This window comes from Comamonas guangdongensis (assembly GCF_041079535.1).
GTDB classification, from domain to species: Bacteria; Pseudomonadota; Gammaproteobacteria; order Burkholderiales; family Burkholderiaceae_C; genus Comamonas; species Comamonas guangdongensis.
In genome coordinates this window covers 1-55,903 of sequence record NZ_JBFYGN010000006.1, presented here as the reverse complement: position 1 = coordinate 55,903, position 55,903 = coordinate 1, and the positions used below count along the sequence as shown (strand labels likewise).

Sequence of the window (55,903 nt, the reverse complement as noted above, 5' to 3'; positions counted from 1 at the left end):
AATGCTGCGTATGCCAAACGGCGCAGCGGCCTGTGGATAAGCCTCGGTATCGAGCTTGGCCAGCTGCGCCTGGCCGGCCAGGGTCTGCGCGGCCTGGGCAAAGCCCGGGGCCATCATGCGGCAGGGGCCGCACCAGGGCGCCCAGAAGTCCACCACCACGGGCAGCTGGCTGCGGCCCGTGTGCCTGGCAAAGCTGTCGCCATCCAGAGCCACGGGCTCGCCCGTCACCAGCGGCCGGTGGCAGTTACCACAGTCCGGGCTGTTGCCCAGCTGGTCCCTGGCAATGCGGTTGGTAGTGTGGCAATGGGGGCAGACATAGTGCAGGGATTCGGACATGGGCAACCTTTCTGTAGCGTGGCCAGGCACCGGCACAAGGGCGCAGACCGGGTTCAAGCCGGTATTTGCTGCCAATCCCTGCAGATTCAAGTCGCCGGGCATGCGCCGGCGCGCGCAGCCAGGCTCAGAGCTTCACGAAGCGCGCCACCAGGGCCGCGAGCAGGCTCAGCACCACGGTGCTGGCCACGGGCAGAAAGAATTCCCGGCCGAACAGGCGAAAGCGGAAATCGCCGGGCAGGCGCCCCAGGCCTATGCGCTCCAGCCAGGCATGCAGGCCGTTGATGAGCAGCAAGGCCAGAAAAATGACGATCAACCAGCGAATCATGAGGCCGCAAGTATAGGCGCCGCACTGTCTCGGTGTCTGGGCCTGGGGCGAAGCCGGCCGCCATTCCGTTTGGGAATGAGGTGCTTCCCAAAGATTGATTGACCTCAATTGCAGCCCCTGCCCATGATGTCCAAAGCCTTGCTCCCTGCAGGCCCGGGCCCGCCACCCTGCTTGGCAGGCCCTGAACAACAACGAGACATACCGTGCCCCAGACCTTCTCACGCCAACAGTTTCTCCGGGCCGCCGCGCTGCTCGGCGCCGCCCTCGCCCTGCCGGCCCTCGCCGCGGCCGATACCTTTCCCAGCCGCCCGCTCAAGCTGCTCGTGCCTTTCTCGCCCGGCGGCAATACCGATGTGGTGGCCCGCCTGGTCGGCCAGGGGCTGGCCGAGGCCCTGGGCCAGCCGGTGGTGGTGGAGAACGTGCCTGGAGCCAACGGCGCGATCGGCGCCAGCCGCGTCGCGGCCGCCGCCAATGATGGCTATACGCTGCTGTTCGGCACGGCGGGCACGCAGGCCATCAACCCCAGCCTGTACCGGAATCTCAGTGCCAAAAGCCTGGACGACTTCGAGTACATCGCGCTGGTGACCTCGATCCCCAACGTGCTGGTGGTCAACGAGGCGAAGACACCGGTCAAATCGGTGGCCGAACTGCTGAGCTACGCCCGCGAGCGCCGCTCCGGCATGAGCTATGGCTCACCGGGCATGGGCTCGACCGTGCACCTGTCGGGCGAGCTGCTGAAAAGTGCGACCAAGCTGGACCTGGTCCATGCACCCTACAAGGGCAGCGCTCCGGCCCTGAGCGACCTGATAGGCGGCCAGATCGACTTCATCTTCGAGAACATCACGCCCGCGCTGCCCTTCATCCAGAGCGGCAAGCTCAAGGCGCTGGCCGTGACCTCCGCCGAGCGCCTGCCGCAGCTGCCCCAGGTGCCGACCATGAAGGAAAGCGGCTTCCCCACCTTCGTCACCGCCACCTGGAACGGCGTGCTGGCGCCCAAGGGGACGCCGCGCGCCGTGGTCCAGCGGCTGGAGGCGGCCACGCTCAAGGTGGCCAGCAGCCCCGAGTTCAAGGCCAAGGTCTCGTCCCTGGGCGGCGAGCCCCGCCTGCTAGGCTCGGCCGCGTTCCGCGACTTCACGCGCACCGAGTTCAAGCACTGGGCCGGCATCATCCAGGCCGCGGGACTGGAAAAGCAGTAGCCGCCCAAAGCGCAAGCGCTATAGCCGGTGGGTGCGGTCGCCCTGCACAAAGCCCAGCGGCGTCCAGGGCTCCGCGCCCTTGGACAGGGCGATGACCTTGAACAGCTCGCCCATCTCATGCTCCATCACCAGCTTGGAGGCCATGGAGCGCGCCTTGAGGCCTGCCGCATCCATCTTGGGGCCGAGCCCGCAGTTGATGAGAAAGTACGCCTGATTGGTATAGCCCAGCACCTCGAAGCCCGCGTCCTGCGCGGCCACGGCCGTGCCCGTGAAATTGACGTGGGCCGTGATGTCCTTGAGGCCGACCTGCACCAGCGGATCGCTGTCCACCTGGTGCTGGTAGTGGCAGACCAAGGTGCCCATATGGCGCTGCACATGGTAGTACTCGCTCTCGCCAAAGCCGTAGTCGATGAAAAAAGCGGCACCCCGGGTCAGGCGCTCGCCCAAGGTGTGGATAAAGGCCTCGCCCTGGCGATGGATCTCGGTCAGAAAATCGTGCGGGCCGTCGATTTCCACGGGCGGGCGCAGCTCGGTGGGCCGGTCTTCCCAGGTGAACTCGTCGCCCTTGAGCGACACGCCACGCTCGAACCATCGACCCTGGGTGCGCTGCAGCAGCTGCACGGGCATGGCGTCCAGCACCTCGTTGCCTATGATCACGCCCTCCATGGTCTCGGGCAGGGCATCGACCCAGCGCAGCAGATGCTCGTACTTGGCCAGCGCCAGCTTCTGGCGCGCGCGCAGCGTGCCCGAGAGATCGACGATGGTGTAGCGCTCGGGCAAAGCCCCCTGCGCGGCCAGCTCGTCGAGGATCTGCAGCGCCAGCGCGCCCGTGCCGGCACCGAATTCCCAGATCTCGCGGGTATCCGTTTTTTGTAGCGCTTCACGCAGCTGTGCCGCCACCAGCTGGCCGAAAATCGGGGAAATTTCGGGCGCCGTCACAAAGTCGCTGCCCGACTCGGGCATGGCGCCGAACTTGGCCGTTTCGTTGGCGTAATAGCCCAGGCCCGGCACATAGAGCGCCAGCTCCATGAAACGGTCGAAGGGCAGCCAGCCGCCCGCGGCGGCAATCTCCTTGGCAATGCGCGATTGCAAGGCGCTCGTTAAAATTGAGGGTTCTGTTGTCACAACCCGCATTTTCCACGAATGTCCTCACCCGCCCGACCACGCACAGTATTGGTGACCGGTTCCGCCCGTCGCCTGGGACGCGACATGGCCCTGGCTCTGGCCCGTGCGGGCTGGCAGGTCGCCGTGCATTACCGCGACTCGCACGAAGAAGCCCTGCAGACCGTAGCGGCCTGCGCGCAGCTGTCCGGCGACAGTGCGGCTTTCGATGCGGATTTCTTTGACGAGGAGTCGGTGCGCGCCCTGGTGCCGCGCGTGATCGCGCACTTTGGCCACGTCGACGCCGTGGTCAACAACGCCTCGCTGTTCGAGCACGACGATGTGCAGAGCTTCAGCTATGTGGCGCTGGAAGCCCATCTGCGCAGCAACACCGGCGCGCCCATTCTGCTGGCCCAGGCCTTGCACGCCCACCTCAACGAGCGGGCCGCGGCCGGCGAGGAACTAGCCCATGGCGCCGTGGTCAATGTGCTGGACCAGAAGCTCTGGAACCAGAACCCCGATTTTCTGAGCTACACCCTGTCCAAGGCGGCGCTGGAAGCGGCCAACACCGTGCTGGCCCTGGCGCTGGCGCCGCGCGTGCGCGTGGTCGGCGTGGCCCCGGGCCTCACGCTGACCAGCCATATGCTGAGCCAGGAGCGCTTCGAGCAGCTGCATGCCATGAGCCCGCTGGGCCGCTCCTCGAGCTCCGAGGACGTTGCTGCCGCCGTGTGCTTCGCGCTGGAGAACCGGGCGATGACGGGCACCACCCTGCTGGTCGATGGCGGCCAGCACTTACAGCGCTTCGAGCGCGATTTTTCGATGATGTGAATGCCTGCCGCGCATCACAGACCTGCAAGCCATGACTTCCACTTCCGGACAACAGATACTCACGCTCACCGGGCTGCGCTTTGATGCCAGCCTGGGCATTCTGGCGCATGAGAAACAAGAGCCCCAGCCGATTCAGGTCGATGCCGAACTCAATCTCGGCCCCCAGCCGCTGGCGCCACGCGATGACGACATCCTCCACGTGCTGGACTACCGCAAGGTGCGCCAGATCATCATCGACGAATGCAAATCCGAGCATGTGAACCTGCTCGAAAGCCTGATCGGCAAGCTGGCCCAGCGCCTGCTGCAGCTGCCCGGCGTGCGCGGCGTGCGCGTGAAGATTGCAAAACTGGAAATTTTTGAAGACTGCGAAGTCGCCATTCGCATCGAAACCGGACAATGGTGAACCCCATGAATGCTGTAAACGACAACCCCTGGATTGCCGAAGAGGCCGAAGCCCTGGACGCGGCCGAAACCGCTGCTACGCCCGAGGGCGAAACCAAGCCCAGCAAGATCAAGATCGAGCGCGAGCAGATCAAGCTTGAAAAGCGCCTGTGCCGTGAAGTGGGCAAGGCCATTCTCGACTACAACATGATCGAGGAAGGCGACAAGATCATGGTCTGCATGTCGGGCGGCAAGGACAGCTACACGCTGCTGGACATTCTGCGCAAGCTGCAAAAGCGCGCGCCCGTGAAGTTCGACATCGTGGCCGTGAACCTGGACCAGAAGCAGCCGGGCTTCCCCGAGCACATCCTGCCCGAGTACTTCCAGTCCATAGGCGTGGACTACCACATCGAGAACCAGGACACCTACAGCGTCGTCAAGCGCGTCGTGCCCGAGGGCAAGACCACCTGCGGCCTGTGCTCGCGCCTGCGCCGCGCGATCCTGTACAAGGTGGCCGACCAGTTGGGCTGCACCAAGGTGGCGCTGGGCCACCACCGCGACGACATCGTGCAGACCATGATGCTCAATATGTTCTACGGCGGCCGCATGAAGGGCATGCCGCCCAAGCTGGTCAGCGACGACGGCAAGCATGTGGTGATCCGCCCCCTGTGCTACGTGCCCGAAAAGGACACGACGCGCTGGGCCCAGTACCAGAACTTCCCCATCATCCCCTGCAACCTCTGCGGCAGCCAGGACGGCCTGCAGCGCGTGGCCATTGGCGAGATGCTGCGCGAATGGGAAAAGAAGTTCCCCGGCCGCATCGAGAGCATGTTCCGCGCCATGGGCAATATCGTGACCACGCACATGATGGATCCGCAGCTGCACGACTTCAAGAACGCCAAGGCCACGGGCATTGCCGATCCCAACGGCGACATGGCGTTTGACCATGAGGAGCTGCCAACCACTGCCAGCCTGCCCGGCGTGCAGGTGATACAACTGTCCTGAAGACGGGCGTTGAACCAAACCCGGACCTGCCGGTCCAAGCAAAGGCCCATCTCCATGGGCCTTTGTCGTATAGAAAGCATCACCATGAACCTGCGCAACACCCGAATTCGCTGGATTGGCGCCATGGCCCTGGCCGCAGCCGCCCTGCTGAGCGGCTGCAGCACGGTGCGCGAAGTCAACAGCACGGTACAAAGCTATTCCTCGCTGAGCGCCATGCCCGTGCCGCCGGTCTACCGGCTGGAAACCCTGCCCTCGCAGCAGGGCCAGATGAGCTTCCCCGCCGTCGAGGCCCAGGCCCAGCAGGCGCTGGCCCGCGTGGGCCTGACGCGCGACGATGCGCACGCCAGCCTGGTGGTGCAGATCGGCGCCGTGGCCCGCTATGCGCGCGACTATGCGAGCTGGCCCTATTACGACCCCTGGGGCCCGCGCTGGGGCTGGGGCATGGGCTACGGCCGCGGCTGGGGTTGGGGCTTTGGCGGCAGCATGATGATGGACGGCCCGCCGCTGGAGTACTACCGCTCCGTGAGCCTGGTGATGCGCGATCTCAAGACCCAGCAGATCGTCTACGAGACCTCGGCCCAGCGCCAGGATGTCTGGACCGATGACCCGGCCATCTTCGGCATTCTGTTCGATGCGGCGCTGACCGGCTTCCCGCGCCCGCCGCAGGGCGCGCGCACTGTGCGCACCGTGATCCAGCCGCCCCAGAGCGCCGCATCGAACAGCGCGCCCGCAGCGCCTGCCGCAGCCCCGGCTCCCGCCAACCCTGCGCGCTGAGCGGGCGGGCCGCGCGATGTTTGCAATCTTCCACACTTGCCTGCGCATGGCCGAGGTCGGCGCGTGCTAACGTGCAGACCTCTAGGATATGCGGCCAGTCGCCCGCTGCAGGCGCCGCCGCTCACCACGGAAAGGAATACAGCATGAAGCGATTTGCCCTCTCTGCGCTGGTCTGCGCCACCCTGGCCGCCAGCGCCCTCAGCGTCCAGGCCAACGGCCTGGGCGATGCCTTGCGCGGTCAGCTGGGCGGCGGCTCGGAAAGCGGCTCCGGCGCCTCGGGTCTGGGCGGCATGCTGGGCGGCGGCTCGGGCGCGGCCTCGGCGCTGGGCCTGGGCGGGCTCGCGGGCTCGGGCACGGCCAGCAATGCGGCCGGCGTCATCACCTACTGCATGAAGAACAACTACCTGAACGCCGACAAAGCCGCCCAGGTCAAGAACCAGCTGCTGGGCAAGCTGGGCCTGGGCCAGAAGGAAGAGCCCAAGGACCAGGGCTATAAGGACGGCCTGATGGGCATGGTCAAGGGCAGCAATGGCCAGAGCTTCAGCCTCGACAAGGTCAAGAGCAATCTCAAGGAAAAAGCCTGCGACTTCGTGCTAGACAACGCCAAGTCGCTGATCTAAGAGCGTGTTCACGACCTCTACGCCGCCGCGTTGGAGCGCAATCGGGATGAGTTCGAAGTGATGGATCGCAGCTTGCGCCGGGGTGCAAGCAAGAGCCAGCGCGAAGAAATCGCCCGATTTCGCTCCAACCCTTCGGGACAGTGGCTTTGCGGGCGGTCTGCGGCGTTGCAAATCCTCGCAATAGCGTTGCTATTGCTGCGGTGTTGCGCCTTGCATCCCATCCCGCAAAGCCGCTGTCGCGGCGCGAGGAAATCATGAACACGCTCTAAGCTCGGCGCGCTCCGCACCAAGCCGATGCACCGCGCGGGCATCGGCTTTTTTGCGCCCGCCGGCGTCCCCGGGAGAAGCAGCGCCGCCGCCCGAGGGTTGCTTATTGCACGACAATGGACTGGTTCGCATACCAGAGCCACAGAGTCAGCACCACCGCCATGCATGTCACGCGCATCATCGCCATCCGCCACGGAGAAACCACCTGGAACGTGGACGGCCGCATCCAGGGCCATCTGGACGTTCCGCTCAACAACACCGGCCTGTGGCAGGCCGAGCAGGCGGCCCGGGCCCTGGTCCACGAGCCCATTGCAGCCATCTACAGCAGCGATCTGCAGCGCGCCTATGCCACGGCCCAGGCCCTGGCCCGCACGGCCCAGGCCGAGCTGCATGCCGAGCCCGAGCTGCGCGAGCGCTGTTTCGGCCAGTTCCAGGGCCATACCTTCAAGGAGGTCGAGCTCAGCCACCCCGAGGCCGCCCAGCGCTGGCGCACGCGCGATCCCGAATACGTGCTGCCCGGCGGCGGCGAATCGCTGGCCATGCTGCGCGCGCGCATAGCGCGCGCCGTGGACCGCATCGCCAGCCGCCACGAGGGCCAGCAGATCGTGCTCGTGGCCCACGGCGGCGTGATGGACACCCTGTATCGCCTGGCCACCCGCCAGGACCTGCAGGCGCCGCGCACCTGGGAGCTGACGAATGCGGCCATCAACCGCCTGCTGTGGACGCCCGAGGGCCTGTCTCTGGTAGGCTGGGCCGATACCGCACATCTTTCCCCGGACAGCCGCGATGAAATCCATTCCTGAGTCCCTGCGGGCCCTGGTCGGCCAGGCCGTACGGCGCATCGACACCCCGGCCCTGGTCATAGACCTCGATGCCATGGAGCGCAATATCGAGCGCATGGCCCGCTTTGCCCAGCAGCACGGCGTGCTGTGGCGCCCGCATGCCAAGCTGCACAAGAGCGCCCATATCGCGCTGCTGCTGGAGCAGGCCGGCGCCTGCGGCCACTGCGTGCAGAAGGTCGCCGAGGCCGAGGCCCTGGCCGAGGGCGGGGTGAACAATCTCTTCATCAGCAACGAGATCGTCTCGCCCGCCAAGCTCGAGCGCGTGGCCCGGCTGGCCAAGACCCTGGATGGGCGCGGCGGCCGCCTGGCGCTTGCCGTCGACAGCACAGAAGGCGTAGCGCGCCTGGCCCAGGCCATGCAGGATGCGCAGGCCGGCCATGGCGCCATCGACGTGCTGGTGGAGATCAACGTGGGCCAGAACCGCTGCGGCGTGGAGCCCGGCACGGCCGCGGTGGAGCTGGCACGCGCCATCCGGGCCCAGCCCCGGCTGCACTTTGCGGGCCTGCAGGCCTATCACGGCGGCGCCCAGCATCTACGCCGGGCCAGCGAGCGCCGCGAGGCCATCGCCCAGGTGCTCAAGCTCGTCAACCGCACGCGCCATGAATTCGACGCCGCGGGCATCGCCCTACCGCTGATCACGGGCGCCGGCACCGGCACCATGGTAAACGAGGCCGCGAGCGGCGTGTACGGCGAGATCCAGCCCGGCTCCTTTCTGTTCATGGACGCCGACTACGCGACCAACGAGCACGACCCGGCCCAGCCGGTGTTCGAGCATGCGCTCTACGTCAAGACCCAGGTCATCTCGGTAGGCCAGGGCCGCGCCGTCTGCGACGCGGGCCACAAGGCCCATGCCATAGATTCGGGCCTGCCCAGGCTGCATGCGCTGCCGCCCGAGCAGGCGCTGCGCTTCGAGAACGGCGGCGACGAGCATGGCGTGCTGCACCCGGCCAACACCAGCGGCTGGTTGCCCGCGCTCGGCGAGACGCTGTGGCTGATTCCCGGCCACTGCGACCCCACGGTCAATCTGCACGACCATCTGATCGGCGTGCGCGGCGGGCGGCTCAAGGGCGTGGTCGAGCGCATCTTCACCGTGGACGGCCGCGGCGCGCTCACCTGAGCCATTGCGGCATCGATAGCGCCCTCAAAAACAGAGCGCCTTGCGCCTGCCAGATATTGGTTTCAGCCTTCAATCAGGCTGAGATCCATTGCTGACAGGCGCAAGGCGCTTCTTTTTCAGGAGTCCGATCAGGCCGGGCGTCCGTAGGTCGAGGTGAACGTGGCCTTGGCGAGGCTGTTGGCATTGATCATGAAGCCGCAGATGGCCGCCGTGGCATCGTCGGGAATGTCCAGGCGCGCCACCGACAGCGCATGCACGGTGAAGACATAGCGGTGCGGCTTGTCGCCGGGCGGCGGGCACATGCCGCCCCAGGCGAAGGCGCCGTAGTCGTTGCGCATCTGGCGCGCGCCGGCCGGCAGCGTGCTGCTGCCCTTGGCGCCGGCATTGGCCTTGAGCTCCGAGGTGGCGGCCGGCAGGTCCACCACGATCCAGTGCCACCAGCCGCTGCCCGTGGGCGCATCGGGGTCGAACACGGTCACGGCCAGGCTCTGGGTGCCGGCGGGTGCGCCGCTCCACTGCAGCACGGGCGACTCGTTGCGGCCGCCGCAGCCGAACACATCGGCCTCGAAATGCGCGGGCACGCTGCCGCCGGCGGGGATGTCGGGACTGGTGAGGGTGAAGTTACTCATGCTTGTCTGGCTCCTTTGCAATCCCGCAAGTATGAGGCCAGCCCCGGCCCGGTCCAAGCAAGCCCTAGGCCGCATCCTCCGGCCACCAGCCATCGGTGCGGCGAACCATGCGCGGGCAGTCGTAGGCGCCGACCACGGGAATGCAGGAGCCGTCGGCGCGGCGCAGCTTCTCCTGCCATTGCGTGCCCTGGCGCATGGCCACGGCAATCGCGGCCACCTCGGCGCCGCAGCGCTCCAGCAGCTTCAGACCCGAGACCATGGTGGTTCCCGAGCTCACGGCATCGTCGACCACCAGCACGCGCTTGCCGGCGATCAGCGCCAGCTGGTTGGGGTCCACATACAGCAGCTTGCCCTTGCCCGGCGTGGTGATGGAGCTCACGGGCTCGGACAGCTCCTCGCGGTACCAGTATTTGCGCGAGTAGCCCAGGGGCACGAAGCGGCCGTGGCCCAGGGCCTTGGCCACCAGAGGCGCAAAAGCCAGGCCCAGCGTGGGCAGGCCCACGATCACCTCGAACTGGTGTGCGCGCGCCCCCTCGGCCATATGCAGCGCCAGCTGTTCCACCACGGCCAGGGAGGCCTGGTTGGCGATCAGCGAGGCCACGCAGCGATCGGGCGCGGCGCCCGAGGCCGTGGGCATGCCGCGCAGCGGCAGCACCAGATAGCGGCCGTCGGGCAGGCGCGCGGGATAGCTGCGCGCATAAGGCGGCAGCGGCGACTGGGCGAGCTCGGCCGCGGAGACTATGGACTGCCAGTAATCGGTGGTGGCGTCAAAACCCGGCAGATTCTGGCCGGAGAGATCTGTGGTGTTCATGCGGGATCGCGGCTCAGATAGGCTTCGGCCAGCTTCACCCAGTACGAAGCCGTCACGGGCAGCAGGCCGTCGTTGAAGTCATAGCCGGGGTTGTGCACCATGCAGCCGCCCTCGCCCATGCCGTTGCCCACGATGAAGTAGTTGCCGGGCACCTCGCCCAGCATGATGGCGAAGTCGTCGCTGGCCTGCAGCGGCTGCAGGTCGGGGATCAGCCACTGCTCGCCGAGGAAATCGCGCGCCACGCCCACGGCAAAATCCGTGGCCGCCACGTCATTCATGACGGGCGGATAGCGCCATTTGTAGTCCACCTCGGCCGTGGCGCGGTGCACCGCGGCCTGGGCCTGGGCCATGGCCGTGATGCGCTCACGCAGCAGGGCCCGCACCTCGGGGCAGCGCGCGCGTATGGTCACGCGCAGCTCGCAGGTTTCGGGAATCACATTGGGCGCATCGCCCGCATGGATGGCGCCCACGGTGACCACGGCCATGTCGTTGGGGTCGACCTCGCGCGAGCATATGGTCTGCAGCGCCAGCACCAGGTGCGAGGCCACGACGATGGGGTCCACGGCCGCATGCGGCATGGCGCCATGGCCGCCCTTGCCGCGGATGGTGATGAGGGCCGTGTCCGAGCTCGAATACATCACGCCCGAGCGGAAGCCGAAATGCCCGGCCGGGTAGCCGGGCTCGTTGTGAAACGCGTAGAGCGCATCGCAGGGAAACAGCTGGAACAGGCCCTGGTCCACCATCTTCTTGGCGCCGCCATGGCCTTCCTCGGCCGGCTGGAAGATCAGATGCAGCGTGCCGTTGAGCGCGCTCCGGCGCTGCGCCAGCACCCGGGCCGCGGCCAGCAAGGTGGCCGTATGGCCGTCGTGGCCGCAGGCATGCATCTTGCCATCGTGGCGGCTCGCATAGGGCAGGCCCGTGGTTTCGCGTATCGGCAGCGCATCCATGTCGGCGCGCAGGCCCAGCCTCTTGCCGCTCTGGTGGTCGCCGCAGCGCAGCGTGCCCACCACGCCGGTATCGCCCAGGCCCCGGTGCACCTCGTAACCCCAGGCGGCCAGCCTCTCGGCCACGATGTCGCCGGTGCGGTGTTCCTCATAGGCCAGCTCGGGATGGGCGTGCAGGTCGCGGCGCAGCGCCTGCATCTCCTGGGCCACGGCCGCCACCTCGGGCAGCACGGGCGCATGGATTTCGGCGTGAGCCGGATTCAGCGGGGCGGCCACGGCTTATTCCGCCTGGATATGGGCCGACTTCACGATCTGCGCATAGCCGGCCTTTTCCTTCTGCAGGAACTTGGCAAAGCCGGCCGGCGTGCCGGAGCCCGGCGTGGCGCCGCCCTCTTCGAGGCGCTTTCTCACATCGGGCAGCTTGAGCACGGCGTCCAGCTCGGTGGCCAAGCGCGTCACCACGGCCTGCGGCGTCTTGGCCGGCACGAACAGGCCGGTCCAGGTATTGAGGTCGAAGCCCTTGAGCTCGGGCGTCTCGCCGAAGGTCGGCACGCTGGGGATGGAGTCTATGCGCTTGGCCGAGGTCACGCCCAGGCCTTCGAGCTTTTTCTGCTGGATCATGGGCGTGGCGCTGGTGGTCACCAGCATGCCCACGTCGACCTGGCCGCCCATCACGTCGCTGGTGATCTGGGCGCCGCCGCGGTAGGGCACATGCACCAGCTTGATCTTGGCGCGCTCCTGCAGCATTTCCATGGCCAGGTGCAGCATGGTGCCCACGCCCGAGGTCGCATAGGTCAGGCCTCCGGGCTTGGTGCGCGCCAGCGCGATCAGCTCGCTGATATTGTGCGCGGGCAGGCCCGGGCGGGCCACGGCCACCACGGGAGCGATGGAGACCAGGCCCACGGGCGTCAGGTCGTGCTCGGCGTCGTACTTCACGGCCGAGTTCACGAGCTGGGCGATGCTGATCGGGCCGTCGAAGCCCATGAGCAGCGTGTAGCCATCGGCCGACGATTTCACGGCCTTGCTCACGCCCAGCACGCCGCCGGCGCCGGGCACGTTGTCGACCACGACGGCCTGGTGCAGGCGCTCGCCGAGCTTCTGGCCGATCAGCCGGGCCGTGGTGTCCACATTGCCACCAGCACTGAAGGGCACGATCAGGGTGATGGGCTTGGCAGAGGGCCAGGCATCGCCCGCGGCAAACGCGGCAGGGGCGGACAGGCCGGCGGCAGCCACCATGGCGGCTGCCGCTACGAAGGAGCGACGGGATATGGACATGGGAAGATCAGCTAGAGGGCTAGCCGGCAATTATTTCATGACCGTCCCATGACAGTCATAACAGGAACTACTTAGCAAGCGTGATCACCCTAGGATGGCTGCCGCAGCCGTGCCGCTCACAATCGATCTCCATGCTCTCTCCCAGCCAAGTCATCGTTCTGGCCACGCCGGTGTTCTTCATCCTCATCGCCGTGGAATGGGCCGTAGGCCTGCGGCGCAAGCGCCAGACCTATCATCTGGCCGACGCCATCAGCTCGCTGAACCTGGGCGTGCTGAGCCAGACCAGCGCGGTCTTCACCAAGCTGCTGACCCTGGGCATTTACACGGCCGTGGCCGGCCATATGGCCCTGGTCCAGGCCGACGGCTTCTGGATGAGTCTGCCGGGCTGGCTGCTGGCCCTGGTGTTCTACGACTTCTGCTACTACTGGCTGCACCGCATGGGCCACGAGGTGGGCGTGCTCTGGGCCGCCCATGCCGTGCACCACCAGAGCCAGGACTACAACCTCTCCACCGCGCTGCGCCAGACCAGCTCGGGCGCGCTGCTGGGCTGGATCTTCTACCTGCCCATGGCACTGGCCGGCGTGCCGCCGCTGGTGTTTGCCGTGGTCGGGCTGATCGACCTGCTCTACCAGTTCTGGGTGCATACCGAGCAGGTCGGGCGCCTGGGCTGGTTCGACCGCTGGTTCTGCGCGCCCAGCAACCACCGCGTGCACCATGCGGTCAACGACGCCTATCTCGACAAGAACTACGGCGGCATTCTCATCCTCTGGGACCGGCTCTTCGGCAGCTTCAAGCCCGAGGACGAGAACGAGCCCTGCGTCTACGGCACGCGCGGCCTGCTCAAGAGCTGGGATCCGCTGTGGGCCAATGCCACGGTCTACCGCCAGCTGGCGCACGACAGCTGGCATGCACGCCGTCTGGGCGACAAGCTGCGGGTCTGGCTCAAGCCCCCGGGCTGGCGCCCGGCCGATGTGGCCCAGCGCTTTCCCAAGCCGGCCTTCGACCTGGACGAGCACCGCGTGATTTACGCGCCGCCGATGTCGGCGGGACTGCGCTGGTTCTCGGCCCTGCAGTTCATCGCGCTGATCGCCGGCACCTCGCTGTTTCTCTGGCAGGCCGATCAGGCGCCGCTGGCCCACAACCTGCTCTGGTTCGGCGTGCTGCTGACCGTCCAGTGGACGCTGGCCGCGGCCATGCAGGGCCGCATCGGCCCCTGGCTGGCGCTGATGCTGCAAAGCGGCGCGCTGGCCACGGTCACGGCGGCCCTGGACCTGGACGCAGGGCACCATGTCTTCAAGCCCCTGACCATGGTGTTTGCTCTGCTTTATCTAGCAGTCAGCGCTCGCCAGTCGGCGAATACCGCGGGAAGATACCCAAAAACCCAACTGCTGATTGCGGCAGGCGCTCTGCTTTTTTCGCTCGCCGGCGATGCCTTCCTCATGTTCGAAGGCTTTTTCATCCCCGGCCTGGTCAGCTTTCTGCTGGCCCATGTCTGCTATATCGCGCTGCTGCGCGGCGACGCGCCCTGGCTGGCCGAACGCAAGGCCCTGGCCTGCATCGCGCTGATAGCGGTCGGCATGTATGCGCTGCTGTGGCTTGGCGGCCTGCCCGCGGCCCTGCGCCTGCCGGTGCTGGCCTATGTGGGCGTGATCGCCATCATGGCCGCCCAGGCCTGGAGCCGGCACAGCGTGCTGCGCAACCCGGCCTCGCTGCAAGTGGCCCTGGGTGCCAGCGTGTTCATGCTCAGCGACTCGCTGCTGGCCATCAACCGCTTTGTCCAGCCCCTGCCCTGGGCCGCGGTGGGCGTGCTCGTCACCTATTACCTGGCGCAGGCGCTGATACTCCATGGCTGGCTGCAAAAGGCCGCCGCCCCCATGCGCCGGCCCGCAGATCCCGCCGAGAAAACCATGGCCTGCCAGTCCTCCGGGAGCGCCGGAGCGCACTAGATCAGCGCATCACCAGGCCGCCGTCCACGAACAGCACCTGGCCCGTCATGAAGCCGCTCAAGTCCGAGGCCAGGAACAGCACCGGCCCGGCCACGTCCGCGGGACTGGCCAGGCGCCGCAGCGGCGTGGCCGCCATCAGCGATTCGCGGAACGACTCCCGGGTGGCCTGCGTGCCCTGCGTGGGATAGACCAGGCCCGGCGCCACGCAGTTCACGCGTATGCCCATGGGGCCGAGTTCGCTGGCCAGGTTGCGGCTGAAGCCCACCAGCGAGGCCTTGGCCGTGGTGTAGTCGTGATAGGGAACGACCGGGTGCTCGACCAGGTTGCTGGCGATGTTGACGATGCTGCCGCGTGTGCGCTGGCGCATCTGCGGCAGCACCGCGCGGCAGACATTGAAGGCCGCGCCCACGGCACCGTCGAACTGGGCCCGGTAGTCGCTCCAGTCCAGCTCGTCGAAACGGCTGCGACGCTCGGGATCGAAGGCATAGGGCCGGAAAGCGTTGTTGACCACGATGTCTATGGCCCCGGCCTCGCGGGCAATGCCGTCCGCCATGGCCTGCACCGCGGGCTGCGAGCCCACGTCGGCCTGCACCGCCCAGGCATCGCCGCCTGCAGCCTTGCCCGCGACCTGACAGGCCGCCACGGTCTGCGCCGCGGCGGCGTCGTTGGACAGGTAGTTGACCGCCACCAGCGCGCCCTCGCGCGCAAAGGCCGTGGCAATGGCCGCGCCTATGCCGCGGCCCGCGCCCGTGACCAGCACCACCTTGCCGCGCAGATTCATTCCAGACGATAGATTCATGTCATTTTTCTGTTGTGCTGAGATACCGTTCGTGAGCCTTGAAACTGACATGGCCCAAGCGCGAGACACCGAGGAAGGGCCGCCCCGCACCGAGGGTGTCGTCCCCCTCCCGCAAAGCGAGAGAGGGGGAAGGCGCGAAGCGCCTCAGGGGGTGAATTACAACAAGCTGGTATCCACGACGTCCGACACCTTGATCTGCTTTTGCACCATGCCCAGCGCACGGTAGGCGTCGGCGCCCTTTTGCAGCGCCGCGAGATCGACCGTGCCCAGGGGCTTGCCGGCCTGCACGGGCTGGGCCGAGGCATTGCGCAGGCGCACCACGTCGAGGTTGATGTCGCGCTGCGTGCCGTCGATGGCGTATTTGCCGGCCAGCGTCGCGGCTTCCTCGGGGTTGGCGATCATCCAGGCCGCGCTGTCGCGGTAGCCCTTGAGGAAGGCCTTGAGCAAATCCTTCTTCTGGCGCAGCGTGTCCTCGCGCACCACGAACATGTCGCTGGAGATGTTCAGGTGCTCGCGCACCTGCATCACATTGACCTCGCCAATGCCCTTGCGCAGGCCCACGGCCAGGCCGGTGTCGGTGGCGGCCGTGGCATCGACCTGGCCCTGCATCAGCGGCGCGAAGTTGAGCAGGCCGGTGACGACGATGCTCACGTCCGACTCCTTGAGGCCGGCCTGGTGCAGCATCACCAGCAGGTTCTGGCGCGTGCCGCTCGACAGGCTGTAGACGCCTATCTTCTTGCCCTTGAGATCGGCGGGCTTGTGGATGCCGGCCGACTTCAGCGAGACCACGTTGAACACGTTCTGCGGATAGATGTCGTAGATGGCGACCAGCTTCTCGCCCTTGTCCAGCGCCATGAAGAAGGAGCCGGGGTCGGTGAAGGCCACGTCGGCCTGGCCGCTGAGCATGTTGCGGATGGCGTCGCCGCCGCCCGCGCCCGGCAGATAGGCCAGCTCCACACCCTGGGCCTTGAAGAAGCCTTTTTCGGGCTCGGCGAGGATGTTGGTGATCTCGCTGATGGGTTTGCTCCAGCCCGCAAGGCGGATCTTGCCCTGGACAGGAGCGGCCATGCCGGCGCCAGCCAAGGTCAGGCCGGTGATGCCGGCACAGGCGCCAAGCAGGCTGCGGCGGGAGATGAACGGAGACTGGATCGGTGTATGCATGGCGCGGATAGGTCGGTGAAGGGGCTCAAGGCTTGTCGCCCGAGCGGGAGGTTGGGAAAGCATGGGCGCGCAGCAGCCTGCGCTCCAGCATCAGGCAGGCCTGGTACAGCAGCAAGCCCATGGCGGCGATCAGCACCAGGGCCGCGAACATCAAGGCGGTGTCCATCATTCCCTGGGCCGCGATGACCACGGCGCCCAGGCCCTGGCTGGCACCCATGAACTCGGCCACCACGGCGCCGACCAGGGCCAGCACCACGGCCACGCGCAGGCCCGCGAGTATGGCGGGCAGGCCGGTGGGCAGCTTGAGGCGCAGCAGGGTCTGCAGCCGGGTCGCACCCAGCATGCGGAACAGCTGCAGGCGCTGGGCATCGACCTGCCTCAGGCCCGTGAGCGTGTTCTCCATCAGCGGGAAAAAGCAGATCAGCGCCGTGATCAGCACCGTGGGCAGCATGCCGAAGCCGAACCACAGCACGAACAGCGGCGCCAGCGCCAGCTTGGGCACGACCTGGCTGACCACCACATAGGGCTTGAGCACAAGCTCCAGCAGCGCGGATTCGGCCAGCGCCATGCCGGCCAGCAGGCCGACCACGCTGCCCGCGGCCAGGCCCAGCAGCAGGGCCTGCAGCGTGGACCAGATGTGCGGCCAGAAGTAGCCCGAGGCCAGGCCCGACCACAGCGATAGCGCAATGGCCGAGGGCGCGGGCAGCACCAGGGCCGACAGGCCCCAATGCCGCACCAGCAGCTCCCACAGGGTTAACAAAATCAATAGCAGTGCTGCGGCTAGCAATCTGGCCTGGAGCGGTGTCGGCGTCATGCGCGGCTCCTATCCATGGCGGCGCGCACGCGGGCGCAGCAGTCGTTGAAGGCCGCGCCGTGGCGCATGGCCTGGGTGCGCGGCGCGGGCAGCTCTATGGTCCAGTCATCCACAATGCGCCCGCCATGCATGAGAGCGATGCGGTCGCCCAGGTAGACGGCCTCGTTGATGTCGTGGGTGACGAAGAGCACCGTGGTACCGCGTTCGCGGCAGGTGCGCAGCAGGTCGTCCTGCAGCTCGGCACGCGTGATGGCGTCCAGCGCCGCAAAAGGCTCGTCCAGCAGCAGCAGCGGCGGCTCCAGGATCAGGGCCCGCGCCAGCGCCACGCGACTTTGCTGCCCGCCCGAGAGCTGGCGTGGATGGTGCCCGGCATGGCTGGCCAGGCCCAGCTGCTCCAGCAGCTGCAGCGCGCGCGCCTGGTCCTGGGGCCTGGGCCGGCGCTGCAGCGACACGGGCAGCAGCACATTGTCGAGCGCGCTGTGCCAGTCCAGCAGCGTGGGCGCCTGGAACATAAAGCCCACCTGCGGCCCGGGCGCGGCCAGCTCGCCGCCGCGCAGCACGATATGGCCAGATTGGGGCCTGAGCAGGCCCGCGGCCAGCTGCAGCAGCGTGGTCTTGCCGCAGCCGCTGCGGCCCAGCAGGCAGTGGAATTCACCGGCCTGCATATGCCAGTCCACGCCGTCCACCACAGGAGCGCGGCCGGGATAGGTGAAGACCACCTGCTGAATATCGAGAAATGCCATGCCGTCAGTCCGCGTATGAGGCAAAAGGCTGGGCGGCGGCCTCGGCCGACTGCTCGATCTCGGTCATGCGCACCAAGTCGATCAGATTGAAGCGCCCGTCGTGGTGCCAGCCCGCCTCGGGCATGCTCATGGAGCCTATGGCGCTGATGCGCGTGACGCCGGCCGCGCCCAGCAGGCCGGCCAGCCGGTACAGCTCCTCGGGCGCGGCCGCAATGCCTGCGGTCTGCAGATATTCGCGCTGCGCGGCGGCCACGGGCACCACGGCGTCGAGGCTGTCCACGCCGACCACGGCAATCGTGCGGTACAGGGCCGTGGGCGCCAGCGGCTGCAGGCTGTCGCTATAGGCCACGCTCCAGCACGCATCCACGGGCCCCAGCAGTTGCTGGTCGTCGCCCGCCCATTCCACTCCCTGCTGCCAGCGGGCCACGGCCGTGCCCTCCTCCAGCTCCAGCGGACGGCGCGCAAAGCGCCGCTGCAGATTGGCCAGCTCGGCCGCCAGGTAGTCGGCAAAGGCGCGCGGCGGCACAGCCGCGCCGCGCTCCACATAGAACACATGGGGCGAATAGCAGCCCTGCTGGTCGTAGCGCATCACGTCCCAGGCCGCGAGCCGCGCCACGGCAGGCGCCTTGAGCGTGTCGAGAGCGGCCGCGCCGACCAGGCCGAAGCCCAGCCTGTGGCCGTGCGGCAGAAAGCGCGTGGTCACGGGCAGGCGCCGACGCAGCGCATCCAGCGTCTGGTTGCCGCCATAGGCCAGCACCGTGTCGGCCTGGGCATAGAGTGCGCCGGCTCCTTCGTCGCCTATGCCGCCCGCGCCGCTCCACCAGACCACGGCCAGGCAGTCGGCCAGCGGCGGGTGAACCTCGGCCAGCAGCCGTGCGAACCAGCCCGCGAACAGCGGCTCGGCGCTGGCCAGCTTGCCGATGGCGGGCGCCTTGACCAGCAGGCCGCAGACCAGGCTCCACAGCGACAGCGCAGGCACGTTGCCGGCCCAGCTGTGCACCAGCAGATCAGGCCCGAAGGCGCGCACCGCGCCGCCCTTGGACGCGGGCTGGAAGCCGTCGAGCACGGCAGGGTTGGCAAAGTCCTCGGCCACGAAGCGCCGCAGCTGCGCGGCGCGGAAGGTCTTGAAGAAGCCCGTCAGCCCCAGCCTCACCATGTCGGCGTCATAGCCGCTGACCACGGGCAGCCAGGCCTCGGCCTCGCGGCGGTAGGGGTCGTTGCGGTCCAGCAGCCGCGCGATGGCACGGTCTATCACCTCGATGATTTCAGCCACCGTCATCGTTCTCAGATGGCAGTTGGCGGCCTCGCGCACGCGCTGCGCCAGCGCCTGCATCTGGGCCGCGCTCAGCACGGGCACGGAGACTTCCAGCCTCAAACCCTCGCGCTCGAAGGGCAGCACCTGCCACTGCAGCTCGTCTTCGTGCAGCCCGGGCAGGTAGCCGGCCGTGATCCGCCGGGTCGTCATGCAGCGGCAGCCTTCACGAATTCCTCGACGGCCAGCGAGCAGCCCTTGGCGGCCGCGCCCTCGGCACGGCCCAGCAGCAGGAAATGGCCCCCACGCTCGCTCACTTCGTGTAGCCGCTGCCCCCCGAGGGGGCCGCTTTTTTCCTTGGGGCGGCCCGGCGGCAAAAAGTCCCCGTCCGCCCACAGGCCCACGTCCTCGGTAAGGATGGTGGTGACCGCGTTGTAGTTGGCCAGGTCGCAGTGCACGAGGATGCCGCGCTCGCCGGGCGCCACGCTGCGGCCGGTGATGGGCTCGACCAGGCGCGAGCGTATCCAGTGCGGGCCCGACTTGACCGAGGGCAGCGTGGCGTTGCCGTCGTCGTAGAACTGCGTGCTCAGTTCGGTCATGCCGTACATATTGATGCAGTGCGTGCGCGGCACGTCCAGCAGTTGCGACAGGTCCGCATAGAACTCTTCCAGCGGCAGTTCGCGCGACTGGCCCTTGTAACCGCCCGTATCCAGGATGCGGCTGCCCGCCGGCAGGCGAAAGCTGCGCCCTTCAGCGCGCAGCGCGTCCATCACGTGCACCAGGCTGAAGCTCGCGCCCAGCAGCGCATAGGGCCGGCCGGTGCGCTCGGCCTCCTCCAGCGCCGCGCACAGGCCGGCCATGTCCAGGCCTTCGGGCGTCAGGAAGTAGCGGCTGTCGGCCGTGCCGAACTCGGACTTGGCCAGCGCCAGGTAATGCGCGAGCGAGGAATTGGGCATGGCCTGCTCGTCGGGAAAAAGAACACCCATGGGCAGGCGCTCCACACCCCGCATGAAGCGCTGCGCGAAGTTGCGCGTCATCGACAGGTCGTAGACCTCGAGCTTGGGATGGAAGTGGCGCCCGCGCGCGGCCAGACCCTTGGCCTGGCCCGTGGTGCCGCTGGTCATGAACACGCGCTCGGCGGGCGAGGCCGGCTCGCTGCGCAGCTCCATGGCCTTGAAGGCATCGATGGGAACGGCCGGGATGTCGCTCCAGGTCTTCACATTGCGCAGCGTGGCACCGCGCCGCTGGCAGAAGCTGCGAAACGGCGTGTTGGATTCGTACTGATGGGCGAACAGCCGCAGGGCGAGTTGGTCGAACTGATCGTCGGTACAGGCATCCATAGAGATGAATGCGAGCAGGTCTGCGACCAGCAGGTCAGCCTTGTCCATGGAATTCCTTCGAGAGCTGGGACATGATGCTCCGAAGGCTCCCGTCCGCGGCGCATGGGGACGCGGCCACGTCAGGGGCAAGCTCTTCTTCCGCCGGAATGACCCGGTTCAAGTTCTCGGGTGTGGATCTCAGCACTGGCGTGCACCCCGGAGCAGGACGTCAATTTTAGCGCAGCGCTGCCCAAACAGCCGCGCATGGCCGCGTTGCCAGGCCGGCTTTCACGGAGCGGTTTACAGCTCGATGCAACCTAGGGTTGACCCTAGATGCGGCTGCAACGATAATCAAGGCTTCGCAAATTCAGGAGTCCCCACGTGGACAGTGCCAGTTCAACCAGTGATTTAACGCAGACCGCAATGGCTGCGCCGCTGGCCGACTGACAGACTCCCCAGGATCGGGAGCCGTCGTCGACCGCCCCGCATCCCTTGCCCCGCGACCTTCGCAACTTGCTGTTTGCCTCCCCTGCGCACAGGCTGCCGTGCGCAGCGCAGGTAGTACCCGAGAACCCGCAAGCTCTGCCCTTCACTGAGATGTTTCGCGCCCGAGTCATTCCGCCCTTGGCCGGATTGCGACCGCGCGAAAACGCTTGGCTGCGCTGCCGCCTGGTGCCCTCCCTCAAGCCCCGAGGAGAACGCCATGAGCAACCGCCTGACCCATTCTCTGCGCCCGCTGCGCCTGCTGCTGCGCGCCCCGCTCGGCCGTGCCGGCGGCACGCCGCACCGTACCGCGCCCGCAGTCCCGGCTGCGCGTCCGCAGGCGCTGGAGCAGACGCGTGAGCTCGATGCCCGGACCAGCTGGCCCACGCATCGCATCCGCAACTTTCTGAGCAGCCGCACCGCGCTCTGAACGACTTCGCTGCAGGCCGGCTTCAGCGCCGACCGGCTTTTCAATCACCTCTTTCCAAGGAACACGTATGGACCCCGACCCGAGTCGATCTTGCGGCGCGCCCTCTGCGGCGCGCATACGCAAGCCTGCTGGCGTGCGTGTTGACCTCAAGGCAGCGCGCACAAACTGGAACCCCGCCCCGGGGTCGCGCGCCTGATGCCATAGCCGGGCGGGCAGCTCCCGGGCATCCCCAAGGAGTATGCCCATGCAACGCCTCACCTGGCTGCGCCTGCTGCAGCGCACCCGCCCTCAATCCACGACCTCTGTCGATACCGCAGCCCTCTCCCGCCACCACGGCCTGACCCATGCCGTGAGCTCGGCCCTGACCGAGCGCCGTGCCGACGTGCTGCGCCACCTGGCCGACCGCCATGCCACGCCCCTCATGGCCAGGGCCATGGCCGATCTCAGCACGCGCCAGCGCGCCGACGCCCTGTCGCTGCTGACGCGCGAGCAGCGCAGCCGCATCTGCGACCAGCTGCGCTCCGCCAAGACGCAGCGCCCCTGGCTGGCGCGCCTGCCATGGGCACGATTCGGCACTCCCGGAAAGACACTGCACTGAAGGGAGGCCGCCATGCAGATTCTCAAAAACCTGTTCCGGGCCTTTCTGCGCAGCCACCGCCTGGCCGGACTGTTCGGCCGCCAGCCCATGCCGGCCGCCGATCCGTCCACGGCAGCCGCCGTACCGCCGGCCCTGGTGCAAACCCTGCAGGCCGCCGCCTGCAGCCGCACGGACGCCGTGCTGCAGCAGCTGGACAGCTCGCTGCGGGGACTGAGCGCCGAACAAGCCGACGAGCGCCTGGAGCGCCAAGGCCCCAATGAGGTGGCGCACGAAAAACCGCTGCCCGCCTGGCTGCACCTCTGGCATTGCTACCGCAATCCCTTCAACCTGCTGCTGACCGTGCTGGCCGTCGTGTCCTATCTGACCGAGGACCAGAAGGCCACCATCGTCATCGCCAGCATGGTGCTGCTGTCCACGCTGCTGCGCTTTGTCCAGGAAGGCCGGTCCCGGCAGGCAGCCGCTCGCCTGCAGGCCCTGGTCGGCAACCGCGTCACCGTGCGCCGCAGGGCGGCGCAGGACGCCTCGCCCTCGGGCTTTCTCGACAGCAGCCATGGCCATGACGCCACGCTGACCGAGCTGCCCATGCGCGAACTGGTGCCAGGGGACATCGTGGCTCTGTCGGCCGGCGACATGATTCCGGCCGACTGCCGCCTGCTCTCCGCCAAGGACCTGTTTGTGAGCCAGGCGGCCATGACCGGCGAGTCGCTGCCCGTGGAAAAAGACGGCCGCACCCGGGTCGCCGTGGAGTCGGGCCAGCTGCTGGAGACCGGCAATCTGCTGTTCATGGGCACCAATGTGGTCTCGGGCTCGGCCATGGCCGTGGTGATCGCCACGGGTAACCAGAGCTATTTCGGCACGCTGGCCGCACGCATCACGCGCCAGGACCGCACGGCCACGGCCTTCGAGAAGGGCGTGAACAGCGTCAGCTGGCTGCTGATCCGCTTTGCGGCCGTGATGGTGCCCGTGGTGCTGTTCATCAACGGCTACACCAAGGGCGACTGGGGTCAGGCCTTTCTGTTCGCACTCTCGGTGGCCGTGGGACTCACGCCCGAGATGCTGCCCATGATCGTGACCTCCACGCTGGCCAAGGGCGCCGTGGCGCTGTCGCGCCAGAAGGTGGTGGTCAAGCGCCTGGACGCCATCCAGAACTTCGGCGCCATGGACGTGCTGTGCACCGACAAGACCGGCACGCTGACCCAGGACCGCATTGCGCTGGAGCGCCACACCGACGTGCAGGGCCGGCCCAGCGACGAGGTGCTGCAGTTTGCCTATCTCAACAGCTACTACCAGACCGGGCTCAAGAACCTGCTGGACCGCGCCGTGCTAGAGCACGTGGAGCTGCGCACGCGGCTGCATATCAACGAGGACTACCGCAAGGTCGACGAGATCCCGTTCGACTTCCAGCGCCGGCGCATGTCGGTGGTGGTGGCCGAGCGCGATCACCATCACGAGCTGATCTGCAAGGGCGCGGTCGAGGAGATTCTGCAGGTCTGCACCCGGCTGCGCGACGGCGATGCGCTGCTGCCGCTCACGCCGCAGCGCCGCGAGCAGGTGCGCGCCGTCACCGAAGGCCTGAACCGCGAGGGCCTGCGCGTGGTGGCCGTGGCCATGAAGGAGGTGCCGCCCGACAAGAACACCTACGGAATCGCCGACGAGGCCGAACTGACCCTGATCGGCTATGTGGCGTTTCTCGATCCGCCCAAGGAATCCACCCATGCCGCAATTGCCGCACTGCTGCAGCATGGCGTGGCGGTCAAGGTGCTCACGGGCGACAACGAGCTGGTGGCGCGCAAGGTCTGCCGCGACGTGGGGCTGGAGGTCGACGAAGCCATACTGGGCAGCGCCATAGAAGCCATGGACGAGGAGCAGCTGCGCCGCACCGTGGAGTCGCATGTGCTGTTCGCACGGCTGACGCCGCTGCACAAGGAGCGCATCGTGCATGCGCTGCGCGCCGGCGGCCATATCACGGGCTTTATGGGCGACGGCATCAACGACGCGCCCGCGCTGCGCGCCGCCGACATAGGCATCAGCGTGGACAGCGCCGTGGACATCGCGCGCGAGGCCGCCGACATCATCCTGCTCGAGAAAAGTCTGATGGTGCTGGAGCAGGGCGTGGTCGAGGGCCGCCGCACCTTCAGCAATATGCTCAAGTACATACGCATGACGGCCAGCTCCAACTTCGGCAACGTGTTCTCGGTGCTGATCGCCTCGGCCTTCATCCCCTTCCTGCCCATGCTGCCCATGCAGCTGCTGGTGCAGAACCTGCTCTACGACATCTCGCAGATCGCCATCCCCTTCGACAATGTGGACGAGGAACTGGTCGCCCAGCCGCTGCGCTGGAATCCCCAGGACCTGGGCCGCTTCATGGTCTTCTTCGGCCCCATCAGCTCGCTGTTCGACATGCTCACCTTCGCGCTGATGTGGTTTGTGTTCCACGCCAATACGGCGGCACACCAGACCCTGTTCCAGTCGGGCTGGTTCGTGGTGGGCCTGCTCACGCAGACCCTGATCGTGCACATGATCCGCACGCCCAGGATTCCGTTCCTGCACAGCCGCGCCTCCTGGCCGCTGCTGGCCACCACGGCGGCCATCATGGCCATAGGCATCTTCCTGCCCATGGGACCGCTGGCCGACAACTTCAAGCTGCAGGCCCTGCCCGCCAGCTACTTCCCCTGGCTCATCGTCATCCTGCTGGCCTATGCTGTGCTGATCACACTGCTCAAGCGCGTCTATATTCGAAGATATGGGTGGTGAATAAGAAGCCCCCCTGAGCGGCTGGCGCCGCTTCCCCCCAAGAGGACGACACCGTCGCTGCGGGTGGCCCTTGCTTGGTGTCTCTGGCATGGGCTGCGTCAGGCTCATGGCCCGCCTATCAACCGACAATAACAATCAGAGCTGCATGCAATCCTTACAGAACTTTCAACTGCTGGCCACCCTGAACACGGTGCTGTGCCTGCTCGTGGCCTTTGTCTGCGGCAGCATCATCGGCCTGGAGCGCCAGATACGCCAGCGCACGGCGGGCCTGCGCACCAATACCCTGGTGGCCGTGGGCGCTGCCGTGTTCGTGGATCTGGCCATGCGCGTCTCGGGGGCCGACGGCGCCACGCGCGTCATCTCCTATGTGGTCTCGGGCGTGGGCTTTCTGGGCGCTGGCGCCATCATGAAGGAAGGCGCCAACATCACGGGCCTGAACACCGCCGCCACGCTATGGGGCTCGGCCGCCGTGGGCGCCTGCGCAGGCGCGGGCCTGCTGCCCGAGGCCGGCATCGCCACCCTGTTCGTGCTGGCCAGCAACACCTTGCTGCGCCCCGTGGTCAACTACATCAACCGCCATCCCGTGGCCGAGCATGCGAGCGAAGCCACCTACTATGTGTATGTGATCTGCCAGCAGACGGCCCAGGCCGATGTGCGCGAGGGCATGCAGGAGCTGCTGGAGGCGGCCAACTACCCGGTACGTGCCGTGGAAAAGCACGAAATCCACCCGCACAACACCGAGATCGAGGCCGAGCTGTTTGCCACCGCAGTGCACGCCGAGGAGCTGGACCAGGTGGTCACGCAGATCGAGGCCCTGCCCGGCGTGCTGCAGGCGTTCTGGAACGCGGGACCGCAAAACAACTAACCCCCTGTGCCGCTGCGCGGCTTCCCCCGGCGGGGGACGACGCCTTCGCCGGGGCGGCCCCGCCGCGAGGCGGCTCTTGCTCGGCGTCTCTGACTTGAGGTGTTCCGGTTTTAGCGCTTATGCGGCTGGGTCGTCTCCGGGGGCCTGCAGGCCCAGGTGCCGGTAGGCGGCCTGGGTGGCCATGCGGCCGCGCGGCGTGCGCTGCAGAAAGCCCTGCTGGATCAGATAGGGCTCGATCACATCCTCGATGGTGCCCGACTCCTCGCCTATGCTGGCCGCGATATTGTCCAGGCCCACGGGGCCGCCGTCGAAGCGGTGCACCACGGCTTCGAGCAGCTTGCGGTCCATGATGTCGAAGCCCTGCGGGTCTACATCGAGCATGGCCAGGGCCTTGTCGGCGATCTCCCTGGTGATGCGGCCATCGCCCTTGACCTCGGCATAGTCGCGCACGCGGCGCAGCAGGCGGTTGGCAATACGCGGCGTGCCGCGCGAGCGGCGTGCGATCTCGAAGCAGCCCTCCTCGTCGATGGGCGCGCCCAGCAGGCCCGCGCTGCGGCGCACGATGCGCGACAGCTCCTCCGAGGTATAGAACTCCAGCCGCGCCACGATGCCGAAGCGGTCGCGCAGCGGATTGGTGAGCATGCCGGCGCGCGTGGTCGCGCCCACCAGCGTGAAGGGCTGGAGGTCGAGCTTGATGGAGCGCGCGGCCGGTCCCTCGCCGATCATGATGTCGATCTGATAGTCCTCCAGTGCCGGATAGAGGATTTCCTCGACCACCGGACTCAGGCGGTGAATCTCGTCGATGAACAGCACATCGTTAGGTTCGAGATTGGTCAGCAGCGCCGCCAGATCCTTGGGCTTTTCAAGCACCGGGCCGCTGGTCTGGCGCAGATTCACGCCCAGCTCGGCCGCGATGATGTGACTCAAGGTGGTCTTGCCCAGGCCCGGCGGACCGAACAGCAGCACATGGTCCAGCGCTTCGCTGCGCTTCCTGGCCGCACCGATGAAGATCTCGAGCTGCTCGCGGGCCTTGGCCTGGCCCACGTATTCGTCGAGCAGCTTGGGGCGCAGCGCGCGTTCCAGCGCCTCTTCGCCGACGGACGAATGCCCCGCCGAGACCATGCGCGGGGCGGCGGCCGATGCATCGGTTGCCTCGCGGGCCTTGCGAGCAGGAGCCGGACTGGCGGCGAATTCGTCCACATGAATTGTCATGCCCGCTATTTTGCCCCGCAACCGGCACATGCGAATCCGGGCAGGGCATCGCCCTCCGCGCGTTGTCACGGCACTGTAACAGCGCATTTACAAAATCTACCGACCCCACACCTGCGCAACCCGTCGGCCACAGGGCCACGGCCTGCGCGCTGCTCATTCAATTCCGTCAAATCCATGCGCCCCACCTCCTCTGCGCCCCGCAGCGCCGTGCTCCGCAACCTGACCCAGGCCAGCCTGCTGGCCGCAAGCCTGGGCCTGCTGAACGCCTGTGGCGGCGGCGACATCCAGGCTGCCGCCAGCCCGGCTCCCGCTCCCACGCCGGCGCCCGCTCCTGTTGCTACGGCTCTGGCGCCGCTGCCCGGCGGCAGCAGCTATCTGGGCACTCTGAGCGTCGGCGACACCGTGCGCCTGGCCCTGGATGAGGCCAACCAGCAGATCAGCATCGCTTTTGTGGAATCCCGCTTCGGCCTGAGCGGCAGCATCATCAGTAGCTACCGACCCGATGGTCAGGGCCAGTATCTGGCCGAGCAGTTCAAGCCCGCGGCCGGCACCAGCCTGCCCGCGGCACTGAGCGGACAGCTGGCCCAGATCCAGCTGCGCTTTCGCACCCGGGAAGAGCAGATCAACGGCAGCCTATCGGGGCTTCCCAATCTGCTCGGGACCTCCAACACCGCCATGCTGGCCCAGCTCACGGCCTACAACCAGGGCGCCGCCCAGGTGGCGGCCCTGGCCGGCGTATACAACTATGTGCGCCAGGAAGTCGCCTACTCCGCCCAAGGAAAGCCCGGCCAGACCCAGAGCAGCTTCGGCCAGATCCGCATCGGCAGCGACGGCAGCCTGCGCGTCTGCCCCGGCCAGGCCATGGGCGACGGCTGCAGCGGCGCCAGCACCGGCTACCTGAGCTCGGAAACCGATCAGTCCAGCTACCCCGGCGCTCTGGCCGTCAAGCTTGACGGCATGCGCCTGGGGCGCGCCATGGTGGGCAAGCGCAACGGCGGCCACTCCATCAGCATCGATGCGTTTCGCGCCGGCAGCGGCGGCGACTTTGCCACCGGCAACTGGCTGCTGCAGCCTGCCGATCGGGCGCTGGCACCCAATGCGCTGGACGGCGAATGGCTGTGCACCGAGCCCGGCCAGTCCGGCGGCCGCAGCCTGCGCCACTATGTCTCCATCGGCAACGGGCTGCTGCAGACCGACATGATAGACAGCGACCTGGCCCTCACCGCCAATGCCGCAGCCGCGGGCGGCTGGATCACCACCTCGGTCAACGGCATGTTCGCCGGCCTGTGGCTGGGCTCCTCCGCCGCCGCCCGCACGCTGCTGCCCGTCAACGGCGAAACCTTCTACTATCTGGACCAGGCCGCGCAGGGCGGAACCGCGCTCACAGGCCTATGCCACCGCCTTCCCGAGCAGCCTCTGCTGGGCAAATACCTGTCGGCCTCGGCCGCGAGTACCGAACCCGTGATGATTGCGCTGGCCGACGCACTGCCCACGCAGCCGGCCATCGGTTTCGATCAGATCTATTACAAGCAGGGCCGCTACCGCCATGTCGCCACCGGCGGCGTGACGTCCACGCAGTGGCAAAAGGCCTTTGACGACCTCTGCGAAGACAGCGGCATGGACTCCAGCGCCAAGAACGGCGTGAGCAGCAGCTCCAGGCTCAACGACCGCAGCACTTTCGCCTGCAAGGCCAGGGTCGCCAACTATCAAAGCCTGCTCAAGACCGCCGTGGTCGGCCCCAAGGGGCAGCTGTTCCTGACCGACGGCCACCACAGCTTCACCAGCCTGTGGGAAGCGCCCAACGGCAACGGCAACCCTGCTGGCGGCCTGGCTGGCGGCCAGGTGCAGATGCCGGTGATGATCAAGGGCAATTACCAGGATCTCAACAACGCCGGCTTCTGGCGCACCATGCGCGCCCAGAAGTTCGTCTGGCTCAAGCTGCCCGACGGCACGGCCATCACGCCCGCCGATCTGCCGCGCCAGCTGGGCCTGGGCAACGGTCTCAAGGACGATCCCTACCGCTCCCTGGTCTATTTCACGCGCGAAGTCGGCTATGACAAGCCCGTGAATCCTTCGGAATTCCTGGAGTTCTACTGGAGCGAATGGCTGCAGGCTGCGCCACGCGGCTTCCAGCTGTCCTCCTACGACCTGAACCGGGCCGGCAACGGCTTGGACCTGGGCTATCTGCAAGCCGTGCGCGATGCGGCCAACTTCATGCTCCAGGCCAATCCCGGCGAGCCGATTGCGGCCTCGGGCTATACCGCGCAGCAGATGGGCCAGCTGACCGCTTTCGGCAGCACGGTCTTCAACGACCTGGCCACGCCCAAGCCCGCCGACGGCAAAAAAGCCGGCAAGCTCGCCTACGCGCTCGAATACCGCGCCTCGCTGAGCGGCCGTCCCTGAATCCGGGCGGGCCGCAGCCATGGCTGACGAAAGCATGGCTTTGGCCGATTGGTCACAATCGGGCTAAAGCTCAAGGAGACCCTCCCATGTTCCTCATCCGCCGTGGCACGTCCGTCCCCTCAACCAAGGCCCTGCTGCGCCGCAGCGTCGCGCCGTGGCTGGCAGCGGCGCTTTTCTCGCCCCTGGCTCAAGCGGCCCTGCATGTGGGCGACAGCGCGCCCGGTTTCACCACCCAGGCCGCCGTGGCCGGCAAGGCTTTCGATTTCGACATGGCCGCCGCGCTCAAGAAAGGGCCGGTCGTGCTGTACTTCTTTCCCAAGGCCTTCACCCAGGGCTGCACGCTGGAAGCCCATGCGTTTGCCGAAGCCACGCCACGCTTTGCAGCCATGGGCGCCACCGTGGTGGGCATGTCGCACGACGACATCGCCACCCTCAAGCGTTTTTCCACCGAAGCCTGCCGCGACCAGTTCGCCGTGGCCTCCGATCCCCAGGCCGCCACCATCAAGGCCTATGACGCTGCGGCCGCCGCCAATCCCCAGCGGGCCGAGCGCATCTCCTATGTGATAGGCCAGGACGGCAGGATCAAGTTCGTGCACATAGGCTCGGACCCGCTGGAGCATGTGAAGCAGACCCAGGCGGCCGTGAAGCAGCTGAGCGGCAAATAAGTCCCGCCTTGCCAGGCTTTGTCACCCCGGGAGCCAGACTCCCGGGGCGCCCCGCTACTGTGCCAGCCAGTCCTTGAGCTTGTTGCCGAAGGCGTGATCAAAGCGGCTGTAGTCGTCGGAGCCTCCGGCCACCGTGCAGGAGCTGCTGCCGCCCGATAGCGTGCCCACCACGCGGCCGCCGATAAAGAGGGCCGAGCCGCTGCTGCCGCCCTCGGTCGTACCCCTGTTCCAGACCACGGACAGAAAATCGCTTTGCGCACTGCCCGAGGCACAGGAAATGCCGCCGCCGCTCAGCGAGCAGTTGTCATAGCGCTGGATCTGGCCTTCGCTGTATTTCAGGTAATCGCCTTGCGGCTGGTGCAGCGCATAGATGGCGCCCCCAGGCGCGGCCGTGCCCCGCGCATCCCAGCCGGCCAGGGTCACGCCGGCCGGCGGAGTTTCGTTGAGCAGCATCAGCGAGGTATCGGTGACCGAGGTTGCATACAGCAGCGCCGCCCCCTGCAGGCGCGCCGCGGTCTGAGGATTGGGCGCGGTGCTGTTGCAACTGGCCGAGCGGAAGAACCAGTCCGTTCGCAGCGATGTGGCCGAGGCCTGGGTCGAGACGCAATGGTTGGCCGACAGAAAGTACGGCGCGTAGTCGAGCCTGGTGTTGTTCAGCAGCGTGCCGGTGCAGTAGTAGTAGCGACTGTCCGAGCCCATATAGGTCATGCGCGCCACGGCATTGCGCTCGGTCGCGTACTGGTTGGCACAGCTCGCATCCAGTTCGCAGGCGGCCGCGGCTCCCACGGTCTTGGTGACGGCGCCTGCCTGCAGGTCCGCCTCGATGGGCAAGGCCAGATTGACATAGGCGTGAGCCAGCGTCGGGATGGCGATCTGCAGCTGGGATGCGGGAACGCCCGCGGGCAGCTCTATCTCCAGCGTCACCTCGTCGGCCCCGAGATCGGGCGACCACCAGGTGCCGGCAGCCTGGGTGTCGCCATCGACCGCACGATTGCGCGCGAGAGCCGCATTGATGGCCCGACCCGTGGTCTGGTAGCCGGTCTTGCTGCCGTCCTGGCGGTACAGCGAAATCCGCGCCGTATCGGGCAGGCTGGCCACCAGCAGGCCCAGGCGCAGGCCGTAGGCGCCGGTCGAGGTGATGCTGACGGCCGCCACCAGCCCGCCGTCGCTCGCCTGCGTCCAGTTCAGCATCTGGGCCAGGCCGTCCGCCGTCTGCGTGGCGGCCAGAGCTCTGGGAACGCCGATCTGCAGTGGCGTGCCCGGCGCCGCGACCAGCGCCTGCTTGGCCTCGCTCCATGGCGGCAGCACCAGGGTGGCGGCCGTGGGCCGCAGGGCCGCGGGCAGTGCCGCCGCACTCTTGGCGGCCGATGCGGGCAGCACCAGCGAATCCAGCACATAAGCCTTGGGAGTGCTGCCGGAAGAGCTGCCGCCACCGGATCCACCGGATCCACCGCCACCGCCGCCACAGGCGGCCAGTACGGCCGCCGCCACCGCGCTCACGCACCAGCGGCCGATACGCCTGCTTCGTGTCCACCAATCCATGTTGCGTCCTCCTTCAAAGTAACAACAGGTTCTGCCGCGCTATTTTGTCAGCGCCTTGAGCGCCAGCTTGATGCCCTCGCTCACGCCCACGTCGGGCGGCAGCTTCTTGAGGGCTGCAGATGCTTCCTTGTCCGAGTAGCCCAGCGCCATCAGCGCCTGCTGAATATCGTTCTGCTCGTTGTTGTGGGCAAACAGCGACTGCGCGCCCGTATCGGCGCCGATCTTGCCCTTGAGCTCGAGCAGCAGGCGCTCGGCGGTCTTCTTGCCTATGCCGGGCACCTTGACCAGGCGGCCGGCCTCCTGCTGGGACACGGCATCGGCCAGATCGTCCACGCTCAGGCCGCTGAGCACGGCCAGCGCCATGCGCGGGCCGATGCCGGTGATCTTGATCAACTCGCGAAAGGTCTGACGCTCGCGGGCCGTGCCGAAGCCGAACAGCAGCTGCGCGTCCTCGCGCACCACGAAATGGGTCAGCAGGGCCAGCTTGCTGCCCGTGGCCGGCAGGTTGTAGAAGGTGCTCATGGGCACCTGCACCTCGTAGCCCACGCCGCCGCAGTCCACCAACACCTCGGGCGGGTTTTTTTCCAGCAGGGTTCCTGTCAATTTGCCTATCATTGAAATCCTCTGCCGCCGGTTGGCGGCTTTTTCATCGCCGGGCCGCCCCAAGATGAAAAGCGCCCCGGACGCTTGGGTCCGGGAGCCGCACCTAGCGAGCAAGTTTGGGGGCCATTTTTCATTGGAATTATCCGCGTGATCCTGCGCCACACATTCACTCCCCACAACAATACGCGCCTGTCCCATCTGTGCGGACCGGCAGATGTGCATCTGCGCACCATTGAGATCGCCCTGGGCGTCAAGATTGCCCATCGCCACGAACAGTTCAAGATCGACGGCACCAAGGCCAAGGCCAACGACGCGCTGGAGATGCTGCAGGCGCTCTACGAGATTGCCGACGACGCCATCGCCGAGGACACCTTGCAGCTGATGCTGGCCGGCGACACCGAGATGCTCGAAGCATCCCAGGACCTGCCTCAGCTGACCACGCGCCGCGCCGATCTGCGCGCGCGCACGCCCAACCAGGCCCTGTACCTGGAAAATATTGCCAGGCACGACATCACTTTCGGCATCGGCCCCGCGGGCACGGGCAAGACCTATCTGGCCGTGGCCTGCGCCGTCGATGCGCTGGAGCGCAGCAATGTGCAGCGCATCGTGCTGACCCGCCCGGCCGTCGAGGCCGGCGAGCGCCTGGGCTTTCTGCCCGGCGACCTGGCGCAGAAGGTCGACCCCTATCTGCGCCCGCTGTACGACGCGCTCTACGACCTCATGGGCTATGACAAGGTGCAGAAGGCCTTCGAGCGCAATGCGCTGGAGATCGCGCCGCTGGCCTTCATGCGCGGGCGCACGCTGAACAATGCCTTCGTGATCCTGGACGAGGCCCAGAACACCACGCCCGAGCAGATGAAGATGTTCCTGACCCGCATCGGCTTTGGTGCCAAGGCCGTGGTCACGGGCGACGTCAGCCAGATCGACCTGCCCAAGGGCATGCCCAGCGGCCTCATCGACGCCGAACGCGTGCTCAGGCGCGTCAAGGGCATCTCCATCAACCATTTCACCAGCGCCGACGTCGTGCGCCACCCCCTGGTGGCGCGCATCGTGGACGCCTACGATGCACGGGGCCGGGTATCCGAAGGCACTTCGGCGCCCAAGCACCGCACGCGTACCCCTCGCACCCTGCCCACGGCGGACGAGCTTTAAGAACGTGTTTACGATCTCTACACAGCCGCGTTGAAGCGCAATCGGGATGAGTTCGAAGCGATGGCTCGCCGCTTGCACCGGGGTGCAAGCAAGAGTCAGCGTGATGAAATCGTAAACACGTTCTAAGTAAACTTCATAGCTGATGGCGCTTGATGCATCAGCGCTACAAGCCAAAATGTCTTTGAATCAACTGCAACTTTCACTGCAATTCGGCCGCTTTCCCGAAGCCGCCGCCCACCGCGAGCTGCTGAGCCGCAGCAAGGTCACGCGCTGGATCCGCCACGCGCTGGCCGTGGATGCCGAGATCACCGTGCGCATCGTCGATGCCGAGGAAGGCCAGAACCTGAACCGCGAGTACCGCCACAAGGACTACGCGACCAATGTGCTGACCTTCGACTATCAGCGGGAGCCCACGGTGATGGCCGACCTGGTGCTGTGCGCGCCCGTGGTCGAACGCGAAGCCAGGGAACAGAACAAGTCCCTGGAAGAGCACTACGCCCACCTGCTGGTGCACGGCACGCTGCATGCCCAGGGCTGGGACCATGAGACCAGCGAGGAAGACGCCGAAGAGATGGAAGCCTACGAGACCGAGATCATGCAGGAGCTCGGCTTCCAGGACCCCTACGCCAAATAAGCGGGCGACCATTCCGGCCATGACCCTCTCCGACTGGCGCCGTCCCCTGGCCTGGCTGCTTGCCTGGACCCTGGTGGTCATTGCGGGCGCCGGGTGGCTTGCGCATGCGCGATTGCAGGCACTGGAGGATGCGTTCGTGACGGATGCGCGCATCGTGCACCGGCTGCTGAGCCAGCGTGCGGTGCAGCACGATGCGGTGATGGCCATGCTGCCGCTGCTGCAGCCCCCCGCAGAAGGCCGCAGCGCCAAGGTGGCCGTACCGCTGCCGCGCCTGCCCGCTGCCTACCCGCAGATCACCCAGGTGCTGCGCCGCCTGCCGGGCAGCATCTGGCCGGCCGACTGGCCCCGCAGCCTCGGCACCGCGCTGGACGCGGCCGCGGCACGCTCGCTGCAGAGCGGCCATGCCGAACTGGCCCAGGCCGACCTGCGCGCAGGCCGGGTGTGGCTGGCGCTTGCGGGTGCCGGCCAGGCCGCCAACCACGCCCTGCTGCTGGACCTGCACGCCACCATCCCCTGGGACGAGTGGCCCATGGATGCCAAAACCAGCCCCGTGCGCGTGCGGCTTGAGTACCAAGGCCAGGCCTTTACCGTTCAGACCGGGCGGCGCCTGGAGCGTGGCTGGCATTACGATTTCCACAAACTGCTGGCCTCGCAGAGCCAGCCTTTCGACGTGGTGCTGGAGCGCGACGTGGGCTGGAGCGAGCTGCCCTGGGCCAGCATGCTGGCCTGGGCGGCGGCCAGCGCCGCGGCACTGGCCGCACTGCGCACCTTGCTGCGCCAGCGCGTGGCTGCGCGCCGCGCAGAGGAGCTGCTGCGCCTGGGCCAGGTCGCGCGCCTCAACCAGCTCGGCGAGCTGGCCGCGGGCATGGCGCACGAACTCAACCAGCCGCTGACCGCGCTGCTGGCCAGCACCCAGGCGGCGCAGCGTCTGCTGGGCGATGAGGAACCGGATCTGGACACCGCGCGCCACGCCATGGGCCAGGCCGTGGCCCAGGCGCGCCGCGCCAGCGCCGTCGTGGGGCGGCTGCGCCGCGTGGTGGAGCGGCCCGATCTGTCGGGCCAGGCCCAGATCCTGGCCCTGCCCGCCGCCGTGCATGACGCGCTGCACCTGCTGGAGCCCGAACTGCGCCGCCGCGGCATTGCCGTGCAGGTGGATGCCCCGGCCGACCTGCCCGCCGTGCGCGCCGAGCCCGTGGCCCTGCAGCAGATCATCCACAACCTGGTGATGAACGCGCTGCAGGCGATGGAACAGAGCGATGCCGGCCAGCGCCGCCTGCGGCTGGCCCTGAGCGCCCAGGGTGCGCGAGTCCTGCTGAGCGTGCGCGACACCGGTCCCGGCGTGGCGCCCGAGGCGCGGGCGCGTCTATTCACCCCGTTCTACACCACGCGCTCTGGGGGGCTGGGGCTGGGCCTGTCGCTGTCGGAAAGCCTGGCGCAGGCGATGGGAGGCGAGCTCACGCTGGCGCCACCATCCCCTGCGCCCACCGACGGGCCAGGGGCCGAATTCCATCTGCTGCTACCGCTGGCCCACCAGCCATGAACGCGCCATGACCTCTTCCCTCTCGCCCCTGATCCACCTTGTGGACGACGATGCCGCCGTGCGCGACAGCCTGGCGCTGCTCATAGGCACGGTAGGCCTGCGCGTGCAGGCCTGGGCCGATCCCCAAGCCTTTCTCGCCGAGTTCGAGCGCAACGATGTGGGCGCCATCGTGCTCGACGTGCGCATGCCCGGCACCAGCGGGCTGGCGGTGCTGGACCGACTGGTGGCGCAAGGCGTGGACCAGCCGGTGATCATGCTCACCGGCCATGGCACGGTGGAGATGTGCCGCCGCGCCTTCAAGGCCGGAGCCGCGGAATTCCTCGAGAAGCCGGTCGATGACGAGCTGCTCATCGAGGCGCTGCAGGCCGCCGTACGCCAGCATGTGCGCTCGCGCGAGCGCCACCAGGCCGACCGGCAGGCGCGCGAGCGCTATGTGCAGCTCTCGGGCCGCGAGCGCGAGGTGCTGGGCCTGATCGTGGAGGGGCTCACCAACAAGGAGATCGGCCGCGCGCTGTCGCTGTCGCCGCGCACGGTGGAGACCCACCGCGCCAATCTGTTCGCCAAGCTCGAGACCGACTCTCTGGCCCTGCTCATCCGGCGCTACGCGGCCCTGGTCGAGGACACCGCTCCGTAGTTCTACGGAGGCCCGCGCGTAGCCGGCCGCATGGACGCCCAGGAGGCGTTTTTCTACAGTGGCGTTCATACCCATCCACCCGGAGAAAACGTATGAAACGCACTCTGACACTCGCCGCCCTGACCCTGGCCGCCCTGGCCGCTGGCACCGCCAACGCCCAGGCCGTGCGCACGGAAAAGAATATATCGCTGGAGCTGGCCAACCAGATCGCTGCCCAGTCCGTCGCGGCCTGTGCCGCCAATAGCTATGCCGTGACCGCCACCGTGGTTGATCGCGCCGGCGGCGTGCGCGCCGTGCAGCGTGCCGACAACGCGGGCCCCCACACCGTGGAAGCCAGTTTCAAGAAGGCTTTCACCTCGGCATCGGCCAAGGCGCCAACGCTGGCCATCATGGAAAACTCCCAGAAGAACGCCGGCGCAGCCAACCTCAAGGACATCCCCGGCTTCCTGCTGCTGGGCGGCGGCGTGCCCGTGAAGGTGGGCAATGAAGTGGTCGGCGCCGTGGGCGTGGCCGGTGCGCCCGGCGGCCATCTGGACGACCAGTGCGCACAGGCCGCTCTGGCCAAGGTGCAGGACCTGCTGAAGTAATCGGAGCTAGGATTTTTCGTGAAATTTCAACGTATCGCACCCCTGCTGATCCTGGCGGCCGCCGGCAGCGCTTTTGCCGACGACAACTACTACGGCGCCCTGCGGATCAATTCCGCACGCTACCAGGCCCACGACATGGATTCCAGCGCCCGCCCCGGCCTGGGGCAGTTCGTGCCCGGCGACGAGTCGAATACCGCCACGGGCGCCTCTCTGGCCCTGGGTTACCAGCTCCCGTCGAACTGGCGCGTGGAAGCCGAGTACACCCTGCCCAAGAACAATGAGTTCACCAGCGGCTCCACTCGCTTCCCCACCAGCTTCAACCACCACCAGATCCGCTCGCAGCGCCTGATGGTCAACGCGTACAAGGATTTCCCGCTGAACGCCCAGTTCTCGCTGTACGGCATGGCCGGCCTGGGTCTGGCCCATCTGCAGTCCAGCGGCTGGCAAGGCAACCCGGGCCGCCAGTACAGCGGCGACTCCCAGAACAATCTGGCGTACTCCGTGGGCTTTGGCGTCAGCTATTCGCCCGTCCAGAAGCTCAGCATCGACCTGGGCTGGCGCTATGTCGACATGGGCAAGACCAAGAGCGGCGCCAACAACTTCGCCAACGTCCGCGGCCTGCAGGACGAGCAGATGCGTGCCAAGCTGACGGCCAGCGAAGTCTCGATCGGCCTGCGCTACAGCTTCTGAGCCTCCGCGTCCGGCGAGAAAAGCAAAAGCGGCCTCCGGCCGCTTTTTTCTGCTGCTGCGAAACGCCGTTTACTCGATGCTCAGGCCTATGCTGCGCACCAGCTGGGCCACGCGCACATCGTCGCTGCGGATCTGCTTGGCAAACACCTGCTGGCCTTCGCCCACGGGAGTGATGCCTTGCTGCAGCAGGGCCTGGCGCAGCTCCGGGTCCTTCAGGGCGCGGTCGGCATCGCGGGCCAGGGACTGGACCACGGCGGCCGGCGTGCCCTTGGGCGCGAACAGGCCGAACCAGGCGCCGGCCTCGTAGCCCTTGTAGCTCTCGGCCACCGTGGGCACCTGGGGCAGCAGCGGATGGCGGCGCACGCCGGAGACGGCGAGCGCGGTCAGCTTGCCGCTCTGGATCTGCGGCAGGGCCGGCGCCACGGCGATCAGCATCACGTCGACCTGCCCGGCCAGCACGTCCTGCAGGCCCTGGGGTCCGCCGCGATAGGGAATATGGGTGGCAAAAAAGCCCGCGCGCTGCTTGAGCTGTTCCATGGCCAGATGCTGGGCGCCGCCGGTTCCGGACGAGGCATAGTTGATCTGGCCCGGGTGGGACTTGGCGAAGCTCACGAACTCCTGCAGGTTCCTGAACCCCTTGCGCGGATTGGCCACCAGCACGAAGTCGGACTGGCCCAGCTTGGTCACCGGCACCAGATCGTTCTTCACGTCATAGGGCAGATTGCGCTGCACATTGGGCATGATGGTGATGGCGCTGTCGCCGCCCACCAGCAGGGTATAGCCGTCGGCTGGCGACTTGACCACGGCATCCACGGCCGAGACCCCGCCCGCAGCGCCCTTGTTCTCCACCACCACGGCCTGCTTCCACTCCCTGGAAACCAGATTGCCCACCTGGCGCGCCAGCAGATCGGGCGCGCTGCCCGGGCCATTGGCGACCACCAGCTTGACGGAGCGCGCGGGAAACTCCGGCTGCTGGGCCATGGCTGCGCCCGATACACCGCTTGCGGCCAGCAAGGCCCAAACGGTGCGGGAGAGGAAACGGGGCAGATTCACGGCAAAACTCCTTAACTAAGGAGTTGATTGTCAAAACAATTACTTATTCCTCAAAATACTGTTTTCACATTCTTTTATTTCCAAAAACAATTAACCATGCCAGAAGAAGAAAAAGAGGCGACACAGGCCATCGCCTAAGATCGACGCCGACAACAAGGCGCAAAGCCGACAGAGAAAATCAGGAGACAAGAACATGGAGAACCTGGGCCACCTCGCCCTTTTGCTGGCCGCAGCTTTCACGGCCGGCGCGCTCAACGCGGTCGCCGGCGGCGGCAGCTTTCTGACCCTTCCCGCGCTGGTCTTCACCGGCGTGCCGCCCGTGATTGCCAATGCCACGGGCACCGTGGCCCTGCTGCCGGGCTATATGGCGGGTGCATGGGGCTTCAAGGACGATATGCAGTCCCCGCCGGGCCTGTCCATGAAACAGGTGGTGGCGCTGTCCCTGATCGGCGGCTCTGCGGGTGCGGCGCTGCTGCTGTTCACGCCCGACGCCACCTTCCGCAAGGTCGTGCCCTGGCTGCTGCTGGCCGCTACCGCCATGTTCGCCTTCGGCCCGCAGTTGCGCGCCTGGGCTGCAGGCAAGAATGCCGCTCACGCCACCCCATCGGCGACCAAGGCCGCTGCAGGCATGCTGATCGTGGCCATCTATGGCGGCTACTTCAACGGCGGCCTGGGCATTTTGCTGCTGGCCTTGTTCGGCCTGCTGGGACAGACCTCGCTCAACGCCATGAACGGCATGAAGAACCTGGTCTCGGCCCTGCTGACGGCGATTGCCGTGGCGATCTACGCCGTGGGCGGCATTGTGGAGTGGAAGCTGGCCCTCGTCATGATGGCGGCCGCCACCCTGGGCGGCTATCTGGGGGCCCGCGTGGCGCGCAAGATCGCGCCCCATGTCCTGCGCTGGGGCATTGTGGCCACCGGGCTGGTGATGGCAGGACTGTTCTTCGCCAAAGGCTGAAGCGCCGCTCCAAGGCAAAAAGCCTTCTCGTCGCCGAGAAGGCTTTTTTGCGAGCATCCCGCGCTGTGTGAACAGGCGCTGGAGATCAACCGAATGGCCGATGCTTAGAGCAGCCGCGCCTTCACGGTCTTGCCCTTGACCTTGCCCGCATTGAGCCTGGCGCAAGCTGCCGAAGCGATCTTGCGATCCACGGCCACATAGGTGGAAAAGTCGTTGACGCTGATCTTGCCGATCTGCTCGCGGCTGTAGCCGAAGTCGGCGCACATGGCGCCCATCACGTCGCCAGCGCGGATCTTTTCCTTGCGCCCGCCAATGATCTGGATGGTCATCATGGGCGGCAGCAGCTCGCCACCGGCGGCGGGCGTGAGCTCGTCCACGGGGAAGAACTGCGAAGCCCGGCCTTGCAACTGCTCTATCTTGCCCACGCTGCCCATCTCGTCCATGGACACCAGATTCAGCGCCAGCCCTTCGGCATCGCCGCGGCCCGTGCGGCCGATGCGGTGGATATGCACTTCGGAATCCGGCGTCACGTCCACATTGATCACGGCCGACAGAGCGGCAATATCCAGGCCGCGCGCCGCCACATCGGTGGCGACCAGCACGCTGCAGCTCTTGTTGGCAAACTGCACCAGTACTTCGTCGCGCTCGCGCTGCTCCAGCTCGCCAAACAGCGCCAGCGCACTGAAACCTTCGGCCTGCAGCGCATTGACCACGTCACGGCATTGCTGCTTGGTGTTGCAGAAAGCAATCGTCGATTCGGGGCGGAAGTGGGCCAGCAGCTTGGCCACGGTCGCCACCTTCTCGCGGGCACCGACTTCGTACCAGCGCTGCTCGATCTTGTTAGAGCTATGTTGCGCAGCCACCTTCACGGTCTGCGGGTCACGCATGAAACGCTGGGCCAGCGAAGCAATGCCTTCGGGGTAGGTGGCCGAGAACAGCAGGGTCTGCCGATCCGCCGGGCATTGGCGCACCACGGTTTCGATGTCGCCGAGAAAGCCCATGTCCAGCATGCGATCGGCCTCGTCCAGCACCAGGGTCTTGAGGTTGCCGATATCGAGCTTGCCGCGCTCCATCAGGTCCATCACGCGGCCCGGCGTGCCGACCACGATGTGGGCGCCGTTTTCCAGCGAAGCGATCTGGTTGCGCGAAGGCACGCCGCCATAGACGGTGACGACCTTGATATTGTCCTGGGCGCGCGCCAGGCGACGGATTTCGGTGGCCACCTGGTCGGCCAGCTCGCGCGTGGGACACAGCACCAGGGCCTGGACGGCAAACCAGCGCGGATTGAGGCGGTCGACCATGGGCAGGCCGAAGGCAGCCGTCTTGCCGCTGCCGGTGCTGGCCTGGGCGATCAAGTCCTTGCCCTGCAGGGTCAGCGGCAGGCTGGCGGCCTGGATGGGCGTCATCTGCGCATAGCCGAGCTGCTGGAGGTTGGCCAGCATTTCGGGGGACAGGGGCAGCGCCGAGAAAGCGGTGGAGTCAGAGGCCTTGGCGGCGCTGGTGGAGGTATTCATGGCTCGCAATTATCCGGGGACTGCGAACAGCGAGTTGCCTGAGTGACTATTCACACGGGTTGTCCCTCTCAAGCTCTCTGCAGTCATGCACCTAGGCTGGAAAGCACGGCCTTTGCCAGGAACAGGCCGCCACGTCACTCCAAACACCCACGAAAACATGCACCCTCAACTTGCCCGCAGCTTCTGCATCATTGCCACCGCCATCTGCTCCCTGAGCACCAGCCCCGCCTGGAGCGCCGAGCTGGACCCGCAACCCATCAAGCCCGAGCTGCAACGCCTGATCAGCCAGATGTACCCCGGCATGCGCAGCATCTATGAGGACCTGCATGCCCACCCCGAGCTGGGCTTTCAGGAAACCCGCACCGCTGCCAAGCTGGCCTCGGAGATGCGCAAGCTGGGCTTCGAGGTGACGGAAGGCATTGGCAAGACCGGGCTGGTCGCCATTTACCGCAACGGCGCAGGTCCCACAGTGATGGTGCGCACCGAGCTGGACGCCCTGCCCATGGAAGAGAAGACCGGTCTGCCCTATGCCAGCAAGGCCAAGGCCCAGTACAACGGCAAGGAAAGCTTTGTCGCCCATAGCTGCGGCCACGATATGCATATGACGAGCTGGCTGGGCACGGCCCAGGCCCTGCTGGGCCTGAAGAATCAATGGAAAGGCACGCTGATGTTCGTGGCCCAGCCTTCCGAGGAGACCGTGACCGGAGCCAAGGCCATGCTGGCCGACGGCCTGTTCAAGAAATTCGGCAAACCCGACTACGCTTTTGCTCTGCATACCGGCTCCATGCCCTACGGCATGGTCGGCTATGTGGCCGGGCCGGCGACCTCCAATTCGGACTCGCTGGACATCACTTTCCATGGCCGTGGCAGCCATGGCTCCATGCCGGACAAAGGCATTGACCCCGTGCTCATGGCCTCACGCTTTGTGGTCGATGTGCAGGGCGTGATCAGCCGCGAAAAAGACCCCATGGAGTTCGGCGTGGTCACCGTGGGTGCCTTCAACTCGGGCAGCGCGGGCAATATCATTCCCGACCAGGCGCGGCTGCTCGGAACGATCCGCAGCTACAAGAGCGAGGTGCGCACCAAAATGCACGAAGGCATTGAACGCACGGCCAAGGCCGAAGCCGCCATGTTGGGCGCTCCTGCACCCGAGGTCAAGCTGGTCAAGGGCTCGGATGCCGTGGTCAATGACGCGGCACTGGTAGGACGCACGGTCAAGCTGTTCAAGGCCGCGCTCGGCGACCGGAATGTGATCCCCATCTCACCCATCACGGCCAGCGAAGATTTCTCGGACTTCATCAATCAGGGTGTGCCATCCATGTTCTACACCCTGGGCGTGTACGACCCCAAGAAGGTGGCCGAGGCCAGTCAGCCCGGTGGCAAGCCCCTGCCCTTCAATCACTCACCCTTCTTCGCCCCAGAACCCGAACCCACGTTCAAGACCGGCGTGGAAACCATGACCTTGGCCGTTATGAACGTGATGCAGTAAGCAGCGCCAGCCCCGCCATCGGGGCTGCACCTTGCCTTCAGCGCGTCACTGCATCTGCTGCAGATTGCCGATGCGCACCAGCATCTCGGTGAACATCTGCATGTCGGTGCGCAGATCGGCGAGCTCCTGGTATTCGAGCGCGTTATGGGCCGTGTATTTCTTGCCGGGCATGGCGGGGCCGAAGTTGATGGCATTGGGCATGAGCTTGGCCGTGGTGCTGCCGGCCGTGGGAACGGGCTTGGCGTCCAGGCCCGTGGTGTCGCCGAAGATATTGAGCAGGGTGGTCAGCCAGGCGCCCTTGGGGTCGCGCGCCATCCAGTTGCCCTGGGTGTACTCCACCGCCACCGGCACCTTGGCGGCTTCGCTCCAGCGGGCTATGCCCTGCTCGACCTCGGCGCGCAGCTGCTCGGGCGTCTTGCCGCGCGGCATGCGCACATTGGTGGTCACTTCGAGCCTGCCATCCGCGGCCTTGATGAGATTGGGCGACAGGGTCAGCGGCCCCATGAAATCATCGGCATAGGCAATACCCAGCTGCTTGCCGAAGTAGTCGAGGCCGAACACGCTGTTGATATAGCGCAGGGCCTGGCTGTACTGGTTGGGCTGCACCAGGGCCACGCCCTGCGCTGGCATCAACGTCTGCTGCAGGAACAGCGCCAGGCGCGGCACGGGGTTCACGCCCTCCTCGGGGCGCGAGCCGTGGGCCGAGGTGCCCGTGACCTTGACGGTGATCGTGCCATCGCCCGGCTGAACGGCTATGGCGAACTTGCCGCCCTGGGCCTGGTGCTCGGCAATGAAACCGTCTTTCGCAGCGTTCAGGCGCTGAGCTACGACCGCCAGCGCGGCCGCATCGCCGGCCGAGATGGTGGCCGTGGCCGTCTGCGCGATGGCATTGGCCGAGGCCGCCCCCGCCATGGCGGTGATGGCGGGCTTGGCCGCATCGACGCGCATATTGGCAAACACGGCCTTGAGCGCGCCCGATCCCTTCTCGGCGACCACGGCCGGGTATTTGCTGTCGAGCACGATGTTGTACTCGGGCAGCGGGGTCTTGGCCTGGTAGTACTTCATCGCGTCACCGCCGGACTCCTCGGTGGTTTCTATCATCAGGCGGATGCCGCGCGCCAGCGGCAGGCCGCTGTCCTTGACGGCCTTCATCGCATACAGCACGGTGGCGATCGAGCCCTTGTCGTCGATGGTGCCGCGGCCGTACAGCCTGTCGCCCACGCGCGTGACCTGGAAGGGGTCGATGGCCTTGCCGTCCAGCACCCATTCGGCCGCCACCACGGGCACCACATCGGCATGGGTGAGGATGCCGAACTCGTCCTGGCCCTTTCCTGCAATGTTCGCGGGCAGGGTCACCTCGAAAATGCGGTTGTCCACATTGCGAAAGCGCAGGCCGAAGTCGCGGGACATGGATTCGACCAGCTTGCCGAAATCGACAATGGCCGGGCTTTCGTGCGGCGCCACCTTGGCGTCGCGCACCGTGGGCAGGGCCACCATGTGCTGCAGGCTGGCGAGCACCGCGCCCTCCTGCGTAAGACGGGTATAGGCACCCAGCAGGCGCGCGATATCGGCCAGCTCCTCGCCCGACAGTGCTTCACCACGGCCGTAGCGCTGTACGGCCATGGCCACCGAGGGCTGGGCCTTGGCGGCCTGCTGCGCAAAAGCGGCAAAAGAGGTCGGTGCGGGTTGGGCCAGCAGCGCATCGAGAGTGGGCTTTTTGAGCGTCTGTGCCTGGGCCGACAGACCGCAGACCAGGGCTGCGCCCAGTGCCACCTTCAATGAAATAGCGAGCAGGGAGTGAGTGCGAAGGTTGTTCATGGGTTGGTTCTGCGTAGGAAAGTACGTGTTCATGCCAGGGCGGCAGGCTCTATGCGCAGCGGAATGGTTACCGGGCCGTCGTTGACCAGATGCACCTGCATATCGGCCGCGAATTCACCGGTCTGCACCAGTGGATGCGCCAGCCGGGCCTGGTTCACGAAATAGTCGTACAGGCGCCGCCCCTCGTCGGGTGCTGCTGCGCCCGTAAAGCTCGGGCGGTTGCCGCCGCGCGTGTCTGCGGCCAGCGTGAACTGGCTCACCACCAGCAGGCCGCCGCCCACGTCCTGCAGGCTGCGGTTCATCTTGCCCGCCTCGTCGCTGAAGATGCGCAGCTTGAGCAGCTTGGCCAGCAGCTTGTCGGCCTCGGCATCGCTGTCGCCGCGCTCGGCGCAGACCAGGGCCAGCAAACCATGTTCGATCTGGCCCGTAATGCGGCCCTCGACCTCGACGCGCGCCTGCCTGACGCGCTGTATCACACTCATCATGTTCCGGAACTCTCCTGCACGGCGCCCTCCGCGCCACCATCGGCCACCTCGCTGGCCGTGCTCATGCCCTCGGGCAGCAGCTCGATGCGCGCATACAGGCCCGGAATGGCCTTGAGCAGCTCGGCCTCGATCTCGGAGCGCAATTGTGCCGCGCGCTGCACGCTCCACTGGCCCGGCACATGCATGTGCAGATCGAGAAAGCTGCGCTCGCCGGCCTGCCGGCTCGAGACATTGTCGAAGACCACGCCGTCGCCGCGCCGCGCATAGCCGTCCAGCAAGTTGTCGATCTGCAGGCGCTGGGGCGCGTCGAGCGCCTGGTCCATGAGCCCTTGCGAGGATTGCCAGACCAGCTGCATGCCCTGCACGCAGATATGGGCGGCCACGCCCAGAGCCACCAAAGCATCCACCCACAGCCAGCCGGTCCAGGCCGCGGCCAGCAGGCCGACCACCACGCCCACCGAGGTCCAAACATCGGTGAGCAGATGCTTGGCATCGCCGACCAGGGCCATGGAGCGGTACTGGCGCGCCGAACGCAGCATGACCCAGGCCAGCAGACCGTTGAAGCCCGTGCTGACCAGGGACAGCAGCAGGCCCCAGCTCAGCTTGTCCAGCGGCTGCGGATGCCAGAGCCGCGACAGCGCGGCCCAGGCGATGGCCAGGCTCGCGCCTATGACCAGCACGCCCTCAAAGCCGGCCGAGAAATACTCGGCCTTGTAATGCCCATAGGGGTGCTCGGTATCGGCGGGCCGCTTGGCCACGGTGACCATGGTCAGCGCAAACATGGCGCCCGCCAGGTTCACGAAGGACTCCAGCGCATCCGACAGCAGACCGACCGAGCCCGTCAGCCACCAGGCCAGGGTCTTGAGGACAATGGTGAGCACGGCCACCACCACGGATACCCTCAGCAGGTTGTGCGGATGCAACCAGGTGGACGATGAAGCGAGTACAGAAGTTTTAGTCATATCAAGAAGCGCCCAGTTTGGCGCGGCTGCAACGCGGGCCCTGCTGTCAGCAGTTGTAAATTCGTTTTGAAATAATTCGGATAAAACTAGCTGACTCTGGTTAAATCCAGACTAAATCCTATAAAAATGCTCTCCAAAGGGAGGCGCATGCCTGACAACTTCAACCAGCGGCAGATCAGGAACGAGGATGCCATGCTGCGCCTGATCGCAGACAGCACGCCGGCCATGCTGGCCTATTTTGATGCAGCCACCCGTACCTGCAGTTTTGCCAACGCCCGCTATGCCGAGTATTTCGGGCTGACACCGCAAACCATTGTCGGGCTTTCGGCACACGAGGTGGTGGGCGAGGATGTCTGGGAGCAGATCGAGCCCTATCTGGGACCGCTGAAAGCCCATGACCCCGAGCCCGTGCGCTATACGCGCAAGCTCCTGTCCTCGGCCGGCAAGCTGCAGTTTCTGGAAACCGTGCTGCGCCCCCATGTCGAGCAAGGCCTGCTCAAGGGCGTGGTGGCGCTGCTGACCGATGTCAGCCCCCAGTACCAGGTGGCCCAGCAGATGCGCGACAACGAGGAGCGCATGCGCAAGTTCTCGGCCATCACGACCGAAGCCATAGTCCTGCACCGCGACGGCTTCATCCTCGACGGCAACGATGCGCTGGCCCGGCTCACGGGCTATACCCTGGACGAACTGCGCGGCACGCCCATACTCGACTATGTAGCGCTCGAATTCCGCCTGCGTGCGCTGCAGCATATGCGCAGCGGACGCGAGGGCCGCGAGGAATCCATGCTCGTCCACAAGAACGGCGAGCAGGTTCCCATCGAGGTCGAGGCCAAGACCATGCCCGGCATCAACGACGAATACCGCATCGTCGTCGTGCGCGACATGACGGCCAGCATCCAGGCGCGCCAGCACCTGGACTTTCTGGCCCGCCACGACCCGCTCACGCGCCTGCCCAACCGCGCCCATCTGAACCGGCAGCTCGGCGAGGCCCTGGCCCGGTGCCTGGCCCAGAATACCCGCCTGGCCGTGTTCAGCCTGGACCTGGACCAGTTCCAGGCCGTCAACGACTCCCTGAACCACCGCGCCGGCGATCTGCTGCTGTGCGAGATGGCCCAGCGCCTGCGCAACGCGCTGCGGCCGCAGGACTTCGTGGCCCGCATCGGCAGCGATGACTTTGTGGTGCTGCTTCCCGACGACCCCAGCCCGCTCGAAATCGAGGCCCTGGCCGCACAGCTGCGCAGCGCCGTGGAGGCTCCCTATCAGATCGAGGGCACGCCGCTGGTGATCTCGCTGAGCCTGGGCATCGCTGCCTATCCCCAGGACGGAGACAGTCCCGAGGCGCTGCTCAGCAATGCCGAAGCCGCCATGCACATGGCCAAGAGCCGTGGCCGCGGCTTCACGCAGTACTACATCCCGATGCTGGAGAGCCGCAGCACGCGCATGCTCATGCAGGAGCAGCTGCTGCGCCAGGCCGTGGAGCGCGACGAGTTCGAGCTGCACTACCAGCCGCAGATCCATATGCACAGCGGCGAGCTCGCGGGCTTCGAAGCCCTGGTGCGCTGGAAGCACCCGGATCGCGGTCTGGTGCCTCCCGACGAATTCATAGGCTTTGCCGAGAACCGCGGCCTGATCGCCGCCGTGGACCGCTGGGTGCTCAACCAGGCCTGCCGTCAGGCCAAGGCCTGGCAGGATGCGGGCCACCCGGCCGTGCCCATGGCCATCAATCTCTCCGCCCAGGAATTCCGCCAGCGCGACGTGGTCCGGGAAGTGGCTCAGGCGCTGGAAGACAGCGGCCTCGATGCCGGGCTGCTGCATATCGAGCTGACCGAGTCCACGCTCATGCTCTCGGGCGGGCAGATGTCCGAGACCTTGCAAGACCTCAAGGCCCTGGGCGTGCGCCTGGCCATCGACGACTTCGGTACCGGCTATTCCTCGCTGGCCTATCTGCGCAAACACCCCATAGACCTGCTCAAGATCGACCGCTCCTTCGTCTCCGACCTGACCCACAACCCCGATGCCCAGGCCATAGTCGGCGCCATCGTGCAGATGGGCCAGAGCCTGCATCTGAACATCGTGGCCGAAGGGGTGGAAACCCAGGCCCAGCAGCAACTGCTCAAAGACATGGGTTGTGCCATGATGCAAGGGTTCCTGGTATCGGCTCCGCTGCCCTCTGATCAGGCGCAGCACTGGATGTCGCAACACTGTCACCCGCTATAAAGACAATAGTGCATGGCCCCGAATACACCTACCTCTCCCGCTAAGAACGGCAGTATTTTCCATACGGATGCCCTGCAGGCTCTGCTCCATGTGCAACAGCTGTACCGCGAGCAGATCGAGCATCTGCGCGTCGGCATGCAGCGCTTTGTGGCCGGAGAAACCCCGGCCGCCCCCATCCATGCCTACTACCCGTTCGTGCGCATCCGGACCACCACGGTGGCGCGCGCCGACACCAAGCTGAGCTACGGCTTTGTGGAAGGCCCGGGCACCTACGAGGCCACGCTGACCCGGCCCGATCTGTTCGCCCACTATCTCGAGGAACAGTTCCGCCTGCTGATCCTCCATCACCAGGTGCCGCTGGAAGTGGGCCTGAGCGACAAGCTGATTCCCATCCATTTCTCGTTCGCCGACAACGACTATGTGGAAGGCACGCTTTCGGCCGAGCGCCGCCTGCTGATGCGCGACGTGTTCGACCTGCCCGATCTCGAGTCCATGGACGACGGCATCGCCAACGGCACCTGGCGCCCGCACCCCAGCGAGGCCCTGCCGCTGTCGCTGTTCACCGCACCGCGCGTCGACTATTCGCTGCACCGCCTGCGCCATTACACGGGCACGGCGCCCGAGTGGTTCCAGAACTTCGTGCTGTTCACCAACTACCAGTTCTACATCGACGAGTTCATCCGCCTGGGCCATGCCGAGATGGCCAGGGAAGACAGCGAATACATCGCCTTCATCGAGCCCGGCAATGTCGTCACGCGCCGCAAGGGCCTGCCCGCCGAGACCGTGGACGCTCTGGGCGCCGCGCCGCCGCGCCTGCCGCAAATGCCCGGCTACCACCTGGTGCGCTCCGACTACAGCGGCATCACCATGGTCAATATCGGCGTGGGCCCGTCCAACGCCAAGACCATTACCGACCATATCGCCGTGCTGCGCCCCCATGCCTGGATGATGCTGGGCCACTGCGCGGGTCTGCGCAACAGCCAGCAGCTGGGCGACTATGTGCTGGCCCATGCCTATGTGCGCGAGGACCATGTGCTGGACGAAGAGCTGCCGCTGTGGGTGCCGATTCCGGCGCTGGCCGAAATCCAGCTCGCCCTGCAGCAGGCCGTGGCCGACGTGACGCAGATGGAGCATGCCGACCTCAAGCGCATCATGCGCACCGGCACCGTGGCCAGCACCGACAACCGCAACTGGGAGCTGCTGCCCGACAACCTGCCCCAGCTGCGCTTCAGCCAGAGCCGGGCCGTGGCGCTGGACATGGAATCGGCCACCATCGCGGCCAACGGCTTCCGCTTCCGCGTGCCCTATGGCACCTTGCTGTGCGTCAGCGACAAGCCGCTGCACGGCGAAATCAAGCTGCCCGGCATGGCCAACCATTTCTACCGCGAGCGCGTGGACCAGCATCTGCGCATAGGCATGCGCGCCGTGGACATTCTGCGCGAGGGCGGCACCAACCGGCTGCACAGCCGCAAGCTGCGCAGCTTCGACGAAGTCGCCTTCCAGTAGGAAACCGCCTCCATGCTGCAGCTGGACTTCTTCTCCATGACCATCGTGGTGGCCGTCAATCTGATGACCATCGCTTTTGCCCTGCCCTGGTTCATGGGCCAGAAGATCAGTCCCGCAGCCCGCCATGCGCAGCAGTTTCTGCTGCTCCAGGGACTGGCCTGGCTGCTCATACTCGCCACCGCGCATATGGAGTCTGAGCTCTGGAACACGCTGCTGCCGCTGGGGGCTGCGGTCTCGGCCATGGCCGCGCTGTGGCAGCTGGGCAAGGCCTTGCGCGGCTGGCTGGGCCCGCGCTCCAGGCTGCTGGTGCGCGCCCAGATCGCCTGCGGCATCCTGGGCCCGCTGGGCTTTGTGGTGCTGCTGCAGTCCGTGCCCAACCGCCTGGCCTGGTTCAGCGCCTGTTACGGCATCTGCGCCGCCCTGGTGGCCTGCATGGCGCTCTATCCGGCCCGGCCCGCGAACAAGAGCTGGCGCTACATACTCTTCGGCGTGGGCTCGGCCATGAGCCTGATCATGCTGCTGCGCAGCTATCTCACGCTGCAGACTCCCTGGCTGCAGCGCTTCACCGAGGACTCCTACGCCAATCTGGACTTCGCCATGCTGGCGCCGTTTTCCAGCACCCTGCTGCTGGTGGCCATTCTGATCGCCTCGAATGACGAAACCCGCCGCCGCGGCATGAAGCAGCACCAGCAGGACAGTCTGACCGGCCTGCTCCACCGCCATGCGCTGACCCGCCAGGCGCAGATCATGCTGCGCCGCGCCAAGCGCAAGCAGCTGGCCCTGGCCATAGTGCTGCTGAACATGGACCACTTCCAGCGCGTCAACGACCGCCATGGACATACGGTCGGGGACGAGGCGCTGCAGCTGCTGTCGCGCACACTGCAAAAGCAGATGCGCGGCGAAGAGATCGCCGGCCGCTGGAGCGGCGAGACCTTCTGCCTGCTGCTGCATGCCGATGCCGCGGGCGTGCGTTCGCTATACACCCGGCTCAGATCCGCCATGCAGCTGGGCGCCCAGTACGAACTGCAGGTAGATCTGGACTTCAGCGCGGGCTGCGCTCTGGCGCCCGAGGTCTGGGAAGGCCTGAGCCTGGACGAGCTGGTCGAGCGGGCCAGCCAGGCCTTGCAAAGTGCCAAGGAGCGTGGGCGCGGGCGCCTGGAGATCCACACCCTGGCCCCGCCCGAGCCCGCGCACAGCGAGGCCGAACCGGCCTCGGTGCCGCCGCTGTGATCAGCGCCCGGCCCGGATCAGGTCGGCGGCCTTCTCGGCAATCATGATGGTCGGCGCATTGGTGTTGCCGCTCACGATGCGCGGCATCACCGAAGCGTCCACCACGCGCAGGCCCTCCACCCCATGCACGCGCAGCCGCGCATCGACCACATCCTGCGGGCCCGGCCCCATGCGGCAGCTGCCCACGGGGTGGTAGATCGTGTCGGCATAGCCGCGGATGAACCGCTCGATCTCCGCATCGCTGCGCGCCCCGGCCGAATGGGCGAACTCCCGGCCGCCCAGGCCTCTCAGCGCGGGCTGGCTCAGAATTTCGCGCATGCGGCGCACGCCGCGCACCATGCGCTGCATATCGTCAGCATCGGCAAAGAACGCCGGGTCTATCAGCGGCATGGCCTGCGCATCCCTGGACGCAAGCCGCACGCGCCCCCGACTCCTGGGCTGCAAAATGCAGACATGGCAGGAATAGCCATGGCCCAGTACCGTCCGGCGGCCATGGTCGACCAGCTTGCCAACCACGAAGTGCAACTGCAGATCGGGTGCGGCCTCCTGCGGCCGGCTGCGGATGAAGCCGCCGGCCTCGGCAAAATTGGTGGTCAGCATACCGCGCCGCTCGCGCCGCCACAGGCCCACGCCCCGGCAGAGGTTTTTGATGCCGGTGAAAGAGATGCCGAAGCTGTCGGTGAGTTGCGGGCCGTCCATGACCTGCACCACATCGGGATGGTCGTGCAGATGCTCGCCCACGCCGGGCAGGTGCTGGGCCACCGCTATGCCCAGCTGCTGCAGATGTTCGCCCGGCCCTATGCCGGAGAGCATGAGCAGCTGCGGCGATTGCAGCGCGCCCGCACACAGCAGGACCTCGCGGCGGCAGCGCAGCTGCCTGACCTGGCCGCCCTGCTCGTACTCCACGCCCACGGCCCGCCGCCCTTCGAGCAGCACCCGCAGCACGCGCGCCTGGGTGATGACCTCGAGGTTGGGCCGGCCGCGCACCGGCGTCAGATAGGCCTTGGCCGCGCTGCAGCGCTCGCCGTTGTGATGCGTGACCTGGTACAGGCCCACGCCCTCCTGGCTGGGGCCGTTGAAATCGGCGTTGTGCGCATGGCCGGCCTGCACGCCCGCTTGCACAAAAGCCTGAGCCAGCGGATTCGGGTCACGCAGATCGGACACATGCAGCGGGCCACCGCCGCCATGCAGCGCATCGGCACCGCGCATGTTGCACTCCGACTTCTGGAAATACGGCAGAACATCGCTCCAGCCCCAGCCCGGATTGCCTTGTGCGCTCCAGTATTCATAGTCCTCGGGCTGGCCGCGCACATAGATCATGGCGTTGATGGAGCTGGATCCGCCCAACACCTTGCCGCGCGGCTGATAGCCCCGGCGGCCGCCGAGCCCGGCCTGCGGCACCGTGCTCATATTCCAGTTGCTGGCTTTTTGCTTGGCCATCAGCGCCAGGCCCGCGGGACAGTGGATCAGCACGCTGCTGTCCTCGCCGCCGGCCTCCAGCAGACTCACGCTCACCTGCGGGTCCTCGCTCAGCCTCGCCGCCAGCACGGCTCCCGCCGAGCCGCCTCCGATCACCAGATAGTCGCGCATGCATTACTCCTGCTTGTGGCAGCAGATTCTGGCCAAGGCGGCGCAGCCGCGAAACAAGGAAAAACACGGTCGTGCGGAAAAACGCTGTCATCGGTTTGACTCTTATCACGCCAACCATGTCCGACTAGGGTCAAACCCGTACCGAACCCGGCTAATATTTTCGGGTTCGACGCAATTTGCAAACATCAGGAGATTCAAGCGTTATGGCAATTCAAACCGTAGGCATTATTGGCGCAGGCACCATGGGCAACGGCATCGCGCAGGCGTGCGCCGTGTCCGGCATCGACGTGGTGATGGTGGACATCTCGGACGCCGCAGTGCAAAAAGGCCTGGCCACCGTGGCCGGCAGCCTGGACCGCCTGATCAAGAAGGAAAAGATCAGCGAGGCCGACAAGGCCGCGGCCCTGGCCCGCATCAAGACCTCGACCAGCTACGACGACCTGAAGTCCGCCCAGCTGGTGATCGAAGCCGCCACCGAGAACTTCGAGCTCAAGGTCAAGATCCTCAAGCAGCTGGACGCTTTGCTGGCCCAGGACGTGATCGTGGCCACCAACACCTCCTCGATCTCCATCACCCAGCTGGCCGCCGTGACCCAGCGCGCCGACCGCTTCATCGGCATGCACTTCTTCAACCCCGTGCCCATGATGGCACTGGTGGAGATCATCGTCGGCCTGCAGACCTCGGACGCCACCCACGCGGCCGTCAAGGACCTGGCAGAGCGCCTGGGCAAGACCCCCATTACCGTCAAGAACGCGCCCGGCTTTGTGGTCAACCGCATTCTGGTGCCAATGATCAACGAGGCCTTCTTCGTGCTGGCCGAAGGTCTGGCCTCGGCCGAGGACATCGATGCCGGCATGAAGCTGGGCTGCAACCAGCCCATAGGCCCGCTGGCCCTGGCCGACATGATCGGCCTGGACGTGTGCCTGGCCGTGATGGAGGTCTACCTCAAGGAGTTCGGCGACAGCAAGTACCGCGCCTGCCCGCTGCTCAAGGAAATGGTGGCCGCCGGCCGCCTGGGCCGCAAGAGCGGACGTGGTGTTTACACCTACTAAATAGCGCGGTTTCCGGTCTTCTGCGCGACTGCAGCCTTCGGGGCTGCCGTCTATCGTCTGGCGCAGGAGAACGGCCATGCAAATCGAAAATCCCAGCCCTCCTAGCGAGGGCTGCATTCATTGTGAAGTCCGCGGCCATGTGCTGCTGATAGGCATCAACCGCCCGGCCAAGCGCAACGGCTGGACGCCGGCCATGTTCCGGCAGCTGGCCGAGGCCTATACCCGGCTGGACGATGCCCCCGCGCTGCGCGTGGGCCTGCTCCATGCTTTTGGCGAGCACTTCACCGCCGGCCTTGATCTGCCGGTGATTGCCGAATTCATGCGGACCGGCCGCAAAGTCATACCGCCCGGACTGGTGGAGCCGCATGACTTCGGCCTGCCCGGCTACCGGCGCCGCAGCAAGCCCATGGTGGCCGCCGTCAAAGGCATCTGCTTCACCGTCGGCATAGAGCTGATGCTGGGCGCCGACGTCGTGGTCGCCGCCGACAACTGCCGCTTTGCACAGATGGAGGTGCAGCGCTGCATCATGCCCACGGGCGGCGCCACGCTGCGCATGGCCGAGCGCGCCGGCCTGGGCAACGCCATGCTGCATCTGCTGACCAGCGACGAGTTCGATGCCGCCGAAGCCTATCGCTGCCACTTCGTGCAAAAAGTCGTACCCGCGGGGCAGGAGCTGGACGCCGCCTTTCGCATTGCCGAGCGCATAGCGGCCCAGGCACCGCAGGCCGTGGTCGCCACCCGCCTCAATGTGCTCAAGGCCATAGAGCTGGGCCAGGCCGCGGCCGTGGCCGACTTCATTCCCGTGCAGCAGCGCCTGGCCAACAGCGAAGACGCTGCCGAAGGCCTGCGCTCCTTCGTCGAAAAACGGCCCGCGCATTTCACCGGCAGATAAACCACACCCGAGAGGCAAAGATGAAGTTCACAGGTTTTTCCCGCCCAGCCCTGACCCCGCTTGCGCTGGCAGCTCTGGTCTCAGCAGCCTATGCGCAGACTGCGGCGCCCGCCCTGCCCGATCCGGCCAGCACCACGGTGCAGGCCATGGGCTGGATGCAGGGCTTTGCGCCGCCGCCCGACAAGCTCATCACCTTTGACAATCCGGTGGGCAACACCTTTCCGCGCATACGCTGGACCTTCTCCCATATCCGCGAGCTGGTGCCCACGACCAATGTCTGGCGCGGCCCGGGCGCGCCCAGCCCGCTGCAGGCCGCACCGGTGAACCTGGACCAGGTGCGCTTCAAGGTCATGGGCACGGGCGAGGAACTGAGCTTTGCCCAGTCGCTGGAGCGCAACTACACCGACGGCATCGTGGTGCTGCACCGGGGCAAGATCGTCTACGAGAAATATTTCGGCGCTCTGGAGCCGCAGCGCCCGCACCTCGCAATGTCGGTCACCAAGTCCTTTGTGGGTACGCTGGCCGCACTGCTGGCCCATGAGGGCAGCATCAAGCCCGAGGCGCCCGTCACCGCCTATCTTCCCGAGATGAAGAACACCGCCTATGGCGATGCCACGGTGCGCGAAGTCATGGACATGACGGTAGGCGTCAAATATTCCGAGAACTACGCCGACCCCAAGGCCGAGATCTGGGACTATGCGCGCGCCGGCGGCATGATGCCCCAGGGCAAGGACTATGCGGGTCCCAGGAGCTTTTACGAGTTCCTGCAGACCCTGCAGAAGGAAGGCGAGCACGACCAGGCCTTTGCCTACAAGACCGTCAATGCCGAGCTGCTGGCCTGGATCGTGCGCCGCGCCAGCGGAAAATCGCTGGCCCAGCTGCTGTCCGAGCGCATCTGGAGCCGCATAGGCGCCGAGCAGGATGCCTATCTGATGGTGGACCGCATAGGCACGGAGTCGGGCGGCGGCGGACTGAATACCACGCTGCGCGACCTGGCCCGCTTTGGCGAGATGATGCGCAACGGCGGCCGCGCGGCCGACGGCCAGCAGGTGCTGCCCAAGGCCGTGGTCGACGATATACGCCATGGCGGGAACCCGGCCAAGTTCGCCAAGGCCGGCTATGCCACGCTGCCCGGCTGGTCCTACCGCAATATGTGGTGGGTGTCGAACAATGCCAACGGCGCCTATAGCGCGCGCGGCATCCACGGCCAGGCCATCTATATCGACCCCAGGGCCGAGATGGTGGTGGCGCGCTATGCCTCCCATCCGCTGGCCGCCAACGGGGCCAATGACCCCATCAGCCTGCCCATGTACCAGGCGCTGGCCGATGCGCTGATAAAGCAATAGCCCCGCGCTCTTATCCGGAGACGACCCGGCGACGACAATTGCCGGGTGAATATCCGTCCCCAATACCATTTGCGCCCCAGCCCTCGAGGGCTGCTGGCCTGGGATGTGCGCCAGCTCATCGCCCTGGCCGCGGCACAGGGCCTGCAGCCGCACTGGGTGCGCCTGGACGAGATTGCCGAGCTTGACCAGCGCTACTGGTTTGGCGAGCCCGGCGACGAGCCCACGCCGAGGGCGATTGCCGAGCATCTGAAGCTGGTCCAGGCCGCCGACACCGACTACCCGATTCTGCTCGATGCCCAGGGCCGGCTGATGGACGGCATGCATCGCGCCGTCAAGCGGCTCAGCCAGGGCCATGACGAGGTCTGGGCGCTGCGGTTTGCGACCACGCCCGAGCCCGACTTTGTGGGCATTGCGGCCGACGCTCTGCCCTACGCGGACTAGGGCTCGTCATCAATTGAGCCAGACGACAGTGGCCGCAAGGTGAATCCCTCCCAAGAATGCCGCTGCCGTTTTG

52 protein-coding genes (1 of these 52 cut by a window edge) are annotated in these 55,903 nt (G+C 66.6%); 30 read left to right on the top strand and 22 right to left on the bottom strand.

What is annotated here, in order from left to right:
• Both trxC and AB6724_RS06870 read right to left on the bottom strand, forming a co-directional pair.
• Window positions 1-336 carry the 5' portion of a thioredoxin TrxC gene (gene trxC / locus AB6724_RS06875; protein ID WP_369337766.1) on the bottom strand. It extends 99 nt beyond the left edge of the window, so 336 of the gene's 435 nt are visible here — the first part of the coding sequence; its start codon is at window positions 334-336; the stop codon falls past the left edge of the window.
• 124 nt (window positions 337-460) lie between these two features.
• A complete protein-coding gene (locus AB6724_RS06870) occupies window positions 461-661 on the bottom strand; it encodes a DUF2905 domain-containing protein (RefSeq protein ID WP_369337765.1) in 201 nt (66 codons plus the stop codon).
• Between the two features lie 203 nt (window positions 662-864).
• On the opposite strand from AB6724_RS06870, the gene AB6724_RS06865 reads away from it, so the two are divergent.
• Window positions 865-1,857: a Bug family tripartite tricarboxylate transporter substrate binding protein gene (locus AB6724_RS06865; RefSeq protein ID WP_369337764.1), complete on the top strand. Its 993-nt coding sequence runs from the start codon at window positions 865-867 to the stop codon at window positions 1,855-1,857.
• A gap of 18 nt (window positions 1,858-1,875) precedes the next feature.
• On the opposite strand, the gene AB6724_RS06860 is transcribed toward AB6724_RS06865, so the two are convergent.
• A complete protein-coding gene (locus tag AB6724_RS06860) occupies window positions 1,876-2,991 on the bottom strand; it encodes a class I SAM-dependent methyltransferase (RefSeq protein ID WP_369337763.1) in 1,116 nt (371 codons plus the stop codon).
• Window positions 2,992-3,000: 9 nt separating this feature from the next.
• Here AB6724_RS06860 and AB6724_RS06855 point away from each other — a divergent pair, with 9 nt between their 5' ends.
• From AB6724_RS06855 to AB6724_RS06825, 7 genes are all read left to right on the top strand, one after another.
• Window positions 3,001-3,786 (top strand): SDR family oxidoreductase, encoded by a 786-nt coding sequence (locus AB6724_RS06855; protein WP_369337762.1) that lies wholly within the window; start codon window positions 3,001-3,003, stop codon window positions 3,784-3,786.
• Between the two features lie 31 nt (window positions 3,787-3,817).
• Window positions 3,818-4,189, top strand: a complete 372-nt coding sequence (locus AB6724_RS06850; RefSeq protein ID WP_369337761.1) for a dihydroneopterin aldolase — start codon at window positions 3,818-3,820, stop codon at window positions 4,187-4,189.
• Entirely contained in the window at window positions 4,183-5,172 is a 990-nt protein-coding gene (gene ttcA / locus AB6724_RS06845) for a tRNA 2-thiocytidine(32) synthetase TtcA (protein ID WP_369337760.1), read from the top strand. Before AB6724_RS06850 ends, ttcA begins: the two co-directional genes overlap by 7 nt.
• Window positions 5,173-5,256: 84 nt before the next feature.
• Window positions 5,257-5,946: a DUF4136 domain-containing protein gene (locus AB6724_RS06840; RefSeq protein WP_369337759.1), complete on the top strand. Its 690-nt coding sequence runs from the start codon at window positions 5,257-5,259 to the stop codon at window positions 5,944-5,946.
• Between the two features lie 143 nt (window positions 5,947-6,089).
• Window positions 6,090-6,566 (top strand): YjjA family protein, encoded by a 477-nt coding sequence (locus AB6724_RS06835; protein WP_369337758.1) that lies wholly within the window; start codon window positions 6,090-6,092, stop codon window positions 6,564-6,566.
• Window positions 6,567-6,994: 428 nt separating this feature from the next.
• Window positions 6,995-7,636 (top strand): histidine phosphatase family protein, encoded by a 642-nt coding sequence (locus AB6724_RS06830; RefSeq protein ID WP_369337924.1) that lies wholly within the window; start codon window positions 6,995-6,997, stop codon window positions 7,634-7,636.
• Window positions 7,620-8,792: a DSD1 family PLP-dependent enzyme gene (locus AB6724_RS06825; protein ID WP_369337757.1), complete on the top strand. Its 1,173-nt coding sequence runs from the start codon at window positions 7,620-7,622 to the stop codon at window positions 8,790-8,792. The genes AB6724_RS06830 and AB6724_RS06825 overlap by 17 nt, the downstream gene beginning before the upstream one ends.
• Before the next feature lie 128 nt (window positions 8,793-8,920).
• Here the strand turns inward: AB6724_RS06825 and AB6724_RS06820 are convergent, their stop codons facing one another.
• The 4 genes from AB6724_RS06820 to AB6724_RS06805 form a co-directional block, all read right to left on the bottom strand.
• A complete protein-coding gene (locus tag AB6724_RS06820) occupies window positions 8,921-9,421 on the bottom strand; it encodes a YbhB/YbcL family Raf kinase inhibitor-like protein (protein WP_369337756.1) in 501 nt (166 codons plus the stop codon).
• A gap of 64 nt (window positions 9,422-9,485) precedes the next feature.
• On the bottom strand, window positions 9,486-10,232 hold the full coding sequence (locus AB6724_RS06815) for a phosphoribosyltransferase (RefSeq protein WP_369337755.1): 747 nt from the start codon (window positions 10,230-10,232) through the stop codon (window positions 9,486-9,488).
• Window positions 10,229-11,452 (bottom strand): M20 aminoacylase family protein, encoded by a 1,224-nt coding sequence (locus tag AB6724_RS06810; protein ID WP_369337754.1) that lies wholly within the window; start codon window positions 11,450-11,452, stop codon window positions 10,229-10,231. Before AB6724_RS06810 ends, AB6724_RS06815 begins: the two co-directional genes overlap by 4 nt.
• A gap of 3 nt (window positions 11,453-11,455) precedes the next feature.
• Window positions 11,456-12,451, bottom strand: a complete 996-nt coding sequence (locus AB6724_RS06805; RefSeq protein WP_369337753.1) for a Bug family tripartite tricarboxylate transporter substrate binding protein — start codon at window positions 12,449-12,451, stop codon at window positions 11,456-11,458.
• Window positions 12,452-12,582: 131 nt separating this feature from the next.
• Between AB6724_RS06805 and AB6724_RS06800 the strand changes: the two genes are divergently transcribed.
• A complete protein-coding gene (locus tag AB6724_RS06800; protein ID WP_369337752.1) occupies window positions 12,583-14,397 on the top strand; it encodes a lysoplasmalogenase family protein in 1,815 nt (604 codons plus the stop codon).
• Window position 14,398: 1 nt separating this feature from the next.
• On the opposite strand, the gene AB6724_RS06795 is transcribed toward AB6724_RS06800, so the two are convergent.
• From AB6724_RS06795 to AB6724_RS06770, 6 genes are all read right to left on the bottom strand, one after another.
• The gene (locus AB6724_RS06795; protein ID WP_439329837.1) at window positions 14,399-15,178 is read right to left on the bottom strand and encodes an SDR family oxidoreductase; all 780 of its coding nucleotides are present in this window, start codon (window positions 15,176-15,178) and stop codon (window positions 14,399-14,401) included.
• A gap of 174 nt (window positions 15,179-15,352) precedes the next feature.
• On the bottom strand, window positions 15,353-16,357 hold the full coding sequence (locus AB6724_RS06790) for an ABC transporter substrate-binding protein (RefSeq protein WP_369337750.1): 1,005 nt from the start codon (window positions 16,355-16,357) through the stop codon (window positions 15,353-15,355).
• 25 nt (window positions 16,358-16,382) lie between these two features.
• Complete coding sequence (locus AB6724_RS06785; RefSeq protein WP_369337749.1) at window positions 16,383-17,171, bottom strand: ABC transporter permease; 789 nt, start codon at window positions 17,169-17,171, stop codon at window positions 16,383-16,385.
• Entirely contained in the window at window positions 17,168-17,914 is a 747-nt protein-coding gene (locus tag AB6724_RS06780) for an ABC transporter ATP-binding protein (protein ID WP_369337748.1), read from the bottom strand. Before AB6724_RS06780 ends, AB6724_RS06785 begins: the two co-directional genes overlap by 4 nt.
• A gap of 4 nt (window positions 17,915-17,918) precedes the next feature.
• Window positions 17,919-19,379, bottom strand: a complete 1,461-nt coding sequence (locus AB6724_RS06775; RefSeq protein WP_369337747.1) for an acyl-CoA reductase — start codon at window positions 19,377-19,379, stop codon at window positions 17,919-17,921.
• Complete coding sequence (locus AB6724_RS06770) at window positions 19,376-20,554, bottom strand: LuxE/PaaK family acyltransferase (RefSeq protein WP_369337746.1); 1,179 nt, start codon at window positions 20,552-20,554, stop codon at window positions 19,376-19,378. The genes AB6724_RS06775 and AB6724_RS06770 overlap by 4 nt, the downstream gene beginning before the upstream one ends.
• Before the next feature lie 634 nt (window positions 20,555-21,188).
• Between AB6724_RS06770 and AB6724_RS06765 the strand changes: the two genes are divergently transcribed.
• The 4 genes from AB6724_RS06765 to AB6724_RS06750 all read left to right on the top strand — a co-directional run bounded on the left by AB6724_RS06765 (window position 21,189) and on the right by AB6724_RS06750 (window position 25,615).
• Entirely contained in the window at window positions 21,189-21,398 is a 210-nt protein-coding gene (locus AB6724_RS06765; protein WP_369337745.1) for a hypothetical protein, read from the top strand.
• A 244-nt stretch (window positions 21,399-21,642) separates the two neighbouring features.
• Window positions 21,643-21,996 (top strand): hypothetical protein, encoded by a 354-nt coding sequence (locus tag AB6724_RS06760; protein ID WP_369337744.1) that lies wholly within the window; start codon window positions 21,643-21,645, stop codon window positions 21,994-21,996.
• A 12-nt stretch (window positions 21,997-22,008) separates the two neighbouring features.
• Entirely contained in the window at window positions 22,009-24,750 is a 2,742-nt protein-coding gene (gene mgtA, locus AB6724_RS06755; protein WP_369337743.1) for a magnesium-translocating P-type ATPase, read from the top strand.
• A gap of 145 nt (window positions 24,751-24,895) precedes the next feature.
• Window positions 24,896-25,615, top strand: a complete 720-nt coding sequence (locus tag AB6724_RS06750) for an MgtC/SapB family protein (protein WP_369337742.1) — start codon at window positions 24,896-24,898, stop codon at window positions 25,613-25,615.
• Window positions 25,616-25,732: 117 nt separating this feature from the next.
• Here AB6724_RS06750 and ruvB read toward each other — a convergent pair whose 3' ends face one another.
• Entirely contained in the window at window positions 25,733-26,827 is a 1,095-nt protein-coding gene (gene ruvB, locus AB6724_RS06745) for a Holliday junction branch migration DNA helicase RuvB (protein ID WP_369337741.1), read from the bottom strand.
• A gap of 174 nt (window positions 26,828-27,001) precedes the next feature.
• Between ruvB and AB6724_RS06740 the strand changes: the two genes are divergently transcribed.
• Both AB6724_RS06740 and AB6724_RS06735 read left to right on the top strand, forming a co-directional pair.
• Window positions 27,002-29,230, top strand: a complete 2,229-nt coding sequence (locus AB6724_RS06740; protein WP_369337740.1) for a ParB/Srx family N-terminal domain-containing protein — start codon at window positions 27,002-27,004, stop codon at window positions 29,228-29,230.
• Window positions 29,231-29,316: 86 nt separating this feature from the next.
• Complete coding sequence (locus AB6724_RS06735) at window positions 29,317-29,895, top strand: peroxiredoxin (RefSeq protein WP_369337739.1); 579 nt, start codon at window positions 29,317-29,319, stop codon at window positions 29,893-29,895.
• Between the two features lie 54 nt (window positions 29,896-29,949).
• Here AB6724_RS06735 and AB6724_RS06730 read toward each other — a convergent pair whose 3' ends face one another.
• Both AB6724_RS06730 and ruvA read right to left on the bottom strand, forming a co-directional pair.
• Window positions 29,950-31,437 carry a trypsin-like serine peptidase gene (locus AB6724_RS06730; protein WP_369337738.1) on the bottom strand — a complete coding sequence of 496 codons (1,488 nt, stop codon included), beginning with the start codon at window positions 31,435-31,437 and terminating at the stop codon, window positions 29,950-29,952.
• Window positions 31,438-31,476: 39 nt separating this feature from the next.
• On the bottom strand, window positions 31,477-32,052 hold the full coding sequence (gene ruvA / locus AB6724_RS06725) for a Holliday junction branch migration protein RuvA (RefSeq protein WP_369337737.1): 576 nt from the start codon (window positions 32,050-32,052) through the stop codon (window positions 31,477-31,479).
• Between the two features lie 135 nt (window positions 32,053-32,187).
• Between ruvA and AB6724_RS06720 the strand changes: the two genes are divergently transcribed.
• The 6 genes from AB6724_RS06720 to AB6724_RS06695 all read left to right on the top strand — a co-directional run bounded on the left by AB6724_RS06720 (window position 32,188) and on the right by AB6724_RS06695 (window position 37,277).
• Complete coding sequence (locus AB6724_RS06720; protein WP_369337736.1) at window positions 32,188-33,192, top strand: PhoH family protein; 1,005 nt, start codon at window positions 32,188-32,190, stop codon at window positions 33,190-33,192.
• A gap of 175 nt (window positions 33,193-33,367) precedes the next feature.
• Entirely contained in the window at window positions 33,368-33,826 is a 459-nt protein-coding gene (gene ybeY / locus AB6724_RS06715; RefSeq protein WP_369337735.1) for an rRNA maturation RNase YbeY, read from the top strand.
• 19 nt (window positions 33,827-33,845) lie between these two features.
• On the top strand, window positions 33,846-35,366 hold the full coding sequence (locus AB6724_RS06710) for a sensor histidine kinase (RefSeq protein ID WP_369337734.1): 1,521 nt from the start codon (window positions 33,846-33,848) through the stop codon (window positions 35,364-35,366).
• Between the two features lie 7 nt (window positions 35,367-35,373).
• On the top strand, window positions 35,374-36,000 hold the full coding sequence (locus AB6724_RS06705) for a response regulator transcription factor (RefSeq protein WP_369337733.1): 627 nt from the start codon (window positions 35,374-35,376) through the stop codon (window positions 35,998-36,000).
• A 92-nt stretch (window positions 36,001-36,092) separates the two neighbouring features.
• Window positions 36,093-36,587 carry a GlcG/HbpS family heme-binding protein gene (locus tag AB6724_RS06700; protein ID WP_369337732.1) on the top strand — a complete coding sequence of 165 codons (495 nt, stop codon included), beginning with the start codon at window positions 36,093-36,095 and terminating at the stop codon, window positions 36,585-36,587.
• Window positions 36,588-36,605: 18 nt separating this feature from the next.
• A complete protein-coding gene (locus AB6724_RS06695; protein WP_369337731.1) occupies window positions 36,606-37,277 on the top strand; it encodes an outer membrane protein in 672 nt (223 codons plus the stop codon).
• Window positions 37,278-37,346: 69 nt separating this feature from the next.
• Here the strand turns inward: AB6724_RS06695 and AB6724_RS06690 are convergent, their stop codons facing one another.
• Window positions 37,347-38,330: a Bug family tripartite tricarboxylate transporter substrate binding protein gene (locus tag AB6724_RS06690; protein WP_369337730.1), complete on the bottom strand. Its 984-nt coding sequence runs from the start codon at window positions 38,328-38,330 to the stop codon at window positions 37,347-37,349.
• 193 nt (window positions 38,331-38,523) lie between these two features.
• Here AB6724_RS06690 and AB6724_RS06685 point away from each other — a divergent pair, with 193 nt between their 5' ends.
• The gene (locus AB6724_RS06685) at window positions 38,524-39,288 is read left to right on the top strand and encodes a sulfite exporter TauE/SafE family protein (protein ID WP_369337729.1); all 765 of its coding nucleotides are present in this window, start codon (window positions 38,524-38,526) and stop codon (window positions 39,286-39,288) included.
• 104 nt (window positions 39,289-39,392) lie between these two features.
• Here the strand turns inward: AB6724_RS06685 and dbpA are convergent, their stop codons facing one another.
• Entirely contained in the window at window positions 39,393-40,802 is a 1,410-nt protein-coding gene (gene dbpA, locus AB6724_RS06680; RefSeq protein ID WP_369337728.1) for an ATP-dependent RNA helicase DbpA, read from the bottom strand.
• Between the two features lie 157 nt (window positions 40,803-40,959).
• On the opposite strand from dbpA, the gene AB6724_RS06675 reads away from it, so the two are divergent.
• Window positions 40,960-42,291, top strand: a complete 1,332-nt coding sequence (locus AB6724_RS06675; protein ID WP_369337727.1) for an amidohydrolase — start codon at window positions 40,960-40,962, stop codon at window positions 42,289-42,291.
• 45 nt (window positions 42,292-42,336) lie between these two features.
• On the opposite strand, the gene AB6724_RS06670 is transcribed toward AB6724_RS06675, so the two are convergent.
• The 3 genes from AB6724_RS06670 to AB6724_RS06660 are packed head-to-tail and all read right to left on the bottom strand — an operon-like array spanning window position 42,337 to window position 45,556.
• Window positions 42,337-44,109 carry a dipeptidase gene (locus tag AB6724_RS06670; RefSeq protein WP_369337726.1) on the bottom strand — a complete coding sequence of 591 codons (1,773 nt, stop codon included), beginning with the start codon at window positions 44,107-44,109 and terminating at the stop codon, window positions 42,337-42,339.
• Window positions 44,110-44,138: 29 nt separating this feature from the next.
• A complete protein-coding gene (dtd, locus tag AB6724_RS06665; protein WP_369337725.1) occupies window positions 44,139-44,594 on the bottom strand; it encodes a D-aminoacyl-tRNA deacylase in 456 nt (151 codons plus the stop codon).
• Window positions 44,591-45,556 carry a cation diffusion facilitator family transporter gene (locus tag AB6724_RS06660; RefSeq protein ID WP_369337724.1) on the bottom strand — a complete coding sequence of 322 codons (966 nt, stop codon included), beginning with the start codon at window positions 45,554-45,556 and terminating at the stop codon, window positions 44,591-44,593. The genes dtd and AB6724_RS06660 overlap by 4 nt, the downstream gene beginning before the upstream one ends.
• A gap of 147 nt (window positions 45,557-45,703) precedes the next feature.
• On the opposite strand from AB6724_RS06660, the gene AB6724_RS06655 reads away from it, so the two are divergent.
• From AB6724_RS06655 to AB6724_RS06645, 3 genes are read left to right on the top strand one after another with little or no spacing between them, the layout of a single operon-like run.
• The gene (locus AB6724_RS06655) at window positions 45,704-47,773 is read left to right on the top strand and encodes a putative bifunctional diguanylate cyclase/phosphodiesterase (RefSeq protein WP_369337723.1); all 2,070 of its coding nucleotides are present in this window, start codon (window positions 45,704-45,706) and stop codon (window positions 47,771-47,773) included.
• Between the two features lie 12 nt (window positions 47,774-47,785).
• Window positions 47,786-49,279: an AMP nucleosidase gene (locus AB6724_RS06650; protein WP_369337722.1), complete on the top strand. Its 1,494-nt coding sequence runs from the start codon at window positions 47,786-47,788 to the stop codon at window positions 49,277-49,279.
• Between the two features lie 12 nt (window positions 49,280-49,291).
• Entirely contained in the window at window positions 49,292-50,509 is a 1,218-nt protein-coding gene (locus AB6724_RS06645; protein ID WP_369337721.1) for a GGDEF domain-containing protein, read from the top strand.
• Here AB6724_RS06645 and AB6724_RS06640 read toward each other — a convergent pair whose 3' ends face one another.
• Window positions 50,510-52,099 carry a GMC family oxidoreductase gene (locus AB6724_RS06640; RefSeq protein ID WP_369337720.1) on the bottom strand — a complete coding sequence of 530 codons (1,590 nt, stop codon included), beginning with the start codon at window positions 52,097-52,099 and terminating at the stop codon, window positions 50,510-50,512.
• A gap of 203 nt (window positions 52,100-52,302) precedes the next feature.
• On the opposite strand from AB6724_RS06640, the gene AB6724_RS06635 reads away from it, so the two are divergent.
• From AB6724_RS06635 to AB6724_RS06620, 4 genes are all read left to right on the top strand, one after another.
• A complete protein-coding gene (locus AB6724_RS06635; protein WP_369337719.1) occupies window positions 52,303-53,151 on the top strand; it encodes a 3-hydroxybutyryl-CoA dehydrogenase in 849 nt (282 codons plus the stop codon).
• Window positions 53,152-53,227: 76 nt separating this feature from the next.
• On the top strand, window positions 53,228-54,043 hold the full coding sequence (locus AB6724_RS06630; RefSeq protein ID WP_369337718.1) for a crotonase/enoyl-CoA hydratase family protein: 816 nt from the start codon (window positions 53,228-53,230) through the stop codon (window positions 54,041-54,043).
• 20 nt (window positions 54,044-54,063) lie between these two features.
• Complete coding sequence (locus AB6724_RS06625; RefSeq protein ID WP_369337717.1) at window positions 54,064-55,389, top strand: serine hydrolase domain-containing protein; 1,326 nt, start codon at window positions 54,064-54,066, stop codon at window positions 55,387-55,389.
• Between the two features lie 45 nt (window positions 55,390-55,434).
• A complete protein-coding gene (locus AB6724_RS06620) occupies window positions 55,435-55,830 on the top strand; it encodes a hypothetical protein (RefSeq protein ID WP_369337716.1) in 396 nt (131 codons plus the stop codon).
• Window positions 55,831-55,903: the final 73 nt, after the last annotated feature.

What these genes read in the sequence shown, in the direction of transcription:
- AB6724_RS06870 (WP_369337765.1), bottom strand. Translation starts at nt 661, where the DNA reads ATGATTCGCTGGTTGATCGTCATTTTTCTGGCCTTGCTGCTCATCAAC.
- AB6724_RS06860 (WP_369337763.1), bottom strand. Translation starts at nt 2,991, where the DNA reads ATGCGGGTTGTGACAACAGAACCCTCAATTTTAACGAGCGCCTTGCAA.
- AB6724_RS06855 (WP_369337762.1), top strand. Translation starts at nt 3,001, where the DNA reads ATGTCCTCACCCGCCCGACCACGCACAGTATTGGTGACCGGTTCCGCC.
- AB6724_RS06850 (WP_369337761.1), top strand. Translation starts at nt 3,818, where the DNA reads ATGACTTCCACTTCCGGACAACAGATACTCACGCTCACCGGGCTGCGC.
- ttcA (WP_369337760.1), top strand. Translation starts at nt 4,183, where the DNA reads ATGGTGAACCCCATGAATGCTGTAAACGACAACCCCTGGATTGCCGAA.
- AB6724_RS06840 (WP_369337759.1), top strand. Translation starts at nt 5,257, where the DNA reads ATGAACCTGCGCAACACCCGAATTCGCTGGATTGGCGCCATGGCCCTG.
- AB6724_RS06835 (WP_369337758.1), top strand. Translation starts at nt 6,090, where the DNA reads ATGAAGCGATTTGCCCTCTCTGCGCTGGTCTGCGCCACCCTGGCCGCC.
- AB6724_RS06830 (WP_369337924.1), top strand. Translation starts at nt 6,995, where the DNA reads ATGCATGTCACGCGCATCATCGCCATCCGCCACGGAGAAACCACCTGG.
- AB6724_RS06825 (WP_369337757.1), top strand. Translation starts at nt 7,620, where the DNA reads ATGAAATCCATTCCTGAGTCCCTGCGGGCCCTGGTCGGCCAGGCCGTA.
- AB6724_RS06820 (WP_369337756.1), bottom strand. Translation starts at nt 9,421, where the DNA reads ATGAGTAACTTCACCCTCACCAGTCCCGACATCCCCGCCGGCGGCAGC.
- AB6724_RS06815 (WP_369337755.1), bottom strand. Translation starts at nt 10,232, where the DNA reads ATGAACACCACAGATCTCTCCGGCCAGAATCTGCCGGGTTTTGACGCC.
- AB6724_RS06805 (WP_369337753.1), bottom strand. Translation starts at nt 12,451, where the DNA reads ATGTCCATATCCCGTCGCTCCTTCGTAGCGGCAGCCGCCATGGTGGCT.
- AB6724_RS06800 (WP_369337752.1), top strand. Translation starts at nt 12,583, where the DNA reads ATGCTCTCTCCCAGCCAAGTCATCGTTCTGGCCACGCCGGTGTTCTTC.
- AB6724_RS06795 (WP_439329837.1), bottom strand. Translation starts at nt 15,178, where the DNA reads ATGAATCTGCGCGGCAAGGTGGTGCTGGTCACGGGCGCGGGCCGCGGC.
- AB6724_RS06790 (WP_369337750.1), bottom strand. Translation starts at nt 16,357, where the DNA reads ATGCATACACCGATCCAGTCTCCGTTCATCTCCCGCCGCAGCCTGCTT.
- AB6724_RS06785 (WP_369337749.1), bottom strand. Translation starts at nt 17,171, where the DNA reads ATGACGCCGACACCGCTCCAGGCCAGATTGCTAGCCGCAGCACTGCTA.
- AB6724_RS06780 (WP_369337748.1), bottom strand. Translation starts at nt 17,914, where the DNA reads ATGGCATTTCTCGATATTCAGCAGGTGGTCTTCACCTATCCCGGCCGC.
- AB6724_RS06775 (WP_369337747.1), bottom strand. Translation starts at nt 19,379, where the DNA reads ATGACGACCCGGCGGATCACGGCCGGCTACCTGCCCGGGCTGCACGAA.
- AB6724_RS06770 (WP_369337746.1), bottom strand. Translation starts at nt 20,554, where the DNA reads ATGGACAAGGCTGACCTGCTGGTCGCAGACCTGCTCGCATTCATCTCT.
- AB6724_RS06765 (WP_369337745.1), top strand. Translation starts at nt 21,189, where the DNA reads ATGAGCAACCGCCTGACCCATTCTCTGCGCCCGCTGCGCCTGCTGCTG.
- AB6724_RS06760 (WP_369337744.1), top strand. Translation starts at nt 21,643, where the DNA reads ATGCAACGCCTCACCTGGCTGCGCCTGCTGCAGCGCACCCGCCCTCAA.
- mgtA (WP_369337743.1), top strand. Translation starts at nt 22,009, where the DNA reads ATGCAGATTCTCAAAAACCTGTTCCGGGCCTTTCTGCGCAGCCACCGC.
- AB6724_RS06750 (WP_369337742.1), top strand. Translation starts at nt 24,896, where the DNA reads ATGCAATCCTTACAGAACTTTCAACTGCTGGCCACCCTGAACACGGTG.
- ruvB (WP_369337741.1), bottom strand. Translation starts at nt 26,827, where the DNA reads ATGACAATTCATGTGGACGAATTCGCCGCCAGTCCGGCTCCTGCTCGC.
- AB6724_RS06740 (WP_369337740.1), top strand. Translation starts at nt 27,002, where the DNA reads ATGCGCCCCACCTCCTCTGCGCCCCGCAGCGCCGTGCTCCGCAACCTG.
- AB6724_RS06735 (WP_369337739.1), top strand. Translation starts at nt 29,317, where the DNA reads ATGTTCCTCATCCGCCGTGGCACGTCCGTCCCCTCAACCAAGGCCCTG.
- AB6724_RS06730 (WP_369337738.1), bottom strand. Translation starts at nt 31,437, where the DNA reads ATGGATTGGTGGACACGAAGCAGGCGTATCGGCCGCTGGTGCGTGAGC.
- ruvA (WP_369337737.1), bottom strand. Translation starts at nt 32,052, where the DNA reads ATGATAGGCAAATTGACAGGAACCCTGCTGGAAAAAAACCCGCCCGAG.
- ybeY (WP_369337735.1), top strand. Translation starts at nt 33,368, where the DNA reads ATGTCTTTGAATCAACTGCAACTTTCACTGCAATTCGGCCGCTTTCCC.
- AB6724_RS06710 (WP_369337734.1), top strand. Translation starts at nt 33,846, where the DNA reads ATGACCCTCTCCGACTGGCGCCGTCCCCTGGCCTGGCTGCTTGCCTGG.
- AB6724_RS06705 (WP_369337733.1), top strand. Translation starts at nt 35,374, where the DNA reads ATGACCTCTTCCCTCTCGCCCCTGATCCACCTTGTGGACGACGATGCC.
- AB6724_RS06700 (WP_369337732.1), top strand. Translation starts at nt 36,093, where the DNA reads ATGAAACGCACTCTGACACTCGCCGCCCTGACCCTGGCCGCCCTGGCC.
- AB6724_RS06685 (WP_369337729.1), top strand. Translation starts at nt 38,524, where the DNA reads ATGGAGAACCTGGGCCACCTCGCCCTTTTGCTGGCCGCAGCTTTCACG.
- dbpA (WP_369337728.1), bottom strand. Translation starts at nt 40,802, where the DNA reads ATGAATACCTCCACCAGCGCCGCCAAGGCCTCTGACTCCACCGCTTTC.
- AB6724_RS06675 (WP_369337727.1), top strand. Translation starts at nt 40,960, where the DNA reads ATGCACCCTCAACTTGCCCGCAGCTTCTGCATCATTGCCACCGCCATC.
- AB6724_RS06670 (WP_369337726.1), bottom strand. Translation starts at nt 44,109, where the DNA reads ATGAACAACCTTCGCACTCACTCCCTGCTCGCTATTTCATTGAAGGTG.
- dtd (WP_369337725.1), bottom strand. Translation starts at nt 44,594, where the DNA reads ATGATGAGTGTGATACAGCGCGTCAGGCAGGCGCGCGTCGAGGTCGAG.
- AB6724_RS06660 (WP_369337724.1), bottom strand. Translation starts at nt 45,556, where the DNA reads ATGACTAAAACTTCTGTACTCGCTTCATCGTCCACCTGGTTGCATCCG.
- AB6724_RS06655 (WP_369337723.1), top strand. Translation starts at nt 45,704, where the DNA reads ATGCCTGACAACTTCAACCAGCGGCAGATCAGGAACGAGGATGCCATG.
- AB6724_RS06650 (WP_369337722.1), top strand. Translation starts at nt 47,786, where the DNA reads ATGGCCCCGAATACACCTACCTCTCCCGCTAAGAACGGCAGTATTTTC.
- AB6724_RS06645 (WP_369337721.1), top strand. Translation starts at nt 49,292, where the DNA reads ATGCTGCAGCTGGACTTCTTCTCCATGACCATCGTGGTGGCCGTCAAT.
- AB6724_RS06640 (WP_369337720.1), bottom strand. Translation starts at nt 52,099, where the DNA reads ATGCGCGACTATCTGGTGATCGGAGGCGGCTCGGCGGGAGCCGTGCTG.
- AB6724_RS06635 (WP_369337719.1), top strand. Translation starts at nt 52,303, where the DNA reads ATGGCAATTCAAACCGTAGGCATTATTGGCGCAGGCACCATGGGCAAC.
- AB6724_RS06630 (WP_369337718.1), top strand. Translation starts at nt 53,228, where the DNA reads ATGCAAATCGAAAATCCCAGCCCTCCTAGCGAGGGCTGCATTCATTGT.
- AB6724_RS06625 (WP_369337717.1), top strand. Translation starts at nt 54,064, where the DNA reads ATGAAGTTCACAGGTTTTTCCCGCCCAGCCCTGACCCCGCTTGCGCTG.